The organism is Pseudomonas sp. MF4836 (genome assembly GCF_002018875.1).
In the GTDB taxonomy this organism is placed as follows: Bacteria; Pseudomonadota; Gammaproteobacteria; order Pseudomonadales; family Pseudomonadaceae; genus Aquipseudomonas.
This window is the reverse complement of sequence record NZ_MVOL01000014.1, coordinates 114822-168660: the sequence shown is the minus strand read 5'-3', so window position 1 is coordinate 168660 and position 53839 is coordinate 114822. Positions and strand designations below refer to the sequence as shown.

67 protein-coding genes (2 of these 67 only partly in view) are annotated in these 53839 nt (G+C 59.1%); 32 read left to right on the top strand and 35 right to left on the bottom strand.

What is annotated here, in order from left to right; all coding sequences use genetic code 11:
* On the top strand, positions 1-400 hold the 3' portion of the coding sequence (locus MF4836_RS27925; protein WP_078473110.1) for a DUF1993 domain-containing protein. 119 nt of this gene lie to the left of the window's left edge; the window shows 400 of its 519 coding nt (coding positions 120-519); its start codon lies off the left edge, out of view; it ends in the stop codon at positions 398-400.
* Positions 401-638: 238 nt separating this feature from the next.
* On the opposite strand, the gene MF4836_RS27920 is transcribed toward MF4836_RS27925, so the two are convergent.
* Positions 639-1067, bottom strand: coding sequence for a hypothetical protein (locus MF4836_RS27920; protein ID WP_102047949.1), 429 nt, complete (start codon positions 1065-1067; stop codon positions 639-641).
* Between the two features lie 871 nt (positions 1068-1938).
* Between MF4836_RS27920 and MF4836_RS27915 the strand changes: the two genes are divergently transcribed.
* The 5 genes from MF4836_RS27915 (at position 1939) to MF4836_RS27890 (ending at position 5604) form a co-directional block, all read left to right on the top strand.
* Complete coding sequence (locus tag MF4836_RS27915; RefSeq protein WP_078473054.1) at positions 1939-2325, top strand: DUF5329 domain-containing protein; 387 nt, start codon at positions 1939-1941, stop codon at positions 2323-2325.
* A gap of 456 nt (positions 2326-2781) precedes the next feature.
* Entirely contained in the window at positions 2782-3111 is a 330-nt protein-coding gene (locus MF4836_RS35640; RefSeq protein WP_078473053.1) for a hypothetical protein, read from the top strand.
* A gap of 154 nt (positions 3112-3265) precedes the next feature.
* A complete protein-coding gene (locus tag MF4836_RS27905) occupies positions 3266-3460 on the top strand; it encodes a hypothetical protein (protein ID WP_078473052.1) in 195 nt (64 codons plus the stop codon).
* A 467-nt stretch (positions 3461-3927) separates the two neighbouring features.
* Positions 3928-4395 carry a hypothetical protein gene (locus MF4836_RS27895; RefSeq protein WP_153050275.1) on the top strand — a complete coding sequence of 156 codons (468 nt, stop codon included), beginning with the start codon at positions 3928-3930 and terminating at the stop codon, positions 4393-4395.
* 390 nt (positions 4396-4785) lie between these two features.
* Positions 4786-5604: a hypothetical protein gene (locus MF4836_RS27890; protein WP_178102992.1), complete on the top strand. Its 819-nt coding sequence runs from the start codon at positions 4786-4788 to the stop codon at positions 5602-5604.
* Between the two features lie 169 nt (positions 5605-5773).
* Here MF4836_RS27890 and MF4836_RS27885 read toward each other — a convergent pair whose 3' ends face one another.
* The gene (locus MF4836_RS27885; RefSeq protein WP_078473049.1) at positions 5774-6310 is read right to left on the bottom strand and encodes a GNAT family N-acetyltransferase; all 537 of its coding nucleotides are present in this window, start codon (positions 6308-6310) and stop codon (positions 5774-5776) included.
* A gap of 146 nt (positions 6311-6456) precedes the next feature.
* Here MF4836_RS27885 and MF4836_RS27880 point away from each other — a divergent pair, with 146 nt between their 5' ends.
* The gene (locus tag MF4836_RS27880) at positions 6457-6762 is read left to right on the top strand and encodes a putative quinol monooxygenase (protein WP_078473048.1); all 306 of its coding nucleotides are present in this window, start codon (positions 6457-6459) and stop codon (positions 6760-6762) included.
* Between the two features lie 81 nt (positions 6763-6843).
* Here the strand turns inward: MF4836_RS27880 and MF4836_RS27875 are convergent, their stop codons facing one another.
* Entirely contained in the window at positions 6844-7227 is a 384-nt protein-coding gene (locus MF4836_RS27875) for a hypothetical protein (protein WP_078473047.1), read from the bottom strand.
* 62 nt (positions 7228-7289) lie between these two features.
* Complete coding sequence (locus tag MF4836_RS27870; protein WP_078473046.1) at positions 7290-7856, bottom strand: hypothetical protein; 567 nt, start codon at positions 7854-7856, stop codon at positions 7290-7292.
* 191 nt (positions 7857-8047) lie between these two features.
* Here MF4836_RS27870 and MF4836_RS27865 point away from each other — a divergent pair, with 191 nt between their 5' ends.
* Positions 8048-8569 carry a GNAT family N-acetyltransferase gene (locus tag MF4836_RS27865; protein WP_078473108.1) on the top strand — a complete coding sequence of 174 codons (522 nt, stop codon included), beginning with the start codon at positions 8048-8050 and terminating at the stop codon, positions 8567-8569.
* A 132-nt stretch (positions 8570-8701) separates the two neighbouring features.
* Positions 8702-8893 (top strand): hypothetical protein, encoded by a 192-nt coding sequence (locus tag MF4836_RS27860; RefSeq protein ID WP_078473045.1) that lies wholly within the window; start codon positions 8702-8704, stop codon positions 8891-8893.
* A gap of 242 nt (positions 8894-9135) precedes the next feature.
* Here the strand turns inward: MF4836_RS27860 and MF4836_RS27855 are convergent, their stop codons facing one another.
* The gene (locus tag MF4836_RS27855) at positions 9136-9609 is read right to left on the bottom strand and encodes a hypothetical protein (protein WP_078473044.1); all 474 of its coding nucleotides are present in this window, start codon (positions 9607-9609) and stop codon (positions 9136-9138) included.
* A gap of 59 nt (positions 9610-9668) precedes the next feature.
* On the opposite strand from MF4836_RS27855, the gene MF4836_RS35195 reads away from it, so the two are divergent.
* Together MF4836_RS35195 and MF4836_RS27850 are read left to right on the top strand one after the other, a co-directional pair.
* Complete coding sequence (locus MF4836_RS35195) at positions 9669-9995, top strand: hypothetical protein (protein ID WP_153050274.1); 327 nt, start codon at positions 9669-9671, stop codon at positions 9993-9995.
* 123 nt (positions 9996-10118) lie between these two features.
* The gene (locus tag MF4836_RS27850; protein ID WP_238596217.1) at positions 10119-10511 is read left to right on the top strand and encodes a hypothetical protein; all 393 of its coding nucleotides are present in this window, start codon (positions 10119-10121) and stop codon (positions 10509-10511) included.
* Between the two features lie 116 nt (positions 10512-10627).
* On the opposite strand, the gene phnX is transcribed toward MF4836_RS27850, so the two are convergent.
* The 7 genes from phnX to phnD form a co-directional block, all read right to left on the bottom strand.
* Positions 10628-11455 (bottom strand): phosphonoacetaldehyde hydrolase, encoded by an 828-nt coding sequence (gene phnX / locus MF4836_RS27845; RefSeq protein ID WP_078473043.1) that lies wholly within the window; start codon positions 11453-11455, stop codon positions 10628-10630.
* An 86-nt stretch (positions 11456-11541) separates the two neighbouring features.
* Entirely contained in the window at positions 11542-12414 is an 873-nt protein-coding gene (locus tag MF4836_RS27840; RefSeq protein ID WP_078473042.1) for a LysR substrate-binding domain-containing protein, read from the bottom strand.
* Positions 12415-12469: 55 nt separating this feature from the next.
* The gene (locus tag MF4836_RS27835) at positions 12470-13765 is read right to left on the bottom strand and encodes an MFS transporter (protein ID WP_078473041.1); all 1296 of its coding nucleotides are present in this window, start codon (positions 13763-13765) and stop codon (positions 12470-12472) included.
* Between the two features lie 123 nt (positions 13766-13888).
* Positions 13889-14980, bottom strand: coding sequence for an iron-containing alcohol dehydrogenase PsrA (gene psrA / locus MF4836_RS27830; protein ID WP_078473107.1), 1092 nt, complete (start codon positions 14978-14980; stop codon positions 13889-13891).
* 137 nt (positions 14981-15117) lie between these two features.
* A complete protein-coding gene (gene phnE, locus MF4836_RS27825) occupies positions 15118-15936 on the bottom strand; it encodes a phosphonate ABC transporter, permease protein PhnE (protein WP_078473040.1) in 819 nt (272 codons plus the stop codon).
* A 2-nt stretch (positions 15937-15938) separates the two neighbouring features.
* Positions 15939-16736 (bottom strand): phosphonate ABC transporter ATP-binding protein, encoded by a 798-nt coding sequence (gene phnC, locus MF4836_RS27820; RefSeq protein WP_078473039.1) that lies wholly within the window; start codon positions 16734-16736, stop codon positions 15939-15941.
* Positions 16733-17602, bottom strand: a complete 870-nt coding sequence (phnD, locus tag MF4836_RS27815; RefSeq protein WP_078473038.1) for a phosphonate ABC transporter substrate-binding protein — start codon at positions 17600-17602, stop codon at positions 16733-16735. The genes phnC and phnD overlap by 4 nt, the downstream gene beginning before the upstream one ends.
* Positions 17603-17711: 109 nt before the next feature.
* On the opposite strand from phnD, the gene MF4836_RS27810 reads away from it, so the two are divergent.
* Entirely contained in the window at positions 17712-18569 is an 858-nt protein-coding gene (locus MF4836_RS27810; protein WP_078473037.1) for a LysR substrate-binding domain-containing protein, read from the top strand.
* Between the two features lie 48 nt (positions 18570-18617).
* Here the strand turns inward: MF4836_RS27810 and MF4836_RS27805 are convergent, their stop codons facing one another.
* Positions 18618-19508 carry a LysR family transcriptional regulator gene (locus tag MF4836_RS27805; protein ID WP_078473036.1) on the bottom strand — a complete coding sequence of 297 codons (891 nt, stop codon included), beginning with the start codon at positions 19506-19508 and terminating at the stop codon, positions 18618-18620.
* A gap of 110 nt (positions 19509-19618) precedes the next feature.
* Here MF4836_RS27805 and MF4836_RS27800 point away from each other — a divergent pair, with 110 nt between their 5' ends.
* The 5 genes from MF4836_RS27800 (at position 19619) to MF4836_RS27780 (ending at position 25703) form a co-directional block, all read left to right on the top strand.
* Complete coding sequence (locus MF4836_RS27800) at positions 19619-20626, top strand: zinc-binding alcohol dehydrogenase family protein (protein ID WP_078473035.1); 1008 nt, start codon at positions 19619-19621, stop codon at positions 20624-20626.
* 54 nt (positions 20627-20680) lie between these two features.
* Positions 20681-21865: an L-dopachrome tautomerase-related protein gene (locus tag MF4836_RS27795; RefSeq protein WP_078473034.1), complete on the top strand. Its 1185-nt coding sequence runs from the start codon at positions 20681-20683 to the stop codon at positions 21863-21865.
* A 50-nt stretch (positions 21866-21915) separates the two neighbouring features.
* Positions 21916-22224, top strand: coding sequence for a putative quinol monooxygenase (locus MF4836_RS27790; protein WP_078473106.1), 309 nt, complete (start codon positions 21916-21918; stop codon positions 22222-22224).
* An 87-nt stretch (positions 22225-22311) separates the two neighbouring features.
* Positions 22312-24975: an alpha-ketoglutarate dehydrogenase gene (gene mdeB / locus MF4836_RS27785; protein WP_078473033.1), complete on the top strand. Its 2664-nt coding sequence runs from the start codon at positions 22312-22314 to the stop codon at positions 24973-24975.
* A 185-nt stretch (positions 24976-25160) separates the two neighbouring features.
* Positions 25161-25703, top strand: coding sequence for a sterol desaturase family protein (locus MF4836_RS27780; RefSeq protein WP_078473032.1), 543 nt, complete (start codon positions 25161-25163; stop codon positions 25701-25703).
* Positions 25704-25745: 42 nt separating this feature from the next.
* Here the strand turns inward: MF4836_RS27780 and MF4836_RS27775 are convergent, their stop codons facing one another.
* Positions 25746-26351 (bottom strand): hypothetical protein, encoded by a 606-nt coding sequence (locus MF4836_RS27775; protein ID WP_078473031.1) that lies wholly within the window; start codon positions 26349-26351, stop codon positions 25746-25748.
* A gap of 232 nt (positions 26352-26583) precedes the next feature.
* Here MF4836_RS27775 and MF4836_RS27770 point away from each other — a divergent pair, with 232 nt between their 5' ends.
* A complete protein-coding gene (locus tag MF4836_RS27770; protein ID WP_078473105.1) occupies positions 26584-27048 on the top strand; it encodes a VOC family protein in 465 nt (154 codons plus the stop codon).
* A gap of 47 nt (positions 27049-27095) precedes the next feature.
* Here the strand turns inward: MF4836_RS27770 and MF4836_RS27765 are convergent, their stop codons facing one another.
* The 7 genes from MF4836_RS27765 to MF4836_RS36000 form a co-directional block, all read right to left on the bottom strand.
* On the bottom strand, positions 27096-27521 hold the full coding sequence (locus MF4836_RS27765; protein WP_078473030.1) for a hypothetical protein: 426 nt from the start codon (positions 27519-27521) through the stop codon (positions 27096-27098).
* A gap of 100 nt (positions 27522-27621) precedes the next feature.
* Entirely contained in the window at positions 27622-28170 is a 549-nt protein-coding gene (locus tag MF4836_RS27760; RefSeq protein WP_161955771.1) for a DUF4303 domain-containing protein, read from the bottom strand.
* Positions 28171-28232: 62 nt separating this feature from the next.
* Positions 28233-28715 carry a GNAT family N-acetyltransferase gene (locus tag MF4836_RS27755; RefSeq protein WP_078473028.1) on the bottom strand — a complete coding sequence of 161 codons (483 nt, stop codon included), beginning with the start codon at positions 28713-28715 and terminating at the stop codon, positions 28233-28235.
* Positions 28716-28953: 238 nt separating this feature from the next.
* Complete coding sequence (gene pcp, locus MF4836_RS27750) at positions 28954-29601, bottom strand: pyroglutamyl-peptidase I (RefSeq protein WP_078473104.1); 648 nt, start codon at positions 29599-29601, stop codon at positions 28954-28956.
* Between the two features lie 7 nt (positions 29602-29608).
* Positions 29609-30559: a DUF979 domain-containing protein gene (locus MF4836_RS27745; RefSeq protein WP_078473027.1), complete on the bottom strand. Its 951-nt coding sequence runs from the start codon at positions 30557-30559 to the stop codon at positions 29609-29611.
* Complete coding sequence (locus MF4836_RS27740; RefSeq protein WP_078473026.1) at positions 30556-31281, bottom strand: DUF969 domain-containing protein; 726 nt, start codon at positions 31279-31281, stop codon at positions 30556-30558. Before MF4836_RS27740 ends, MF4836_RS27745 begins: the two co-directional genes overlap by 4 nt.
* A 387-nt stretch (positions 31282-31668) precedes the next feature.
* Positions 31669-31803, bottom strand: a complete 135-nt coding sequence (locus MF4836_RS36000; RefSeq protein ID WP_274522649.1) for a hypothetical protein — start codon at positions 31801-31803, stop codon at positions 31669-31671.
* 715 nt (positions 31804-32518) lie between these two features.
* On the opposite strand from MF4836_RS36000, the gene MF4836_RS27730 reads away from it, so the two are divergent.
* The 3 genes from MF4836_RS27730 (at position 32519) to MF4836_RS27725 (ending at position 33771) form a co-directional block, all read left to right on the top strand.
* Positions 32519-32890, top strand: coding sequence for an MliC family protein (locus MF4836_RS27730; protein ID WP_238596226.1), 372 nt, complete (start codon positions 32519-32521; stop codon positions 32888-32890).
* 274 nt (positions 32891-33164) lie between these two features.
* Positions 33165-33323, top strand: coding sequence for a hypothetical protein (locus MF4836_RS35635; RefSeq protein ID WP_178102991.1), 159 nt, complete (start codon positions 33165-33167; stop codon positions 33321-33323).
* Positions 33324-33450: 127 nt separating this feature from the next.
* A complete protein-coding gene (locus MF4836_RS27725; protein ID WP_078473024.1) occupies positions 33451-33771 on the top strand; it encodes a YbjQ family protein in 321 nt (106 codons plus the stop codon).
* 11 nt (positions 33772-33782) lie between these two features.
* Here the strand turns inward: MF4836_RS27725 and MF4836_RS27720 are convergent, their stop codons facing one another.
* From MF4836_RS27720 to MF4836_RS27685, 8 genes are all read right to left on the bottom strand, one after another.
* The gene (locus MF4836_RS27720) at positions 33783-34175 is read right to left on the bottom strand and encodes a VOC family protein (RefSeq protein WP_078473023.1); all 393 of its coding nucleotides are present in this window, start codon (positions 34173-34175) and stop codon (positions 33783-33785) included.
* 125 nt (positions 34176-34300) lie between these two features.
* Positions 34301-35941, bottom strand: a complete 1641-nt coding sequence (locus tag MF4836_RS27715; RefSeq protein WP_078473102.1) for an ABC-F family ATP-binding cassette domain-containing protein — start codon at positions 35939-35941, stop codon at positions 34301-34303.
* 161 nt (positions 35942-36102) lie between these two features.
* Positions 36103-37140: a DNA topoisomerase IB gene (locus MF4836_RS27710; RefSeq protein ID WP_078473022.1), complete on the bottom strand. Its 1038-nt coding sequence runs from the start codon at positions 37138-37140 to the stop codon at positions 36103-36105.
* Positions 37141-37223: 83 nt separating this feature from the next.
* The gene (gene modC / locus MF4836_RS27705) at positions 37224-38312 is read right to left on the bottom strand and encodes a molybdenum ABC transporter ATP-binding protein (protein ID WP_078473021.1); all 1089 of its coding nucleotides are present in this window, start codon (positions 38310-38312) and stop codon (positions 37224-37226) included.
* Positions 38313-38317: 5 nt separating this feature from the next.
* Positions 38318-38998: a molybdate ABC transporter permease subunit gene (gene modB / locus MF4836_RS27700; RefSeq protein ID WP_078473020.1), complete on the bottom strand. Its 681-nt coding sequence runs from the start codon at positions 38996-38998 to the stop codon at positions 38318-38320.
* On the bottom strand, positions 38999-39766 hold the full coding sequence (gene modA / locus MF4836_RS27695) for a molybdate ABC transporter substrate-binding protein (protein ID WP_078473019.1): 768 nt from the start codon (positions 39764-39766) through the stop codon (positions 38999-39001).
* Positions 39767-39945: 179 nt separating this feature from the next.
* A complete protein-coding gene (locus MF4836_RS27690) occupies positions 39946-41010 on the bottom strand; it encodes an NAD(P)H-dependent flavin oxidoreductase (RefSeq protein ID WP_078473018.1) in 1065 nt (354 codons plus the stop codon).
* 139 nt (positions 41011-41149) lie between these two features.
* A complete protein-coding gene (locus MF4836_RS27685) occupies positions 41150-41740 on the bottom strand; it encodes a hypothetical protein (protein WP_078473017.1) in 591 nt (196 codons plus the stop codon).
* Between the two features lie 175 nt (positions 41741-41915).
* Between MF4836_RS27685 and acuI the strand changes: the two genes are divergently transcribed.
* Complete coding sequence (gene acuI, locus MF4836_RS27680) at positions 41916-42899, top strand: acrylyl-CoA reductase (NADPH) (protein WP_078473016.1); 984 nt, start codon at positions 41916-41918, stop codon at positions 42897-42899.
* 52 nt (positions 42900-42951) lie between these two features.
* Positions 42952-43437, top strand: a complete 486-nt coding sequence (locus MF4836_RS27675; protein WP_078473015.1) for a GyrI-like domain-containing protein — start codon at positions 42952-42954, stop codon at positions 43435-43437.
* Positions 43438-43518: 81 nt separating this feature from the next.
* Here MF4836_RS27675 and alkB read toward each other — a convergent pair whose 3' ends face one another.
* The 3 genes from alkB to MF4836_RS27665 form a co-directional block, all read right to left on the bottom strand.
* Positions 43519-44163 carry a DNA oxidative demethylase AlkB gene (alkB, locus tag MF4836_RS27670; protein ID WP_238596225.1) on the bottom strand — a complete coding sequence of 215 codons (645 nt, stop codon included), beginning with the start codon at positions 44161-44163 and terminating at the stop codon, positions 43519-43521.
* A 103-nt stretch (positions 44164-44266) separates the two neighbouring features.
* The gene (locus MF4836_RS35630) at positions 44267-44437 is read right to left on the bottom strand and encodes a hypothetical protein (RefSeq protein WP_178102990.1); all 171 of its coding nucleotides are present in this window, start codon (positions 44435-44437) and stop codon (positions 44267-44269) included.
* Between the two features lie 38 nt (positions 44438-44475).
* The gene (locus MF4836_RS27665; protein WP_020294662.1) at positions 44476-44778 is read right to left on the bottom strand and encodes a DUF1883 domain-containing protein; all 303 of its coding nucleotides are present in this window, start codon (positions 44776-44778) and stop codon (positions 44476-44478) included.
* Positions 44779-44986: 208 nt separating this feature from the next.
* Between MF4836_RS27665 and MF4836_RS27660 the strand changes: the two genes are divergently transcribed.
* From MF4836_RS27660 to MF4836_RS27645, 4 genes are all read left to right on the top strand, one after another.
* Entirely contained in the window at positions 44987-45337 is a 351-nt protein-coding gene (locus MF4836_RS27660) for a hypothetical protein (RefSeq protein ID WP_078473013.1), read from the top strand.
* Between the two features lie 195 nt (positions 45338-45532).
* Positions 45533-46183: a c-type cytochrome gene (locus MF4836_RS27655; protein ID WP_078473012.1), complete on the top strand. Its 651-nt coding sequence runs from the start codon at positions 45533-45535 to the stop codon at positions 46181-46183.
* Positions 46180-47103 (top strand): c-type cytochrome, encoded by a 924-nt coding sequence (locus tag MF4836_RS27650; RefSeq protein WP_078473011.1) that lies wholly within the window; start codon positions 46180-46182, stop codon positions 47101-47103. Before MF4836_RS27655 ends, MF4836_RS27650 begins: the two co-directional genes overlap by 4 nt.
* Before the next feature lie 69 nt (positions 47104-47172).
* A complete protein-coding gene (locus MF4836_RS27645; RefSeq protein ID WP_020294658.1) occupies positions 47173-47403 on the top strand; it encodes a hypothetical protein in 231 nt (76 codons plus the stop codon).
* Positions 47404-47418: 15 nt separating this feature from the next.
* Here the strand turns inward: MF4836_RS27645 and MF4836_RS27640 are convergent, their stop codons facing one another.
* Positions 47419-47700, bottom strand: coding sequence for a hypothetical protein (locus MF4836_RS27640; protein WP_043228295.1), 282 nt, complete (start codon positions 47698-47700; stop codon positions 47419-47421).
* Positions 47701-47835: 135 nt separating this feature from the next.
* Positions 47836-48024, bottom strand: coding sequence for a hypothetical protein (locus tag MF4836_RS27635; RefSeq protein ID WP_078473010.1), 189 nt, complete (start codon positions 48022-48024; stop codon positions 47836-47838).
* Positions 48025-48304: 280 nt separating this feature from the next.
* Between MF4836_RS27635 and galU the strand changes: the two genes are divergently transcribed.
* Together galU and gorA are read left to right on the top strand one after the other, a co-directional pair.
* Entirely contained in the window at positions 48305-49144 is an 840-nt protein-coding gene (galU, locus tag MF4836_RS27630) for a UTP--glucose-1-phosphate uridylyltransferase GalU (protein WP_078473009.1), read from the top strand.
* A gap of 132 nt (positions 49145-49276) precedes the next feature.
* Complete coding sequence (gorA, locus tag MF4836_RS27625; protein WP_078473008.1) at positions 49277-50635, top strand: glutathione-disulfide reductase; 1359 nt, start codon at positions 49277-49279, stop codon at positions 50633-50635.
* Here the strand turns inward: gorA and MF4836_RS27620 are convergent.
* Complete coding sequence (locus MF4836_RS27620; protein WP_078473007.1) at positions 50632-51648, bottom strand: DNA-binding protein; 1017 nt, start codon at positions 51646-51648, stop codon at positions 50632-50634. The genes gorA and MF4836_RS27620 overlap by 4 nt on opposite strands.
* A 176-nt stretch (positions 51649-51824) precedes the next feature.
* Here MF4836_RS27620 and MF4836_RS27615 point away from each other — a divergent pair, with 176 nt between their 5' ends.
* The 3 genes from MF4836_RS27615 to ahpF form a co-directional block, all read left to right on the top strand.
* Entirely contained in the window at positions 51825-52763 is a 939-nt protein-coding gene (locus tag MF4836_RS27615) for a site-specific integrase (protein ID WP_102047947.1), read from the top strand.
* A gap of 138 nt (positions 52764-52901) precedes the next feature.
* Positions 52902-53465 carry an alkyl hydroperoxide reductase subunit C gene (gene ahpC, locus MF4836_RS27610; protein ID WP_020294651.1) on the top strand — a complete coding sequence of 188 codons (564 nt, stop codon included), beginning with the start codon at positions 52902-52904 and terminating at the stop codon, positions 53463-53465.
* A gap of 120 nt (positions 53466-53585) precedes the next feature.
* A protein-coding gene (gene ahpF / locus MF4836_RS27605) for an alkyl hydroperoxide reductase subunit F (RefSeq protein ID WP_078473005.1) crosses the window boundary here: on the top strand, positions 53586-53839 show its beginning. The gene runs 1312 nt beyond the window's last position; 254 of the gene's 1566 nt are visible here — the first part of the coding sequence; the start codon lies at positions 53586-53588; its stop codon lies beyond the right edge, outside the window.

The following is a 53839-nucleotide window of genomic DNA, read 5'->3' as shown; positions in this document are numbered from 1 at the left end:
TGAATCTCGACTCGCACCGGATATGCACAATCTTGCCCAGCAAGTTCAGTACGCCTGTACGCAGGCGCAGGAGGCGGTCCAGCGACTGACGCAGCAGCCAGTAAAATCGTTCACTCCTCCCGAAACCCTGGCAGCAGCGAAGGTGTTGATCGAGCGTACGCTGGCAGTTCTTGATTCGGCGGACCGCACTCAAATAGAGGAAGGGGCTGAGCGCGAAATCGCTATTGAGTTACCCAATGGCATGGCCTTCGATATGACCGGTAATGAGTACGCTGTGAACTGGGCTACTCCGCAGTTCTACTTTCACCTGATCACGGCATACAACATCTTGCGCCATAACGGCGTACCGCTCGGAAAAGCCGATTATGTACAGCACATGTTCGCCTACCTGCGACCCTAGTGTCTCTGCTTGACGTCCGGTAACGGCGCAGCCTTCAAGCTTGCTGCGCCACGTGCGGTTGTGGGCGGGCAGGTCTTCACCCGAACGCCGCGACCCCGCTGGTACATCGCCAAGGCTCGCGATGAAAGTGCAAGGGATCGGTTGGCAGTCCCCTGTCGGATTGCGGTTTTGGTCACGCTGGCTGAGCGCGGCGCCGATAAAAAAGCCCGCGATAGAGGCGGGCTTTAGGTACTGATTTTTAGAGGCAGTCGGACTTGTCTATCTGAAAGACCGCTATCGGTGAGTTGCTTGAGTCGTTGAAGGTGTAATAAACCAACAGTCCTGACTTCACGAAAGTTCCTAGCCCTTTTTCATCGCAGGATACAGACGCCGCAATGGCTTTTCTTTCCTTCTTAAATGCATCGGCATCAACTTCGTTTTTCGAGACGGTGGTGAGCGTGTATGAGATCCGCATGACCCCATCTTTGTAGGTTACCGAATCGAGGCGATTTGATTCATCGAGCATCTTTGGGGTCCCGGCATTCATGATGAGCGCGGTCCCTCTAAGCTGGCGTTCTTGCTCTTGTTTTTTCTCTTCCGGAGCAGACTGTGCATGCCACACCTGGGCCAGGACAAAGAGTAGAGTCGCTGCCGAAAAAAAAATGATTAATCCGCGGTACTGCTTCAACTGAGAGCTCCATATCAAAAGGCCATCATCTATTTGAGCATGGCACTGCCAGCATCTCAAGTTAGAGAAATGCCGGTTAGGTCTCCGGCGCCAAGCTCCATGGCCGTTTTCAGTTCGCCAGTGCTCGTGACCTGCCCAGGAGTCGAACCTGGAAGACTTACGCGCTTGCTATCGAGCGCCCATCGCCTTGCGCTGCATCTCTCTGGCGATGTCGGCCCCCATAGTGTCGAATCGATTCACAGATCAGACTCCGATGCAGCCTGCCGAGAAGCACAAGCGACAGGCCGTGGTGATGCATTCAAGGTCGGCGCGCAATTGAATTGCCATGCGACCCGATCAGCAACTGCGATTGCGAGTCGGATGCATGCCGAGCCTTGCATGATAGGAAAAGTCGCGCCTCCCTGGGCATTGCGGTTGAGTGGTGGCAAGCGGTAAGGTCGCAGGAGATCTAAGAAAGCGGGCCGACTCTTCCGTGGGGCAGCCGCCGAAAGCGGCTGACAGTTGAAGTGATGGCTAATTGAAACTACGATCGCGCCCCTTTAAAGGGAGTCATTCGATGTTTCCAAGATATTTCCGCTGGATTTCGGTGCTGGGCATCCTTGCCGCAGTTGTATTCTTCATAATCGCCAGCCTGCAGATAGTTACTGGCTCGGCGCCAGCAACAGACCTGATACGGCCCAGCATTGCCGCTATCGCATTTGGCTGGGCTTTCACTCAGTCAACCAAGGTCTGATCTAAATCACTGACTTCATCGGCGGGGTCACGCTTAAGCTCGTATAGCGTTTATTGTGCAAGTCCTGCGCTAATACCAATTTCGTTTATGGGTAGCTCAAAGTGCTACAGTCCCGCCAAATCAAGATGAGGGAGCGGTATGGAAATTATGAAGCGTGGGCTGATTCAATGGCTGACAGCAGTGGGTCTTGGCGCAGTTCTAACGGTTAGTAATCTCCAGGCTCAGACGACGCCGCAGGCCACGCAGGAAATAAACGGCTTGCTGAGTTTTGTTGAGCGCAGCGATTGTTTGTTCGTACGCAATGGGACCGAATACCCAGCACCGCAAGCACGGCAGCACCTCGAGAAAAAGCTGAGTTATCTCGAAAACAAAAATATGGTGAGCAGTGCCGAGGACTTCATCAATCTCGCCGCCAGCAAAAGCAGCATCAGTGGAAAGGCTTATGAGGTGCGATGCCCTTCAGGGACGCAACCTGCAAGTACTTGGCTACAGACCGAACTGGAGCGATTACGCCAACCTCGGTAGTTCGTGTCCAAATAGCTCAGCCTCCTTAGCAGGGGCGGCCATATTTGCTGTCGTTCCATATAGCGAGTTTCAGAATTTTCTGATTTTCGCCGGCGTCACGCCTCGTTATGGTTCCTGCGCTCTCCCGGCCCATAACTTGCCTACTGCCTATGGTTCAACGTTGCAGGGCCGGGCGAGCTTCTCAAATGAGCTGAGCAGGAATACTGACTGCGATGCTTTCCGGTGTTGACGATAAGTGCAGTTGGCGGGTTCAGGTAACCTCTTGGCCTTACTTGTCATCTCGCTCAATTGCTGGTCGTCACCTCCAATTCGCCCCTCTATAAATGTGATCTGCCTCGCGCTTGCCGTCGAGAACGGCAGGGCACAGCCTTTAAATGCCTACGCGAAGTGACGCACAATAATGCCCGTCTCTAAGGCAGACGCTCGATGGCGTCGTCACAACTAAGGATGGTGACCATGAATTACAAACATCTGCTGCCTGTAATCCTGTTGGCCGGTTGTGTTTCGCAACCCAACCACAATGGGGTCAATTGGGGGGAGGGAGCTTGCCCTAAACCGGCGCCGGAAAGCATCTCAGCCACCCATCATTTGGTGATTGAGGACGGTAAAACGCTGAAGTGCCAAATCCGCCCTTATGTCTGGAACATGGCTTGCCAAGGGATTGTCGATGGCGAGAGTGACGGCGTTGTTTGCCAGGATGGCGCAGGGAACCAAATGATTTTCCTGTTTGATAACAATGGAGTGCTGACTACTCATCGCAGCCTGAAGGCAGGCCGGGGCATTTAGATAGGGAATGCTGGCGCTCGTGCCTCAGCAAGACAAGCCTCTATGTCCAAGCAAACTCAACCCTGTGTGACGGGCATAGAGGATCCTCGTCGGCTGGCGTGAGTTGTTGAGGTGGGTGATATGCTTCGCTGCTTTTCAAACAAGGAGCGTAATGATGGCCAGTGAAAAACCTGAGGTCTTTCAGGAGTGGTTCACCGCCAAGCGTCGGCGTCGAGTTGGCGGCGTTTTACTTGTCGCGTGGATCGTCGGACTGGTTGTGCATCCAAGTACTAACTGGATCTACTTAATGATTCCCGGAATCATATTTTTCTTCAGTGCCTGGCCGGCTGAAGTTCACGATAAGCGTTGAGACGTTCTAGGACCGCGCAGCAAGAGCGATCTGCGGCGGTCTTCAGAACCTCGACTGCCATTTTTTGATAGGAGTGTTTTCGCAATGGAACTGAAGTCATCGAACAAAAATATCCGAATCGTAGGCTGTGCCGGGATCGTCGCAGGCGCGGCCATGGTCGCAACCAGCCAGGAGAGTTTCGTACATACTTTCGGGATGGGCATTCTTGCTGGAGGCTTGGTTTTTCTCGTGCTTCCGTTTTTCAGGACGACTTGGCGAAAGTAATCAAAACTCCAGTCAATCCAAAGCAAATAGCTTAATTGCGGACCCTAAACACACAAGTGTCTGCATCTTGCCGCGAGTGTTGGCAGTAACCGCTGCCGGCGCTGGCTCAGTCTGTTGGTAATCTGCCTTAAGGTCGATTCACCCAGCGCTTAGGCATTAACCGCACAAACCGGAAAGAAGGCATGAAAAGGATAGGAATGATCATGTTGGCTGTCGCAGCGCTTGCAGGCTGTGGCTCTCAACCGATCGATTACGCCGCTAAGGCGCAGCCGGGCATGACCCGGGAGCGTGCTGTATCGGTGGTTGAACAGGTGTTCTATGAGGACTTCAGCAAGAAGCGCCCTCAATATGTTGAGGTCACCGATGAATTCATTCTGCTTTCTGATGGGACTATTTCCAAAAGCTCGGGCTTTGCCACGGCCGCTCCTATTGGTAACGGCGCAATTGCCGCGGGCAACAGCACCACGGTCACCAAAGCGATGGGCCAGCGTATCTATTTCCGCTCGCTGGGCACTACCACCATTCACAAAACTCGCGGCCGCGAAGGGCGCTACACCGTCGTGATCCGCAACGTTGACGGCAGCGGTCTGCGTAATGTGCACATGCGAACCCAGGCGACCGCCGAACAGTTTATTGATGCGGTGCAGTTTTTGAAGACCATCAGCCGGTAGCGAGCAACCATTGGCACCAAGACCCGCTTCGGCGGGTTTTTTTGATCCCGATGTTCACGAGGTCTGCGCTATGAGGCATGAAAGAAAGGGGAGATAACCCCTTGCAGTGAACGCCACAAAAACTAGATACAAAGCGCAAGATCAAAGTGAGCCTCTCCAGAGGTTACTGGAGAAAACACAATCTAAGAGCCCGTAGCGAGGACCAATATGAGCTTATCGGCGAGGGTGGAACGCTCGGCTCTGGGTGATCGCGTTCTGTATTGATGACGATTTGGGTAGATGATGGCAAAATGACGCCTCTTTTTTGGCGAGTCATTTCTCGCCCCAACCACTGACTCATGCGTACAGCGCGCTTCGCGACGGGCGTCAGAAACAGATAGCAAGGACACTATGAATCCCCTGTTCAAACTAGCGGCGGCTGTTGTTGCCGGTTCACTCCTCGCCGGCTGCGGCGGCGATAACTTCACAGGCGCTTACCGATTCAAGTCCCCCAACAGCGAGAGGACGATGGTCCTCAATGTCCACGGCGATGAAGCAGAGATTTTCGGGCAGGAGGGGGCAGAGGGCCGTATCAAACCCTTGGTCAAAATGAAGGTCTCGGTCAAAGGTGAGAAGCTTCTTCTCGATGATGTGAACGGTACTGAGCGCCTGGCGCTGAAGCGTAACGTCGACGAGCGAAGCCTCGACTGCCTCAACTGCAAGGTGCTGGGCATCAAGGACGAGACGCTTTGGAAGTTTGATCCCAAAGGGCCTTATGACGTAGAGCAAATGCTCAAGGATCAGGCGCGCAAGGATGAGGAGGCACTGAATGCGAAAATGCAAAAGATGCAGGAGCAAATCCTGGAAGACGCCAAGCGGGGGCAGGCCGCTGCGAAGCTTGGCCCGTATGAAGGCGAGTGGGTCTACCAGCGCGTCAGCAAACAAGACCCGCTCAGCATTATGACCATTTTGCGCAAAAGCCAGATCAAACAGTGGTCGTTCAACTTTGAGAGCATGGATCGTCTGTCGCAGATGAATCCTGGATTTGAGGTCACCGACACTGGGCTGAAGATTGGAACTGAGCCAAAGGCTCATCTTTATACCCTCAGCGCTGACAAGAAATCACTGAGCTGCGTGGACTGCCCGCAACCACAGCGCTGGGCCAAGGCCGATCCTAATAAAGACCTTAGTGATCGACATTACGCTCGCCAGATGGCCGGCAGACCCTAACCAATAAGGACGCGCAGCGAGGCTTGGCGAGGCCGGCGGGCTTTCTGAGTTGCGCTGCGTTGTGGCTATCCCGGTAAGGCCTTTCGCGGGAAAAGCGGGCACCGGCGCCAGAGCACGTTCATTGTCTTTTGGCGGCCCTTGGCTGCGGCGAGCACACCTGTTTGGATCGTCAGTCGGTATTCAAAATGGCATACATTTCAAAGTTGCCAGGGCGTCCGCGAACCATGCGAAACGATCTCAGTTTTCCTTCGTATTGGAATCCACACTTCACAAGAACCTTGGCTGAACCACGGTTGGTTTCAAGAACTGTGCCTTGCACCCGTATAAAGCCGTACTCCGTAAATGCCCATTGCGTTACAGACGAACAGACAGCGCTCGCAATGCCTTTTCCCCAATACGCAGGCGCTAGATCATAAGCAATCTCCGCGCTTCGGTTTGCTTCAGAAATGCTGTGGAAGCCGATGGTCCCGATCAGATCACCACTGGCTTGATTGATGATTGCCAGCCGTCTTATCGAGGAGGGTTGTGTCGAGTCTATCTCGTCAAACATGGGAAAAAGATCTTCCTCGGCACGCAAATTCCAACTGGTGTGTTGGGTAACCTCGCTGTTTGAAAGGTAGGCGTACCAGGCTTTTACATCCGTTCGCTCCAGTTGTCGGAGAGAGATATTCAGGAAGTCCACTGTGGGCGCTGTTGGAATCCTCATACTGGGTAACTGATCCTTAGTTTGAGTGGAAACGTATTCTACGTGGTTTTTTAGCCACGACCTGAGTTCGGGAGTTGCAACGGGGCTGCATCTGCGTAGCGTGGTGGCGTACTGTGTCTTTCCTCTCCAACGTTGCGGTATTACTTATGTCTGATGAAGTTCGGCTGGTGGTGATCATTAATACCCAGTCAGGTCGAGGTTCCGAGCAACTGGCGGCTTTTGAACTGCTTGCGCCCTTGGTCCGAGCTGAGCCGGGGTGTATTCAATACGACATGCACCCTGTGGCCGGCAACAGCGACAGTTTTGTGTTGATCGAGAAATGGGCATCAAAAGAAGCGCTGGCGGCTCACAATCTTGCGCCACATATGTTGGAGGCAGCCAAGCGTAACCCAACGTTTCGCGCGGGGCCGGCTACGGTGTTGCTGTTGCAGCCGGCAGTCTCTGTTTCATAAAACCATAGGTTGTCTTGGCCGCTTCTGGCTCATGCGCTGGGTGTTCTGCATAGGGCTGACAGGCAGGCGGAATTCCCAGGGTCAGCTCTTCGGCGAAAAGATCACCTTGACCGGAGCATCGTGTTTGTAAGTCACGGCAGCCGGCCCATAGCCGGGATTGAAATCCGGATGCCAGGCTCTGAGTTCGGTATCTGAAACCCATTCGAGTTGCAGCTGGCTCTCAGGCACGCTGGTGTCGAACTGCGCCAGCGCGTTCACCGCTGATTGGCAGTCTGCCGATAGGCCGGATTCAAGAATGGAGACCTGTATCTTCTCGCTCCAGGTGATTGCACCGCTTTGGGGGCATTGGCGGACCTCGACATGGTATTGCCGACTTGGCGAAGGCAGGTCGGAAACGAGTTTGTTGGGGCCGCAGGCCGCCAATAAAACTGATAGGAAAAGCAGGCCTAGGGTATTTTTCTTCATCGCAGCATTCCAATTGCCAAGGGTTTTCTGGGTGGCCTATCCGTAAGAGCTCCAGCCATCGGCTATTCCTGGCGTTGCTCCTGCTGGCACTGCTCGGATCCAGGGCCTGAAATGGACAGGCCGATGCTGACGGGGTCGACATCGCGCCTACCCACCGTCAGTACGGCCTCAGACGCGCCTTCCAGACTCGCTCCGCGAGATGCCAGCCACTGGGATACTAAAACCTGCTGGCGCTCGTCATCGACGGTTTGGTCGATGGCGACCGAAGGCGGGCCATATCGCTGGGCGAGTAACCGAGTCAGTTCTTCGAAGCGGGCGCGGATTGCCGAGTCCTGCGTATCTCCCGGGATCTCGACCGCCGTGTAGATTTCGCAGAGGCCAACCTCTTTACCGAACTTGAGGGACAACTCCTCAAACCCGGCAATGGGCCTTGGTGGGCGTTCGACCAGCAGAACGTTGCGTCGAGTGTCGCTGCCCAAGACCTGGGTGACGGCCCGGGCTTGCTCGATGGTCATTCCCATCTGCAGGCCGAAAGGCCCGGTGTAGATTGCCGCCGCTTCCTGTTTGCAGCCGGTCGTGGCCAGGGTGAGCAGCGACAGCAGAAGCGGGGCCAACGTGTATTTATTCATGGGAATTCCTCTTTCCAATGGCAGGTTAGCCGTTGCTTGACCGGGTCAACCAGGCATTTGCTTTGGACGTTGTACACGGCAATGCCAACCTGTGCTCGACACACTCCTTTGTTCCCTCGCTCAGGCAGGGCTTGAAATGAGGGGCGGGTTGCGAGTATTGCTTGGCGCCAATCAAAGGCAGGGAGCAGGCAGTGATCACAATTCGAGAAGCGACTACCGAAGATATTCAAGCACTGAGTGATATTGGCATAGAGACTTACCGAGAGCATTTTTCGGACATCTGGACTGCCACAGGTATGCAAGACTTCCTGAACCAGGACTTCTCAATCGACGCACTTCAGAAGTCACTGCAGTTGCCCGCCGCCCATAGCTGGCTCTTGGCATCCGACGCAGAGGGCCGTGTTGTAGGCTTTGCAAAGATCAACTGGTCTAAACCGATGCCTGTATCAGCAGAGGTGGGCGCGGAATTGCAGAAAATCTACTTCCTGAAATCACAGGCAGGCAATGGCTACGGGAAGCAACTTCTGCAGGTCATTTGCCAGATGGCAAAAGAGCGTGATGAAGGCTTTATAGCGTTGGATGTTCTGAGGACCAATGCCAATGCGCAGCGCTTCTATGAACGCTTCGGGTTCGAGGCAGTGGGCGAAATACCCTTCAGTACCGACAAGGCTGAAATCGGAATGGTGGTGATGCGCCGCGACCTTTCCCGGTAGCGAATTTCACGCTCTACGGGCGCCGCACTCCAAATAGTCTGTCCGGGTATCCAGCATGGATGAAAGCCCAGTAGCTGAAAAAGTGGGAGCCGTAGTAGCGTTATGCCTCCACTCAAATCGAAGGGACATGCCATGAGAAATCACATCAAGGAACCACTGGACCGCGTCAAAGCTCGATCTACATTTGCCTTGCAGCAGGCCAGCAAGCACAGCGACGAGATGCTCATCATCGTCAAGGCGCTGCATGACGCGATATCAGGTCTGAGCGAGTCCATCATGGTGCTCGAAAGCCACCTTGGGGATGTTGAAAAACAGCTTCGCTGATGGAGCGTTTCGCCCTTGGCCTACACATGTCCTGACTGGAACTGCAGCCGTTCCGGTATGAATTGAAGGCCTGCAAGGTCTACAGGAACGGCGTTCACCGTCGAGCATTTCCTGGCCTTGGTTGGGCAGTCGTCATGAAAGCCGCCACGGGAGTACGCCGCTGGCGGTTTTTTATGGGATTCAAGTCGAGGAATGAACAGAGCAGCAGGATGAAACGCCATTCAAGGGACTACGGGCAGGGCTCAACCATGGGTGATGAGCTGCTGCTGATAGCCACCATTATCGACCGGTGCAGGGTATCGGCTTTCATCGATCAATGAGCGCAACTGCTGTGAGTGACTGGATTGCCTGAAGGCCACCTGACATTCGGCTGCGTCGAAAAAGCGTCGCAGATAAGGCAGGGCCAAATGGAGCACGGCTGGCTCGATTTTCAATGAGGCGCTCACGATGTCCAGCTGATCGGTCAGGTCACGATATAGATCAATAACCAGGAAACTTTGCTTATCAGCGCACGGGTAAATATGCACGTCGCCGGCGCCAGCAGGCGTGTCGTCGAAGTAGGTATCGTAAAGTTCGGTAATGTTCAGCGCGATTCCCACGGCATTCAATGCGGCCGACAGATCGGCGTTGGGGATGTGCTTGTCTTCGATCCATGTGACCAGGTCGGGCATTGAGACGCAGATGTCGAACTCATTGGCACAGATGATAGGTGTCATGGAAGGCAGATCCTGGCAGTGAAAGCCGGTAATCGTAACACCTTGAGAGAAGAGCTCTTTTGCCAATCCCGTCGATGCGGTTATTTGCTGGGGGCTTGTGCAGCGTGCTCTGGGTAACGTCAGTCTCAGAAGGCAATGACTACAGCCTGCGGCATCTGACGGTGTCCACTCAATGGCAGGATGTAAAGGAACCTTGGGTACAACGCACCTTTGCCTTTGTCTGTGCACCGGGTAATCGCAATAACAATGACATGCTTGCAATGGGCAAGATGGAATACATGCAAATGATTCAGACCGCCCAGGCAATGTTTGAAAAGATGGGGCCGAGCCAGAAAAGGAACCAGATGATAGATGACCTGGACACCCTGTTGGGCAATGAAAAATAAGTGGGAATTGGCGCATTGATCAGTAGCAGGAATCGCCAGTGTTCTTCCTTACATTCACCGGTCTTGGCGGGTCAAAAACCCGTCTTCAACATTTTTGTCTTGCCTATGATAAAGGAAGTAGTGATGTGCAAATGGATTAAGGCATTCTCACTGATATTCATCTTGCCTAGTGTTTTGCTTATCAACGGGTGCCACTTGATTGCCCAGTCTCGCTGGGAAGGACGAGACGTCCAGGAAGCCCTGGATTTATTTGGCAAACCCGATTCAATGCAGAAACAGAACGGCGCTGGCGGCGAAACGCTGGTTCTTCTGACTTGGTATAAATCTTCCAGCTGGACAACCACCGAAGCGGCCGGAACTTCAATGAATCACACGGGCAATGGGATGGTTTACACCGAGTATTACCCAACCGTGGGCACAGCTCTGATTGCAAACTTGAGGCGACCGTCAATAAAGCCAAAAAAATCGTACTGTTCAGAATCGAGGACGGACGAATCCTGCATGGCAAATGTATAAACGTTCCTTTTGTACCTGGGTACATTCCGCCTGGGTTATAGGCCAGGTATGCAGAACATGCCCGCCTGAATTAGCCGTGGTGGCGGGCCGGCGCAAGCCGGCCAAGCCGTATTGCGTCAGCAGCCCTGTGGAGTTTCTCCACGAGCCAGGCGGGCATTGATGTCATCGATGACTGTCGGCAGTTCGACGATGGTGTCGATCAGGTAGTGCGGGCGGGCGCCTTCGAACATGTGGGCGATACGGCCACGTTCTGCAGCCAGTTGCTCGTGTGGCATCGCCTTGTACTGGTCGTAGGTCAAGCCCAGCGCGTTGCCGGAACAGGTCAGGGCGACGGTCCACATGCCGGCACTGCGGCCTTCGAGAATGCCGGGCCAGGTGTCATCGACCTTGACGCAGGCGGCAACGTCACTGACTCCCAAGGCAATCACATTGGCCAAGGCCTGAGCTGGGTGCGGGCGTCCATTGGGCACTTCATCGGTCGCTACTACATGGTCGGCGACATAGCCGTTTTGTCGCGCCAACTCCACCACTTTGGCCATGACGACTGCCGGGTAACCGGAACACGAACCTATTTTCAGGCCCCTGTCACGCAGCGCGCCGATGGCGTCCAGGGCTCCCGGAATCAGCGCCGAGTGCAAGGCGATCTTTTCGATCTGAAGCGGCATGAAGCGTTCATACAGTGCGGTGACGTCGGCATCGGTCGGCAGGCGACCGAAGACCGCACGATAGCGTTCGGCGATCTGCGGTTGGTTGCACAAGGTGCGGATGTGGTCCCACTTGCCCATGCCCATGGGGCCGCGGGCTTCTTCAAGCGAGACGGCAACGCCGAATTCACCGAAGGCTTCCACGAAGATTTGAGTGGGGGCGAAGGAGCCGAAATCAACGACGGTACCTGCCCAGTCCAGGACCACGGCTTGCAGTTGGGTAGGGTGTTGGTAGTGCATGGTGAGTCTCCATTTTTGCGGTAGGGTCCGGCCGTCCCTCTCATCTGCGAGAAGTAGGCCTTTGAATGGTGCAGCGCGTTAGTGGGTCAGGTTGTCGGCGTTGGACTTGAGTCGAACAGCTCGGCGATCATCGGCCGATTTCGGCGAATACCGAGGCAGCACAGGTGATAGTCGATGGAGAACGGGTGGTTAACAAAGGTGATCGGTTTGGTTCCCGGAGTTTCTGCGTACTCCACGGCGGACACGAAACCGATGCCGATGCCCTTGGCGATGGCGTGGACAATGGCTTCGCGACTGTTGAGCTGCATGACGCAGTTCAGGTCTACGTCCAGCCGCTTGCAGCTTTCCTCGACTAATTGACGGGTGCGTGAGCTTTTTTCGCGGAGTACCCACTTCTCGCCGCTGATTTGCTCGACCCGAACCTCGTCCTGGCTTGCCCAGGGGTGGTCGTCGCGAACCACCGCAATAATCGGGTAGCGTCGGTAAAGCTGGGTATCAAAGCGCTGGTCGAATTCGGAGAGTGCAAGAATTGCCACATCGATATCGAAGTTGAACAAGCGGTCCAGTGTCTCTTTTTCAGGAGAAAACGACGTTTCCAGTTCAATGTCCGGGTGTTGCTGCATCAGCTCATACGTCAGGTTCATCGCAATCGGTGGGGAGACCGCACCCAGGCGCAACATGCCGGTCTTGCGTTGCTTGAAGCTTTGCAAAAGTTGCACGGCTTCATCTTCCTGGCCAAACAGGCCCTGGGTGATTCCATAGAGCTTGTGTCCCGCCGAACTCATCTCGATAAAGCGTCCACGACGATGGAAGAGCTCCACCGAGAATGTTTTCTCCAGCGCGTTTACCTGTTCACTGACCGTTGGCTGGCCGACGCTCAGGTATTGGGCGGCGAGTGTGAAGCTGCCGGTCTTCGCCACTGCATGAAAGGAGCGTAACCACTTGTGGTACTGGTACATGAAAAGATCCTGTTCGTGAGTGGTCAGCCGTGAGTCGCGTCTTTATGTCGAATAGTCAGCGTCGGATGAAAAGCGCGACCGCTGCACTGCACACACATGCCGACGTAACCACGATGAAGATCAACGATGTATTGCCGGTACTGTCGAGCATACTGCCGATCAACGGCTCTGCCAGGCCGGCAAACAGATAGGACGAGAAGTTCATGACTCCGGTTGCCGTGCCGGCCCGTTTTGCTCCGACCAGGTCGGGGCACAGGGCCCAGAAACTCGATGCGGGGCCGTAGACAAAGAAGCCGCAGAGAAACAATGCCACAAGCCCTATTGCGCTATGGGGGGGCAGGCTCCACATCCACAGGCTGGTTGCGGCGCCAAGGAACATGTAAAGCATGATTGCCAGGTAGCGCTTGGAGCCAAACAGCTTGTCCGAAACCCAGCCGTTACTGAGGGCACCAATCGCCATGCCCACCGGCAGGGCAACGGTAATCCACTTCGGATCGATCATGCTGTCGCCGCTTTTCCAGTTGGCCCCCAGAAAATGCACCGGCACCCAGACGATCAGGCCGTAGCGCGCAGCGTTCTGAAACCCCAGGGAGATGGCGGCGACGATCAAGCGGAAATTCTTGAGCACGGCTTTATAGCGTTGCGCGGAGGATTCGGCTTCGCCGTCTGCCACCTCGTGGTTTTTATCCTCGGCATTGGCGACGCCGGTATCGGCCAGCGCCTCGAAGCCCAGGTCCTGGGGGCGCTCACGAGCCACCAGGTAGAAAATGATGCCGCCGGCCAACATCAATAAAACCGGCAGCCGAAAGATCCAGCGCCATTCCAGTTGCAGCACCTCAAGCACAATGATTGAAGTCACGTAGGACAGGACTGAGGCGCACCCGGCGGCAAATACATAGAAGCCATACACCTTGCCGCGCTCGCCGGCACTCCACCAATTGGAGATCAACCGACTCCCCGGTGCCCAGCCCAGGGCCTGGAAGTAGCCGTTGATCCCCCAGGGCAAAATAAGACCGACGAAGCCCGAGGCAAAGCTGGTCACCCAGTTAGCTGCACAGGACAGGACGGCGCCGAGGGTCATGATGCGGCGGCCGCCGAATTTGTCGGCGAGGTTACCGTTAATGGCTTGGCCGATAGCGTAGGCCCAGAGCATGGCCGCAGACGCCCAGCCCAGTGTTTCCTTGCTCAAGCCGAACTCGGCCTGGATCCCCGGAATGGCGAAGCCGAATGTTTGCCGTCCGGTGTAGAAAAACAAATAGCAGAACATGGCCGCCAGCAGCATGCGCCATTGGGCGACTCGGAACGGTGAAGTGCGGACGGCGAGACCAGGCATGGTGTAGGCACGATTCATGATCTTTTCCTTATTATTGTTCGTTCCCGCCGAGTGAGTTCGGAGGGTGCACTCTTTTCAGGGGCTGCAGGAAATCGTCGCGGCTCGTCATGCCGCTGACAGTGTTTGGGGGGTGGTTGGGCTCTAGGCGGCTTGTGTGCCGATGAAGTTTTTGCCTCTGGCGCCCTGCATGGCGAAATTGACCATGTCTTCGGCCTCCGATGCCGTGACCCCATAGTCGGAAAACTCGGTTTTTACATCCAGGCTGTGCAGGAATTCACGTAACTGACCCTGAGCCTTTTGCAGGTCGTTACCGAATATGCGCTGCAGGGTCCGGTCGCGTGCGGCGTCGTGGCCCCAGGCCAGGCCCAGCACCAGCGGCAGGGTGAAGGAGCAGGCTATTCCGTGTGCCAGGCCGTAGCGCAAAGTCATTTCGTAGGAGATCGAATGGGCCAGGGCGGTTTTGGTATTGGAGAACGCCAATCCGGCCTTTAGCGCGGCCAATGCCATGCGCGAGCGCAGTTCATGGTTGGATAAGTCACGGCGCAGTTGCGGCAGGCATTCCAGAATGTCCTCGATGGCAGAGACGGCCAAGGTGTCCGAAACCGGGTTGGCATTGATGTTCCAGATCGACTCAAGGGCATGGGACAGCGCATCCAGCCCCGTTGAAACCGTGACCCCCGCCGGAACCGTAAGCATCAGTTGTGGGTCGATAATGGCCACTTTGGGCCAGGTGCATTCCAGGTGCAGGGAGTATTTCTTGTGGCTGGCCGAATCCCAGATCGTGGCCCAGGGAGTGACTTCGCTGCCGGTGCCCGCCGTGGTCGGGGCCGCGATCAGTACCTTGCTACGCACCGGGACGAACGTCTTTCCCGTGGACAGCAGCGCGAGCAATTCATCAAAGCGCCCCGACTCGGTGCCCACGATCAACGCTTTGGCCGTATCGATCGCGCTGCCACCCCCGACGGCGATGACCGTCTGGCAGTCGCCGGCCTGTTGCCAGAAACGATCGTAAGTGTCGCGCAGGTGGGCCACGTCCGGGTTGGGTTGGACATCGTCGATGACGTACACCAGGCGCTCGCCCAGCAAGTCATGAATCCGATCGAGCAACCCCAGGCCGCGAGCTTCAGGAAAGGTAACGAGGGCGACTTTCTGGTTTTCGGTGATAGCGACCAGTTCAATAAGGCTGTTCCAGCCAAAACGGGTGTCTACAGGGTTGTGGAATCGGGTGGTCATGGTGAGTCCCTGGTTTTTGTTGTTGGAAGTGGCCCCATACTCGGGGCCCTTCAACAACAGCTCAAATCGATAATTCGCAGGCTTTAATCGGCTGGCCCGATACCTGAGCCAGCAAGGCGTTTGTGCATGCGCTGGCTTCAGCGATGAGCTCCTCGCTGAATCGCATTGCGCAATCTTCCGGAGACGGCATCGGCCGCGATCACCATCAGGGTGATGACGATGATGCAGGTGGCGGTTTCCTGATACTTGAAGAGCTTGAGACTGCTCACCAGCTCAAACCCGAGCCCGCCGGCACCGACCATGCCGAGCACGGTGGCCGAGCGCAGATTGACTTCGAAGCGGTACAGGATCACGGCAATCCAGGCGGTGATGACTTGTGGCAACACGCCAAAAACGATGACCTGCAACGGTCGGGCACCGGTCGCCTGCAATGCCTCTATCGGGCCCTGATCAATCTCCTCGATGCTTTCGGCAAAGAACTTGCCCAGCATGCCCAGGCCGTGCAGCGCCAATGCCAGTACGCCAGGGAAGGGGCCCAGGCCAACGGCCGAGACGAATATCAACGCCAGGATCAGTTCGTTGATGCTGCGGGTCACGTTGAGGAACTGCCGGGTCGCAAGGAACACCAGGCGATTTCGGCTCAGGTTGCGTGCGGCGAGAAATGCCAGCGGGATGGCCAGTAACACGCCGAGCAGTGTGCCCCAGATCGCGATTTGCAGCGTTTCAACGGCGGGCGCCAGCAATCTTGGGAGGATGCTCAGGTCTGGTGGAACCGTGCGCGCCAGGAAATCGCCGATTTGCGGCAGACCGGCAGCCAGTTCACCCACGCTCAACTGCGCGCCCGCGGCGCTCCAGTGAAGTGTCAACACCACGGCCAGTACAACCGCGCACGTCGATAGCCAACCGCGGGTTCCGCGAGGCAGGTCCACGGTCCACAGATAGTTTTGCTGTTTCATGTTCAAACCCTCAGCTCTGTGGCTCGGATCAGCGGCTTGGCCGCTGTCGCCTCTGCATCCTCTGCCGACACTGGCTGGCCAGGGTAGATGCGCTGCAGATCAGCTTCGGTCATCTGGGCCGCGTTGCCGTCATACACCAGCTTGCCGTGGGCCAGGCCGACAATCCGATCCCCAAACTCGCGGGCGTAATCAACCTGGTGCAGGTTGCACACCACTGTGATCCCCAATTCACGGGTGGCATCGCGCAGGTATTGCAGCACCAGGCGCGCCGTGTTCGGGTCGAGACTGGCCACCGGCTCGTCCGCCAGGATCACCTTCGGTCGTTGCGCCAGGGCCCGGGCAATGCCTACCCGCTGCATCTGCCCTCCGGACAGTGCATCGGTGCGCTCCCGGGCTTTATGCGCCAGCTCCACACGCTCCAGGCATTGCATGGCCAACGCCACATCTTCGCGACTGAACAGCTGCAAGATCGAGGTCAAGGTAGACACTGCGCCCAGGCGGCCGGTGAGCACATTTTTCAATACGCTGAGGCGTGGCACGACGTTGTGGTGCTGGAAGATCATTGCCGCCTGACGTCGCAGGGCGCTGGTATCGCGACAGGTCAGTGCATCCATGCCCGCCACGGTAAGCGTCCCGGAATCAGCCTGGACCAGTCGATTGATACAGCGCAGCAACGTCGACTTGCCCGCGCCGGATTGGCCCAGCACCACCACAAACTCACCGGCGGCGACGTCCAGGTCGACACCGCGCAAGACCGTGTTGGAGCCGTAATGCTTGGTCAGTTGGCGGATGCTGATCATTTCAGTCTCCGCAAATCGAGGTCGAGGACCTTGGCGGTTTCGCGCACCACGTCGTAAGCCGCATCAGTGGTGGGCTGGAAGCCATCCAGTTGGCCTTGGTCACCCCAAGGCACGTCCTTGATCGAAGCCAGGGCCGCAGCGACTTTCTCTTTGAGCGCCGGGTCGAGATTTTTGCGCCAGACCATTGGCGACTCCGGAATCGGCCGCGAACTCCAAACCACCTGGAGGTCATCGTCTTTGACCAGGCCTCTGGCCACTGCGTTGGCAAGAATGCGGTCGGCCACTGCGGCAGCGTCGACCTTGCGGTTCGCGACTGCGAGGATGCTGGCGTCATGGGAGCCGGAGAAGATTACCCGTGAAAACAGTTTTTCCGGATCGAAGCCGGCCTGCTCCAGCCCGGCCTTGGGGAATAGGTGACCGGATGCAGAGCTTGGATCGACAAAGGCGAAGGTATGGCCCTTGAGGTCGGACAATTCACCAATCCCACTGTCCTTGTGCGCCAGAATCAGGCTGTGGTAGGCGCTCTGGCCGGTTTTTTTGGTGACCGCCACCGCGAAGGCCTCGACATCGGCCACCGACGTAGCCAGCACATAGGAGAACGGACCGAGATAGGCCACGTCCAGTTTGCCGGCCCGCAATGCTTCGATGATGCCGTTGTAGTCGGTCGCGACAAAGGGCTCGACGGGCATGCCCAGCTTTTTCTCCAGGCTGCTGAGTACCTGCTTGCTGGACTCGATCATTGCCTGGGAGTCCTCTGATGGGATCAGGCCAATTCTCAGCTTGTCGTTCGCCGAGGCTTGGCAGGCAGCGCTTATCGAGAGGCAGGCAATAGCGGCGATACGCAAGAATCTGGAGAAATTGTTCATGGCATTCCAGGAGGTTGGTTGAAGTGGCCTCAGGCTAGAAATGTCACGTGACAGTCATACGATCAATTCAATATGGATTTCAGCACTCAACTATTGATGGGATCTATGGATGTCCACCGCAAAGATGCGCGCCTTTCTCGCCGTGGCCCGCCACGCAAGTTTCAGCGCCGGCGCACGGGCGCTGGGGCTCAGCCAGCCGACGTTGACCACCCAGGTGCAGAGCCTGGAGCGCCAGTACAATCTGGAACTGTTCAATCGCCGGGGACGGCGCATCGAGTTGTCGGATGTCGGCCGGCAGTTGCTGCCGATCGCTCAAGCAATGGCGGCGCTGGACCTGGATGCGCACAACCTGCTGCGTGACTCCGGTCAGCTGGACAGTGGCCAGTTGAAACTTGGCGCGGTCGGCCCCTTTCACGTGATCGAAATGGTGGATAACTACCTTCAGCGCCATCCGCGCATCGACGTGTCGATCCGGGTCGGCAACTCGGCCCAAGTGCTGGCTGATCTTGAAAACTATGTGACGGATATTGCGGTGCTTGCCGGTCGAAACGATGATCCAGGGCTCTGCTCGGTGCGTTACGCGCGCCACCCGATCATTCTGTTTGCCCACCATGAGCATCCTTTTGCCGGGCGTGGTTCAGTGCGCCTGGAGGAGCTGGAAGGTCAACGGCTGCTGCAACGCGAGCCCGGGTCGACCACACGTCTGGTCCTGGAACAGGCGTTGCTCGCGGCAGCAATCGTTCCGCGCATCGCCATGGAAATCGGCAGTCGCGAAGCCTTGCGCGAGGCCGTGGTGCGGGGGCTGGGGCTGGGTGTTGTCTCCGAGGCCGAGTTCATTGCCGATCCTCGTATTCGCACGATCCGCATTGCGGGCGATCCGCTTTACACCGAAACCTATCTCTATTGCCTGGCGGAGCGACGTACCAGTCGGCTGATCAGCTCATTTTTCGATGTGGTTCTGGCTTAGCCGGTAACTGCCCGGGACCTGAGGATGTTACTGCCCCACGGCATGAGCTCAGATGCGCTCCAGCATGGAGAATTGACTGCTGAGCCAACTGTAGAGCTGAGTCACCGCTGGCGAGATCTGTTTACGGTGCGGGCACACCAGGCTTAACGGCGAAGCGTCGCCGGGGTACTCAGGCAGTAGCACCACCAGGCGTCCAGCCGCTACATCGCTGCTGACATCCAGCCAGGATTTGTTGGCGATACCTTCTCCGCCCAGGGCCCAGCGTCGGACCACATCGGCGTCGTCACTGAACAGTGGGCCGCTCACCTGGATCGACTGGTTACCCAGGCGCCACTTGTCGTAGACCCGGCCGTTTTGCAGGTAGAGCAAGCACGGATGGCGGCTCAGGTCATCCGGGGTGCTCGGGTATCCATGGCGCTCGACATAGTCTGTGGACGCAACCAGCACCCTCCGATTCCAGGGCGCCAGGGGCAGGGCAACATAGTTGGCATCCTCATTCGATCCGTACCGTATCGCCACATCGACCGGTTCGCGAAACAGATCCGCCACCTGGTCGGAGAGGACAAAACGCAAACTGAGTTCCGGATGCTGGCGGCGGAATGCCGAGAGCCATGGCAGCAGAATATTGCGCCCCAGATCGGACGGTGCCGCCACTTGCAGTACTCCACGAAGACGGGCATTTGCTCCGTGCAGGCTTTCCTCTCCTTGCTTCAAGGTCTCAAGCACAGAGAGGGCCGTGGGCAGGTACTGCTCACCCTCGGCAGTCAGTCTGAGGCTGCGGGTGGTGCGGGCGAACAAACGCACATCCAGCTCGCGCTCCAGGCGCTTGATCGCCGCTGCAACCTGGCCAGGTAACAGATCTGCTTCCAGTGCTGCGGCGGTGAAGCTGCCCAATGCGGCGCTGCGCACGAACAGGCCAAGATCATCAATACGGATCATTTTCACTCCTGCAGTGAAAGTGTTGGTGCATTCTGCAGGTTTTTCTTTGCCCATGGGAAGCCGAAGATGATCGCAATTGAGCGCATCAGCCCTTCATACAGCGAGTGTCCATGAAAGCGATTTCCTTTACCCAACACGCCTTGCCCATCGAAGATCCTCAGGCACTGCAGGATATTGACGTTCCTGTGCCGACTCCTGGCCCCAGGGATCTGCTGGTGGAAGTGCAGGCGGTTTCAGTCAACCCGGTCGACACCAAAGTGCGTGCTGGGACTTTCACCAGAGAACCGAAAATCCTGGGCTGGGACGCCGCAGGTATCGTCCGTGAAGTGGGCGCTGAAGTGACACTGTTTCATCCCGGCGATGAAGTGTTCTACGCGGGCTCCATTGTCCGCGCCGGCAGCTATAGCCAATTGCACCTGGTGGATGAGCGAATTGTCGGGCATAAGCCGCGATCGTTAGGTGCAGCCTCCGCTGCAGCGTTGCCGCTGACGTCGATAACCGCCTGGGAACTGCTGTTTGACCGCCTGGGGGTCGCCGAGGAGTCAGGGCAGGGCGAGTGTCTGCTGATCATCGGTGCGGCCGGTGGCGTTGGTTCGATGCTGGTGCAACTGGCCCGCCAGTTGACCCGGCTGACCGTTATCGGTACCGCTTCGCGGGCGGAGACCGCAGATTGGGTTCGGCACATGGGGGCCCACCATGTGATCGACCACAGCCAGCCACTGCTTCCCCAGTTGGAAGCACTGGGAGTGGCAGAGGTCAGCTATGTGGCCAGCCTGACCCATACCGAGCTACACCTTTTGCAGTTGATCGAGGTGCTGCGTCCGCAGGGGCGCCTGGCTGTGATCGACGACCCGCAGAGCCTGGATGTGATGCCCCTCAAGCGAAAGTCCCTGTCGTTGCACTGGGAACTCATGTTTACCCGCTCGCTGTTCGAAACCCCGGACATGATCAAGCAGCACCACTTGCTCAATCGCGTCTCCAACCTGATCGATCAGGGCGTTTTACGAACCACCCTGGGGGAGCACTTCGGCCTCATCAATGCCGCCAATATGCGCCGCGCCCATGGGCTGGTCGAGAGCGGAAAAGCCAAAGGCAAGATCGTTCTCGAAGGTTTCTGATCATCATCCCCACACCTGCAGGTGGGCCGCTGACAGGCCCATCGGGAGCACACCATGCGCATTAAAAACCTACCCGCAGTACTCGCGATAGTCTCGGCAGCGGTGTTCGCCGTGCCGATGGCCCATGCAATAACCGCCGTCGGATTGGCTGAAGATGCACCCGCCGACAAAGCCTTCGGCAAGCTTGAGCAGGTCCATGCTTTTTACGATGCCATGCCCACGGGGGTGACCGTCAGTGAGACCGGACGGATTTTCGTCAACTTCCCACGCTGGGGCGACACGGTGCCGTTTACGGTGGGTGAAATTCGCGATGGAAAGGTGGTGGCCTACCCCAATGCGCAGATCAACCAGGAGAACCCTCGGGATCCGGGCGATGGTTTGATCAGCGTGCAAAGTGTCGTGGCCGATGGTCAGGGCCGTGTCTGGTTGCTCGACACCGCGGCTCCCGGGTTCTCGGATCCGAAGCCGCGCGGGGCGAAACTGGTGGCGGTTGATCTTGCCAGCAACCGTATCGTCAAGCGGCTGGTGTTTCCGGATAACGTCATGTTGCCCAGCACCTATGTCAACGACATGCGCTTTGACTTTCGCACGGGAACGCAAGGCACGGTCTATATCACCGACTCCTCCCTGCGTGGCCCCGGCGCGATCATTGTCATGGATATCGCCAGCGGACGTGCCATCCGGCGCTTGAGCGGCGCCCCGGCCACCTCGGTTGCCCCAGAATTTGTGCCGGTCGTCGAAGGCTTGCCGGTCATGGTCGATGGACCGAATGGTGAGCGCAAGCCGCTGGCGGTAGCCTCGGACGGTATCGCCTTGTCAGCAGACGGGAACACCCTCTACTTCACGCCACTGTCCAGTCGGCATCTGTTTGCTGTCTCCACGGCGTTGCTGCGCGATGCCAACGTCAGCGAACAGCAGCTTGCCGCCGCGGTGCAGGACCTGGGGGAAAAAGGCGCCTCCGATGGTTTGGAAGCCGACGCCGACGGCGCCATTTACGCGGGGGACTACGAGCACAACGCCATCCGCAAGCGCCTGCCTGACGGGCGTTGGCAAACACTGGTGCACGATCCCCGGTTGCTCTGGCCCGACACCCTGGCAATTGGTCCGGATGGTTATCTGTACTTCACCGCGAACCAATTGCACCGCCAGGCAGCGTTCCGTTCCGGCCAGGATCAGCGGGAAAAACCCTACAGCCTGATGCGGCTCAAAATCGACGCCGCGCCAGCGCCAACCCACTGATTGCACCCCATGCCACCGTTTACATAATGCGAACCCTGGAGAGTTTGATGATGAATGCGTCCCATCAGGCAGTGGTCTCGATTGCAGTGCTCAAGGCCAAGACCGGCCAACGGCAGGCGTTGAAAGAGGCGTTGTTGGCACTGATAGAACCGACCCGGGCGGAACCTGGAAACCTTGATTACGTGCTGTTCGAGCTGCGCGATGAGCACGGAACGTTCTATATGCGCGAAGCCTTCAAGGATCAAGCCGCGCTCGATGCTCATTTCGCCATGCCGTACTTTCAACGCTTTGCCACCACGGCCGGCGCGCTTTTGGATGAGCCGTTGCAACTGATATTTCTTGAGCAAGTTTCGGCCTAGCCCAGTTGCCAATTTCAGTCGTCCACTCAACCTCTCAGGCACGCTAGCGTGCCGGGTGGTTGCTCCTGTCTGTCGGGGTGCCCTGCAATGAAAGACTTCACGCAACGTCCAACCCATGGATCACCTGTCGACGACGATGTGGACGTCAGTGAAACCAACGAGTGGCTTGAAGCCCTGAAGGGCGTCGCCCGGGTAGGGGGCCGGCCGCGCGTCCGGTACTTGCTGCAGCGGTTGGCCGAGCAGGCCAATCGCCTGGGTGTCCCGGGCGCCGCGAATGCGTATTCGCTCTACCAGAACAGCATTACGCTCGAACAGCAGCCGGTTTACCCCGGCAACCTGGTGATGGAGGAACGAATCACCTCGATCATCCGCTGGAATGCGCTGGCCATGGTCGCCCGGGCGAACAAGGCCTATGGCGAGCTAGGCGGTCACATCGCCAGTTACGCATCGGCCGCCGAGATATTCGAGGTAGGGTTCAATCACTTTTTTCGCGCTGACAGTGAAGAGGGGCGGGGCGATCTGGTTTACTTCCAGGCCCACTCTGCTCCCGGCGTCTATGCGCGGGCCTTTCTCGAAGGGCGCTTGCAGGAAGCGCAACTCGAGCGCTACCGGCAAGAAGTGCAGGGCGCAGGGCTGTGCTCCTATCCGCATCCGTGGCTGATGCCCGATTTTTGGCAATTTCCTACCGGTTCCATGGGGATAGGGCCGATCAATGCCATTTACCAGGCGCGGTTTCTGCGTTACCTGCAGCACCGTGGGTTGGCTTCGACTGCGGGGCGTCATGTCTGGGGAGTCTTTGGTGATGGTGAGATGGATGAGCCGGAGTCCATGGCTGCGTTGTCATTGGCCGCGCGGGAAAACCTGGACAATGTCACGTTTGTGATCAATTGCAATTTGCAACGCCTGGACGGCCCCGTGCGAGGCAATGGGCAGATCGTCCAGGAGCTGGAGTCGTTGTTCAGCGGTGCCGGGTGGAATGTGATCAAGGTGCTTTGGGGGTCGGATTGGGACCCACTGTTTGCCCGTGACGAGGGGCAGGCGCTGTTACGTCATTTCGCCGGAATGGTGGACGGCCAGTACCAGAATCTTGGGGCCAATGACGGCGCCTATAACCAAAGTCACTTCTTCGATCAGGACCCGCAATTGCAGGCACTGGTGGCCGACATGAGCCCGGATCAGATCGACGCGTTGCGCCGGGGCGGACATGATTTTCGCAAGTTGCATGCTGCATTCGACGCCGCCAGGCGACACCAGGGGCGACCGACGGTGGTGCTGGCCAAAACCAAGAAAGGCTATGGCATGGGCCGGATCGGCGAGTCGCGCAATACGTCCCATCAACAGAAAAAACTGGATGTCGAGGCGCTCAAGGCGTTTCGCGATCGTTTTGCCTTGCCGCTCGATGACCAGGCCGTGGAGGAAATGCGTTTTTACCGGCCAGCCGAAGACAGCCCCGAGTTGCGTTACCTGCATCGGCAGCGCCAAGCCTTGGGCGGTTATCTGCCCAAGCGCAGCAGCCAGGTTGCCTCGGTCAAAGTCCCGCCGCTCGACAGCTATGGGCGCTTTGCCCTGACCGCCGATGAGCGGGAGATATCCACGACAATGGCGGTTGTGCGCCTGTTCACCCAACTGATCAAGGACAAGCAGTTGGGGCCGCGCATCGTGCCCATTGTGGCGGATGAGGCGCGGACGTTTGGCATGGCCAACCTGTTCCGGCAGATCGGCATCTACTCGGCAGTGGGGCAGTTGTATGAGCCGGAAGACGCCGGTGCATTGCTCTACTACAAGGAAGCCGTCGATGGGCAGTTGCTGGAAGAGGGCATCACCGAGGCGGGCGCCATCTCTTCCTGGATCGCCGCTGCTACTTCGTACAGCGTCAATGGTGAGCCGATGCTGCCGTTCTATATCTACTATTCGATGTTCGGTTTTCAGCGCATTGGCGACCTGATATGGGCCGCCGCTGACCAGCGGGCCAGGGGATTCCTGATCGGTGCGACTGCGGGGCGTACCACCCTGGCGGGCGAAGGGTTGCAGCATCAGGATGGCTCCAGCCAACTGATGGCGGCCACGGTCCCCAACTGTCGCGCCTACGATCCAGCATTCGCCAGCGAGGCCGCAGTGATTATCGATCAAGGCAGCCGGCGAATGCTGGAACAGCAGCAGGATGAGTTCTATTACCTGACAGTGACCAACGAAAACTACGTCCAGGCTTCACTGCAACCCAGCGAACATGAAGACGTCATTCGCGGCATGCGCCTCTACGCTCGTTACGGTGACCAGGTGCCTTCGGTACGCCTGCTCGGTTCGGGGGCCATTCTGCGCGAGGTGATCGCTGCGGCACGGATGCTGGACGAAGAGTGGCAGTTCAGTGCGGAAGTCTGGAGCGTGACGAGTTTTTCCGAACTGGCCCGTGAAGCCCGCGAAACGCAGCGTCAACAGATATTCGGTGGTGACGTGCAGCAACCCAGTCACTTGCAGCGCTGCCTGCCGGGCAGCACCCCGATCGTGGCGGCCAGCGATTACGTACGGGCCTATGTGCAGTTGCTGGCCCCCTATTTACAGGCGCCCTACATCACCCTCGGGACCGACGGTTTCGGGCGTAGTGACACACGTGCGGCTTTGCGCAGTTTTTTTGAAGTGGATCGGTACCACATCGTACTGGCGGCGCTGGCCTCGGTTGATGCCGACGCCCATGCCCGTGCACGTACGAAATATGGCATCGATGCGAAGGCTCAAGCCCCCTGGAATTGCTGAGGCGCGAGCATCCAGCTGCTGCGCAAAGGCCCGGTTGTCGGTCCTACCGGCACCGGAAGTTGCAACGTGGCAGCCGATGAGGTTCAGGCCATAGGTTTGCCCATGGCTCATCTGTTAGTGTGTGCACGCTTTTCTCGAACCGCTCATAACCTGATGTCCGTCGGCTCTCACAAGGAATTTCGCGCATGGCTGCGTCCAATAAATGGCTGATGTCTTCGCTGGCTTATTACCTCGATTTTTTCACCGCGCCGTTGTTTGTCCTGCTGGCGCTGTACCTCGGGCCCTTTCATGTTGGCCAGGCGCTGGTCGGCCTGCTGGCCTGGTCGCTGGTCGAGTATTGGGTGCACCGCTCCCTGTTTCACTCGCTGTACCGCCGTGAACACTGGACGCACCATGTCGACGTCCTGGCTTACATCGGGGTGTCCAGCTGGAAAACCAGTTCGGTGTACGCGCTGCTCTTGCTGCTCGCGTGGTGGACGGACCTGACGTCAGTGTTTGCCGGGGTGGTGGTGGGTTACTTCTGCTACATCTCGTTGCATTACGTGATGCACCGTCCGGAGCATTGGGCCTACCGCTTTATTTCCGGGTTAGTGGCCAACCACGACCTGCATCACCGCAAGGGCATCGAGAAAAACTTCGGCGTGTCCTCGCCGCTCTGGGACCACGTGTTCCGCACCTATATACAGCTCGATGCGCTGCCATCCGACGGGGAGCGCACGCAGTCTTGAACGTCATCCCCGTTGTGCCGGCCAATCAGGAATGATGGGCCGTCAGCAGTTGAACACCGGCGCGTAGCGTTCTTCGCGCTTCTTGAAGTGGATGGGCGCCATGGGGACTTTCTCGCCGTTGATGAAAAGGTCGGGGAAGGTGAGGGTGAAGTCATCCATGTCGCCTTTGCCCAGGGGCGTTCCTTTCCACCCGCTGTGGAATTGTTCTCGCGGATCAAAGCCGGTTTTCAGCTGTTCGATACTGACTTGATAGCGCTGCCCGGTCGCCAGCGTCACCGTGACTTGCGGCGATGCAGCGCTGATCCACAGTGCTGGCGGGGTCTGTCTGTAGGCCGCCCTGCGTTGCTCCGGGGTGTTGAGGTTGCGCAGGTAGGGAGGCGTGTACAGGCGACCAAACAGGCGCAGTTCAGTGTCCGTCGAACGTTGGTTGCCTGGCCAGCTTGAGGTTCCTGGCGGCGCCACATAAACCAATAGGTGCACCCAATTGAGCTCTTCCGATAGCGGGGCAAAGCTCATCGCTGCCTTGGGTCCGGGGCAGGTGCGTGACAGCAGCGCGTTTTCGCCCAGGGGCGATTCCGGATGTAAATAAGGCCCCGTGCTGCATCCGGCAAGCAGTGCAAGCAGCGGATACAGGATGTACTTCTTCATAAGGGCAACTCCATTTGCTGTAGGGCGACGTTGCTTTGGAACGTGCGGGATTATTGCACGTGTCGGCGACAGCGTTATCTCTATAAGTATGGCTCCAGGTGGGCTGGCCTCAAGCATTTTCGAGGGTTGAGGAACGCCTGCCGGGCCGCAATCAGTGATAGGTTTGAGCACTTTGGTCAGTGGCGCCGGGCTGAAGACCGATGAATCCCATTTCAGGAAAAGGGTGAGGCCGTTGAAATTAAAATTCAGCCACGTGGATGTTCTGGTCAAGGATCTTGAGGAAGCCTGCCGGTATTACGCTCGAGTCTTTAGCGCAAGGATTTCAAAGACGCTCGACTGGCAGCGTGGCGACCTGCACGTGCGTTTTGCGATTGTGATGTTTGGAACGGAGCGCCTTATGCTCGTGCAGCCGTTTACCGGCAATCTCAAGGTGCTGATGGACGCTAACGGCGAAGGCATGATCTACCGCCATTGTTATTCCACGCCGGACATTGAGGCAGCCTACGACGAGTTGGTCGAGGAGGGTGTCCAGCCGGAAGATGAAAACGGCAATCCGCTGTCTCGCGATAATCTGCAATCACCCAGTGGCACACGCATCATCTGGTTGCCGAAACGCTTTGGGCATTTTTCCATTGAGCTGCTTGAGGAAAAGGAACTGGAGGCTTTTATCAAGGACGCGTTTGCCGAGGAGGCATGAGGCCCAACCGCCTCCTCATGCCCGTCCAGGGGGCTCCAGGTGCCGTGTTATGCCATCGTGATCAGCATTATGGTCAGGTTCACCACGATGCCCAGGATCACCCAGCCCGCAGCGATCAGGACCTCGTAGGGCTTGCGTGACGGTGCGACACTGGCGAGCAGTGCTCCAACCAGCACGCCAGGGAAGCTGAACAGGTAGAACAGCCATGCCATGGACTCGGTGGCCCAGCTGTCGAAAAGGTACAAGTACAGCGCCATCGTCAGCGCGACGCCACCGAGCACAGCCCGTGACGCCTTGAACAGCATGGCCATGGCCAGCACTGCCGCCTGCGGTAACCAATAACCTGCGAAGTTACTCCAGAAGTACGGACCTTGTGCGCTGATGCAGAGTGCAACGGCCAGGCCCAGCGCAACGCCGATGATGGTAATCGAGGGGCGAGAGGGTACTGGATTGGTGTTTTCTGCTGATCTCATTCCTTTGACCCAAGTGACTACCAAGTGACTAGGTAAGCCCTTACCTGTGTAAAACACGGGCGACTGCCTGAGGCTACAGCGTGCTGCCAGCCTCGAGGGTTTATTGCCTGGCCCAGGTGGCTTGCCAGGCCTTGTATTCCTCGACGGTGGCGGGCGAGTTCAGGCGGCTGAGATTGGCCAGTTCGACGGCGGGATCCGGGTCGTCATCCGACACGGCGAACACCAGCAGAAAGTCCTCGCCGAACCCGGAGAAAACCCCTTGGTTGCGCAAGTTCTCCAGGGCCTGGACGCAGGTCTGGTACAGCTGGTCGCGGAAGGCACCAAAGCCGGGGTCGTCCTCGATATCCAGGGCGCGTTCCCGCAGTCGGGTGCAGATCTGGCCGATTTCCTGGTCGGCGCCCTGGCCTTCGAAACGCCACTCTGCCGGTGAGAATTTGTAGTAGGCCTGGTCATCGGGGTTTTCGGCCTGATGACGCTGCTGGTGACTCCGGGTATTGCTGGCGATACAGGCGGTCATGGCCCCGCAATCGCTGTAGAGGGCGAAGCTGCACAGTGTTTCTTCAGGGTGGGCTTTGGCGATCTGGAGCAGCGCCAGCCTCGAGGCGGACTCAAGGTCAGCCTGCAATTGGGCAAAATCAAACTCACTCATGGGCGCGGATCTCCTTATGGGCGGCCAATAAAAAACGCCGCCCATGGTAATTCAAAGGTTGGTCAATGCTCGAACGAATGGCGCAATGTTTTGCTCATGGGGACGCAGTCCAAGGAGATACCGAGTGGCGACTCATAGGTCGCGATCTGCTCTCCCGCGTAGCCACAGTGTCGATAAAACGGCGCGGCGTTAAGCGTCGACTCCAGGCTTACCTGGTGCAGGTGCCTCTCCCGGGCAAGTTGCTCCAGGTGCGCCAGCATCTGCCGGCCTACACCCAGGCCCATGAACGTTGGCCTGATAAAAATGGCATCCACTTTGCCGCTCTGCAGATCGATCATCCCGGTGCCGACGATCTGCTGCTCAATACTTGCCAACTGGTAGTGGCGCTCGACCATGGCGGCATAGGCGGGGGACGGGCTGTCGCTGGTCCAGATACGGATCTGCTCGGGGCTATACACCCTTGAGCAGCCGGCTCTTATGGCCTCAACCCGGATGTCCCAGCAGGCCTGGGCATCCGCTTCCCTGGCGGGTCTGAATGTGAGCATGGCGTTTCTCCTTGACAGCCAGCAGGACCCGGAAACCAAAAGGCCCCGTCCATCGCTGGCGGGGCCTTTTGGTCATACGTCAACACCGCTGCGTATGCCCTCACGACCCGCCGAAGGCGGTCATGTACGGGCGCATCATGGCGGTGTGGCAAATGTTGTTCATCGGCGGATCCTGGCGATGTGCTGCCGAGAAGTCAATGTCGGCGCGAGGCGGTGACCCTCATCGCGCTGTGCGGAATCAGCAGACTTGGCCGCCGCTTTCTGCAATATCGGCCTGGGTGTTCCAGGCACTCAACGCGGCGATTCGCAGGCCTTCGACCAGTGTTTCCAGAGCCAGTGAAGGTTGCCCGGGTGCACTGCGCGCAACCTGTTCGGGCAGGTAGGGCACGTGGATAAACCCGCTGCGGACCCCTGAACCGACCAGGGCGTGCTGCAGGCTGTAGAACACCCTGTTGCAGACGAAGGTGCCGGCGGTCTGCGACACCGCCGCAGGAATCCCGGCCTCGCGCAGCGCCTTGACCATGGCCTTGATCGGCAGCGTGCTGAAGTACGCCGCCGGGCCACCAGCCTCTACCGGGGTGTCTATCGGCTGATAGGCCAGGTTATCCGGGATACGCGCATCGTTGAGGTTGATCGCCACGCGCTCGATGGACAGTTCGCTGCGACCCGAGGCCAGCCCGGTGGCGATGACCATCTGCGGGCTGTGCTCGGCGAGCAGTTCACTCAGGCGCGTACCCGAGGTGACAAATGCACAGGGCAACTGGCGGGCGATGATTCGTACGCCATCACACAGGTCGGTGCCGTCCAGGCGGCGCACGGCCTCCCAGGATGGGTTGATGGTGTCTTGGTCGAAGGGTTCGAAACCCGTCAGCAGCACAGTACGCATCATTGCCTCACATCAGCAGGTAAAGAAGAACGATATTGACCAGCAGCATCATCAGCGCGGTCGGCAGTTGGGCCTTGATAACGGCGTTCTTGTCGGGCAGTTCGAGCAGGGCAGCCGGCACGATATTGAAGTTGGCCGCCATCGGCGTCATCAGCGTGCCGCAGTAGCCGGAGAACATGCCGATCGCCGCCATCACTGCGGGGTTGGCGCCGTACACGCCCACCAGTACCGGCACGCCGACACCGCCGGTCATGACCGGAAACGCAGCAAAACCGTTGCCCATGATCACCGTGAACAGCGCCATGCCCAGCACGTAGACCATCACCGCAACCAGACGGAAGTCCAGGTTGATATAGGTGGTGGCCACGTGAGCCACGGCATTGCCGACACCCGCGTCATTGAACAGCAGCCCGAGCATCGCCAGCATCTGCGGCAGGACCATGGTCCAGCCCAGCGCTTCGGTGAGACGCCGCGATTCGCGCAAGGCTTGCAACGGCGTGTCCCGGGTCAGCCAGCAGGCCAGCGCCAAGGCGATCAGGCAGCCCAGGCCCAGGGAGACAAAGGTGGTGTTTTTCGGGTCAAGCAGCGGTACGCCGCCTATCTCATAGTGTTTGAGCAGTACCGAGCCGATTACCGTGGTCAGCGGGATCGCCAGCGCGGGAATGAACAGCTTGTGCCCCAGGCGTCCGGCACTGGCTCGCGCCGCCTTGACATGCAACTCGGCGTGAGCGCCGCGGCCCACGCCACCCAGGCCGGCGATCAGCGCCATCAGCACCACGCCGGCGCCTACCACGACCGTGGGCAGGCGCTCGCCAATCAGGAAGACCATGGCGAACAACAGCCAGAACAGGCCGCTGGACCAACGCTTGGGATGGCTGCGGTCAACCAGGATCATGCCCGCGGTAATCAGCAGCAGCACCCCGGCCAACCAGTACAGGTACTCAATGGAGATGATCATGCTGCGGTCTCCACTGGGGAGGCATGGCGGTCGGTGGCCGACAGTTTGCGGCTCAGCATGCGGTCGAATCGGTGCAGGCGTATCGCGTGAATGATGAAGGCGCAAATCGCGGTGGGAATGCCCCAGAAGGCGATATGCAGCGGCTCGACATCAATCCCCGAACCCAGCAGGAAGGTGTGCATCAGCGCGATCGCGCCGAAGGCAACAAAGATGTCCTCGCCAAAAAACAGCCCCACGTTATCGGTGGCAGCGCACATGGCCAGGACCTTGTGACGCAGCACTTGCGGCAGCGGGCCATAGCGTTTTTCCGCGGCGCCTTCCGCCATGGGGGCCAGTAACGGGCGCACCATTTGCGGGTGACCGCCAAGGCTGGTCAGGCCCATGGCGGCCGTGCTTTCACGAACAAACAGGTAAATGATCAGCAGGCGCCCGACGGTGGCCCGTTCGAAGCGTGCAATCCAGTTCTGCACGTGCAGGCGCAAGCCATGGCGTTCAAGCAGGCCGATGACGGCCAGGGGCAATAACAGGATCAGTTGCAGGGCACGGGTTTCCATGAAGCCGTCGCCCATGGCGGCGAGGATTTTCTCCAGGGAAAAGTCAGCGGCAATGCCCGTGGCAATCGCGGCGGCGGTCACCACCAGCAGCGGATTGAAGCGCAGGACAAAGCCGACCACGATGACGAGCACGCCTATCAGCGGCCATAAGTTCACAACAGTTTGCATGGAGTGGAGGTCCTTAGCAGCGTGCCGCGGCGCCAGAAAAGCCGGAAGTGAAGAAGACCAGCAGTCTGGTTCGCTTCCTGAGCTTGGCGGGCAGCCCGACTCGGTTTTTTATTATTTGACCTGGAAGGTCGAGCGTCAGTGGCCCGCATCATTGCGGCTCGGGGGGGAGGCGTCCAACAAATAAACTTGTTGCTGCACAACAAGAAAGTTTATGAGCGTGTGACGCCCGCAGAGGCGAGCTAAGGCGGGGAATGGCACGCAAGAAGAGGGCTAAACAAGCGCGGTTTCAGGTTTATTTGAAGCTCGCGTTCAGCGCTGAAACAACCCTAACAGCCTGTTGGCACTGTCAGCGTTGAACGCGCACCGAGTATTCGGCGTCGGAGGCTGTCACTCGACGCGGCATACCCAGCGATGGTTGTGACGATAGGGTGCGCGGATAAAGTTCACATCGCAAACCAACACCAGGCCCTGGTGTTGAAGCGCTTCGGCGAGTTGGACAAGTGTCTCTGCTTCGATGGTCATGGCTATTACCTCGTCAGATTGACTGTGCTTACTCTTCTTGACCTGGCCCCGTCTCACGAAATTCAAATTTTTTGCCCGCAAAGCGCCTGACACGTCTTTTTGCGACACCTCCCCGGGTGGGCATTTTGGACGCAGAAGGAAAGATTCGGCATATATCGGGCTGCTGGTGCGCGCACTTTTTTGGGGCGTTTTATACGGTGGGCCCCTGCATTTGCTGCCTTGGACAGAAGGCTGTTATTGCCATTGGTTTTATCGAACTTCAGCCACCGTTTCAGCCCCTTAAAAGTGCGCCAAAACAGGGCGATAATTAATCCCTGTAAACCGTACACCTTTAAAAACATGTGGTTATTTAAGGACTTAGGTGATTTTAATTCCGACGAAAGGCGTCAAATATCTTGTTACATCTGCTGCCGATAAGATAAGATTGCGTCGCGTTCACCTACCACGGTTTATGCATTTTTAATCCCAAGTTTCCATCAGCTACTTGGGATTTTTTTTGCCTGAAATTTAGTCGCAGCCACTGTTTCACCTTCACAATTGCGCACATTATTGGTTGTCCGAGTGAACAGGTTTTATCGGCCCGCACTGCAAACTTCCCCTTCCGGCGCATGCCCTTCGGCATGAACTTAACCCTGCCTCGAACGTCCGATAGGGACGATCAATTTTCCAGGGTTCAGCCCATGCTTTCTCAACGTTTCAGGTTCGCTGTTTGCTGGTGTTTCTGGCCTCGCCATTGTTGAGCCACGCAGCAACGGACGACCTCGATCAGGCCGACGACTCTCAAGAGCAGGGCGCTCAAAGTACGGTTGCTCGCTACCAGTGCGAAGGCGGAATGCGCATCGAGGCGGCTTATCTGAATCTGCCCAATGGCGACTCGTTCGCCACGCTTCAGTACAAAGGGCATCTGATTCCCATGCACATCAGCCAGTCCGGCTCCGGCGCGTTGTATGTGGCCGATGACGAGCAGAACAGTTATCGCTGGCACACCAAGGGCGACCGCGGCATGTTGTCGTTTATGGCTGCCGACCACACTGCCGAGGAAGAATCCATCTTGAAGGACTGCAAGGAGCTGCCTGGTCTGGAATGAGGCGGGTCGAGGCTTACGTCAGTCCGGACCTCGGTCTTTTGAACAGGCAAAAAAAAGCCCGCGGGAGAGCGGGCGAACGTAGTTTCTTGAATGAGCAGGCGGACTATAACCAGCGATGGCACCGGGCACAGTGAAAGAAAATTCATCTTTGCCTGATCCACGGCAAGGATGTGAGTCATTTCCTGGTCAAGGTGGCCTGCGGGGCCGGGGTATCCGCCGACAGATGTTCTACCCTGAACAAGGCTGGATCTGACCCTTTGCAGGAGAGCTGGGCATGACTAACGAGCATAAAAACCACCCTCAACAGCCGCAGGACCAGGACCTGGATCGGGACCTTGTCGAGCACGATGAGCCGCCGCCACAGACCTGGAAGCACCCGGACGACGGCAAGAGTCTTTCGGAGCGCGATGAAGAGCGGCCCCTGAAGCCTTGAGACGTGCCCCGCCTAAGAGCGGGGCTTTTTTATTGCCCACCTTGCAGCGATGCCTCCGGGTGTCGATAGCTTTTTACGTGCGCTGCCGTATTCACGCTGGCGCGCAGGTTGGACTAGGGAGAACAGCATGATCTTGACCACCACCCACAGCATTGAAGGCCGGACGATTGCCGCCTACCTGGATATCGTCAGCGCCGAGTCGGTCCAGGGCATCAACGTCGTGCGCGATTTATCTGCCGGCCTGCGCGACTTCTTCGGCGGTCGTTCACAGACCCTGGAGCGCGCCCTGAAAGAGGCACGGGCCCAGGCCACCGAGGAAATCCGCCAGCGCGCCGAGGTGCTTCAGGCGGACGCGGTGGTTGGCCTTGATTACGAAATCAGCATGTCGTCAGGTCGTGGTCGGATGGTGGTGGTGTTTGTCACCGGCACCGCGGTCAAGCTCAGATAGACGCCGCAGGTTCAGGGGTGGATCGGGGTACACAATTCCACCAGGGTCCCGTCCGGGCAGCGCAGGTAAGACACCGTCTGCCCCCAGGGCTTGGCGCTGGGAGCCGAGAGTTCGCTGGCACCCTGGGCCAGGGCCTTGGCATGAGCAGCAGGGACATCGTCGGTGACCAGGCCCAGTTCGATACCCAGGGGCTGCGGCGAGGAGTGTGCGGCGACGTGACCGGTGGTGAAATTCATGGCCGCCAGTTCATGGGCGGCGAAGGCCAGGGTAGTGGCGCCGCTCTCCAGCTCGCCATAGGTGCCGGACTCATGCAGGAACCGGCGGCTGAAGCCGAAAGCCTGTTCAAAGAATGTCAACGAGGCAGCAACGTCTGGGACGTAGACGATGGTGTAACCGAATTTCATGGTTTAACGGTCCTTGTTGGTGATGGGCGGCGGAACATTATCATGTGGCCCGCCGTCCCACGGTATTTTGCTGTAAGGCCGTATGACTGAAACCTGGGCTGCAACCGTACGGCCGGGCAACGGATTCATGGCGTGACCTGGGTAAAGACCCAGCCCTGGATGGTCCATTGCAGTTGATGGCTGGGCGCCAGGGCCGCCAGAAAATTCTCGTCGTGGGACGCCACCAGCATCGCCCCGGGAAAGCCCCGCAGCGCCGCTTCGAAGGCCTGTATCGATTCCAGATCCAGGTGGTTGGTGGGCTCGTCCAGCAGTAGGAGCCTGGCGGGAGTTGCGCTCCACAAGGCGACCGCCAGCGCCGCTTTCAAGCGTTCGCCGCCACTCAATTGGCCGCAAGGCTGGGTCACCCGCCGGGCATCGAGTTGCAGCTGTGCCAGGCGACTGCGCAGTTCGCCTTCGTTCAATGGCGTATCGAGCAAACCCAGGTGCTGGATAATCGACCGCTCGGGGTCGAGCAGGGCCAGTTGCTGGTCGAGATAGGCTCCCTGGACCCCGACCCGGCACTCACCACTCAAGGGCTGAAGGTTGCCGGCGAGCATATTCAGCAGGGTCGATTTGCCGCAGCCATTGGGCCCGCGAAGGGCAATCCGCAACGGCCCGCTGGCGCTGCAGGTAACGTAACTCGAAGGTGCATTGGCGGGCAGCCAGGGCAGTTGTGCGGCAGTCAGGCAGAACAGTTGCTGGCCGCCAGGCACTGCGGTTCCGGGCAGTGTGACCACAGTCGGGGTGTCTGGCAGCACCCGGGCGTAGGCCTGGCTGACCTGCTGGTCGAGCTCGTTTTTTTGCGCCTGATGGGCATGGCGCACGTGGCCCATGATGTCCTGCGCCGCACCTTTCATCTTGGCCCGCTCGAAGCGGGAAACATTAGCGGTATCGGCATTTTTGCGGGCGCCGGCGGCGTGGCGCAGGATGGTGTCGTGTTCGCGCTGCAGGCGTTTGCGCTGCCGGCTGCGTTCGGTTCGTGCCTGCTCGAGGGCGGCCTGGGCTGCGTCACTCTCGGTCAGCCGCTGTTGCTGGAACACGGCATAGTTGCCGCCATAGACCCGGGCACCCTGGGGCGTCAGCTCGACGATGCGCTGCATGTGGGCCAGCAGGTGGCGGTCGTGGCTGATCACAATCAGGCCGCCACGCCACTGTTGCAGTTGTGCCAGCAGCCAGCGCCGGCCCTGGGCATCGAGGTGGTTGGTCGGCTCGTCCAGCACCAGCAGATCGGCCCCGCTCAGCAGGGCGCCGATCAGGGCAACGCGGGCCAACTGGCCACCGCTGAGGTGGGCCGCCGCCGTGCCTGGCCCGATATCAACGAGGTCGGCAGCGTCCAGCTGGCGCCGCAGGCGTTCGGCCAGATCCCAGCGTTCATCCAGTTGCTCCAGGTCCTCAAGCGAGGCGTTGCCAGCGCCCAATCGCTCGAGGGCGTCCAGAGCCTGAGCCAGACCTGCGACCTGGGCTACGCTGTGGCAGGGCGCGGTGTCCTGTTGCTGGGCGAGGTATTTCACCCGGGCGCTGCGATGGATGCTGCCGCTGGCAGGGGCGAGTTCGCCGGCGATCAAGCGTGCAAGCACGGATTTGCCCACGCCGTTGCGCCCGACCAGGCCGATAGGCAGTTGGTCGAAACTGAGGTCGAGGGCTTCGAACAGGGTTTGGCCATTGGCCAATTGAAAACTCAGCTGGTGCAAAGAGACCAGCGCAGGCAGCCGTGTGACGTGAGTCATCAGCACCTCCAGAAAATGTCGAAAAAAGCCAACAAGCGCCAGAGCGGCTTGTTGCGAATACATTTTGGAAGGCTTAGTTGTTCACGTCGGCAATCGTCCTGGAACGGGGGAAGGCGCACAGCCTAACGCGCAGCCCGGGCCTTTGACAACCCGGGTTTGCTTCAACTGGCGGCGACTTGATCCACCAGGCTTTCCAGAAACATCGCCAGGCCCACCTCTTCTGCCTTGAGCCCCTTGCGAGTCCTGGGCTTGGGCAGCTTGGCCAGTTCGCCGAGCAGGAAGCTGTCGAGCACGGCGGGGTGGATGTAGCACTTGCGGCACACGGCCGGGGTGTTGCCCAGTTGACGGGAGACGTCCTTGACCATCTCGACGATGTGTTTTTTGGCCTCGGTTTCCGACTCCCATTGCAGTTCGCGCAGTACCGCCAAGGCCAGGGTGCTGCCGGCCCAGGTGCGGTAATCCTTGGCGGTGAAATCGGCGCCGGTCAGGGTTTGCAGGTAAGCGTTGACGTCCGAGGAGCTGACACTGTGGCGCTCACCGTTTTCGTCCAGGTACTGGAACAGGTTTTGCCCCGGCAGCTCCAGGCAGCGCTTGATGATGCGGGCCAGGCGTTGATCCTTGATGGTGATCTGATGCTCGATGCCGCTCTTGCCGCGAAACTGGAACAGGATCGCACTGCCTTTGACTTCAACGTGCCGGCTACGCAGGGTGGTCAGGCCGTAGGAACGGTTGTCGCGGGCATATTGGCTGTTGCCGACGCGAATCAGCGTGGCGTCGAGCAAGGTGATGACGGTGGCCATGACCTTGTCCCGGCTGAACCCGGGCGCCGCCAGCAGCGCCTCCAGTTGCCGGCGCAGTTTTGGCAGGGCGCCACCGAACTCCAGCATGCGCGAGTATTTGTCGGCATCGCGCACTTCGCGCCAGCGCGCGTGGTAGCGGTACTGCTTGCGGCCCCGGGCATCACGGCCGGTGGCTTGCAGGTGGCCGCGCGGATCGGCACAGATCCACACATCGCTGTACGCCGGCGGCACAGCCAGGGCGTTGATGCGCTTGATCTCGTCCGGGTCCTTGATACGTTGGCCATCGGCGTCGAAGTAGCAGAATTTGCCGCGCAGTTTTTTGCGCCGGATACCGGGCTGGCTGTCATCGACGTAATGCAGGTCGGGTGGCAGGTCGACGGGCAGTGTGGTGTCTGGCATGGCAGTAATCCTTGGCAAAACGAGCGGGCCTGTATCGGATTGACCACGGCGCCCGGCAGTCGTGCCAAGGATTTTCGAGTGCCTCAGGCGAGGACCGCGACCGCCTTGATTTGTGCCCACAGCTGCTGGCCGGGGTGCAGTGCCAGGAGGTCGCGGGAGAAGCGGGTGATCCGTGCCAGCAGTGGTGTACCGGCGGCATCGAGGCGCACCAGCACGTGAGCGCTGTTGTCGGCGGCAGTTTCCTGGCTGACCGTGACCGGCAGGCGATTGAGGATGCTGCTGTGTTCGCCGGCTTGCAGGCTGAGGCTGACGTCCCGCGCCTGCACCTTGAAGCGCAGGCTCTTGCCGATGGCCAGGGGCGCATGGGCCACGCGTATCGTCAGTTGGCTGCCGGGCAGTTGCAGGGTCACCAATTGGTAGTTGGCGTCGTAGTGGCTGACCCGGCCCTCGATCACCACGCCGGCGTCGTCGCCCAGGGCCAGGGGCAAATCGAGCCGGGCCAGGGTGTCGCCGATGGGGCCGCTGGCCATTGCCTTGCCCTCGCTGAGCAGCACGATATGGTCGGCCAGCCGCGCAACTTCGTCCTGGGAGTGGCTGACGTACAGCACCGGAATATCCAACTCGTCATGCAGGCGTTCGAGGTAGGGCAGAATCTCGCTTTTGCGCTTGGCATCCAGCGCCGCGAGGGGCTCGTCCATCAGCAACAGCCTGGGGCTGGTCAGCAGGGCGCGGGCAATGCCGATGCGCTGGCGTTCGCCGCCCGACAGGTTATGTGGATGGCGTTCGAGCAGGTGGCCGATGCCCAGCAGGTCGGTGGCGTGGGCCATGTCGACTTTGCGTTGGGCGCGGGGGATGCGCCGCAGGCCGAATTCGAGGTTGGCTTGCACCGACAGGTGGGGAAACAGGCTGGCTTCCTGGAACACATAACCCAGGGAGCGCTTATGGGGTGGGACGAAGATCTTCCTGCGGCTGTCCTGCCACACCTCGTCGTTGATCTGTACCAGACCTTGCCCGGCTTTTTCCAACCCGGCGATGCAGCGCAGGCACGTGGTCTTGCCCGAGCCGGAGTGCCCGTACAGGGCCGTGACACCGCGCCCCGGAAGCTGCAGGTCGAGGTCCAGGGCAAAGTCTTGATAATCCAGGGTGAGGCTGACGCGAATCTCGGAACTCATGGGGTTCAACTCCAGCCGGCTTTGGTCTTGCGGCTGGAGTAGAGCGCCAGCAACACCAGGAACGAGAACACCAGCATGGCCCCTGCCAGCCAATGGGCCTGGGCGTATTCTATGGCTTCGACGTGATCGTAGATCTGCACCGAGACCACCCGGGTCTTGTCCGGGATATTGCCGCCGATCATCAACACCACGCCGAACTCACCGACGGTATGGGCGAAACCCAGGATCGACGCGGTGATGAACCCGGGGCGAGCCAGGCGCAGGACCACGCTGAAGAAGGTGTCCCACGGGTTGGCGCGCAACGTCGCCGCCACTTCCAGTGGGCGGGTGCCGATAGCCGAGAATGCGTTTTGCAGCGGTTGGACCACAAACGGCATGGAGTAAATCACCGAACCTATCACCAGGCCGCTGAAACTGAAGGTCAGGGTGCCCAGCCCGAGGGACTGGGTAAGCTGGCCGAGATAGCCGTGGGGCCCAAGGGCCAGGAGCAGGTAAAAGCCGATCACCGTCGGTGGCAGCACCAGGGGCAGGGCCACCACCGCGCCGATCGGCCCGCGCCACCAGGAGCGGGTGCGCGACAGCCAGAGGGCGATCGGAGTGCCGATGACCAGCAGGATCAGGGTCGTCAACGATGCCAGCTTCAGGGTCAGCCAGATCGCGGAAAAGTCGGCACTCGCCAGCGGCATTTAGAGCTGGTAACCGTAGGATTTGATGACGGCGGCGGCTTTCGGGCCTTTGAGGTAGTCAACCAGTGCCTTGGCGGCCGGGTTGTCCTTGCCTTTGTTGAGGATCACCGCGTCCTGTTTGATCGGGTCGTGCATCTCGGCCGGAACGATCCACGCCGAACCGCTGCTGACTTTGCCGTCCTTGTAGATCTGCGACAAGGCGACAAACCCCAGCTCGGCATTGCCGGTGGACACGAACTGATAGGCCTGGGTGATGTTCTGGCCTTCAACGATCTTGCTCTTGACCTGGTCGGTCAGGCCGAGCTTGGCCAGGACCTGCGTCGCAGCCAGGCCATAAGGTGCGGCTTTCGGGTTGGCAATGGACAGGTGCTGATATTGGTTGTCCTTGAGCACTTTGCCTTGGCTGTCGACATAACCTTCCTTGGCCGACCACAGGGCCAGGGTGCCGATGGCGTAGGTGAAGCGCGAACCTTTGACGGTGTCGCCTTCGGTTTCCAGTTTTTGCGGCGTGGTGTCGTCAGCCGACAGGAACACTTCGAACGGCGCGCCGTTTTTGATTTGGGTATAGAACTGCCCGGTGGCACCGTAGGCCGCGACCAGTTTGTGTCCGGTGTCCTTTTCGAAGTCAGCGGCAATGGCCTGGATCGGCGCGGTGAAGTTGGCGGCGACGGCGACTTGCACTTCATCGGCCTGGGCCGAACCAAAGGCAAATACGGCGAGGAGGGTGGCGAGGCAAGTCGGGGCAAATCCTGAGGCACGAATGGTCATGAAACGGCTCCGTTGAGGGCAAGTGCGCTGGGCAGTTTGTTGTTGGAAGTGGACTGCACCGAAGCAAGGGGGGTAATCGCTGTATAGCGGAATATATAGCGAATCGCCGACGAACGGAACTCTGCTGCTGGATGGGGTGAACGGCGCGCCACCACGGGTGCAATCGTGGTGGCGAACCCTCAGCGCCGGGCCAGCTTGGCCAGGGCTTGCTCAGCCAGGCGCCGGGTCAGTTCATGGGTGGATAACTCGAGCCCCAGGCGCAGTGCCTGGCCTGACCAGAGGTTGGCGAAGTCGGCGTCGTCCTTGGCGCGCAATGGCATCAAGGCGCCACCGGCCAGGGGGAAGGCCGGGGCCAGAGGGTTGATCGGACCGATTTCACGCATGATCCGGTTGACGATGCCACGTGCCGGGCGGCCGGTGAACAGGTTGGTCAGTGCGGTCTGGCTCTCTTTGGCACTGCGCAAGGCCTGGTGATGGGCTGCGCTGATCTTGGCCTCCGGGGTAAACAGGTAGGCCGTGCCCAATTGCACCGCCGAGGCGCCCAAGGCAAACGCGGCCACAATGCCCCTGGCATCGCCGATGCCACCGGCCGCGATCACCGGCAGGGTCACCGCGTCGACGATCTGCGGCACCAGGGCCATGGTCCCGACCTGGCTGTTGAGATCCTCGCCGAGGAAAATCGCCCGGTGGCCGCCGGCTTCGTAGCCCATGGCGATGATCGCGTCGCAGCCATGCTGTTCGAGCCAGACGGCCTCATCGACAGTACTGGCCGACGACAGGATTTTCGCCCCGGTGGCCTTGACCCTCTCCAGCAGTGAGGGCTCCGGCAAACCGAAGTGGAAGCTGACGATTTCCGGGCGCAGTTCTTCCACCAGTTCGCAACTCACGTGGTCGAAGGGCGCGCGGCTGCTGACCGGGGTTGGCGCGTCGAAGTCGGCACCCAGTTCGCGGTAATAGGGTTGCAGCAGGTTTTTCCACTGGGCATCGCGCTCGGGATCGGGTGCAGGCGTCTGGTGGCAGAAGAAGTTCAGGTTCAGAGGGGCCTGGGTGGCCTGGCGAATGTTTTGCACTTCCTGGCGAATCTGTTCCGGGCTGAGCATGGCGCAGGGCAGGGAGCCCAGCGCGCCGGCCTGGGCCGCCGCGATAACCATGGCGGAGCCGGTGGCTCCGGCCATCGGAGCTTGAATGATCGGCAGTTCGATCCCCAGCAAGTCAATAATTCGGGTGTCAGGCCATTGGCTCATGTGCAACTCCTCTGCGCAGTAAAAGTAATGACGACAGCGCCAGGGTTTGTAGCAGGAGTCACCTGGAAAAGGCCAGCCGACTTTATCGCCTGAGAGGTCAAAAGGCTGCCCGGGTCCCGATAGAGCCCAACTGCAGCGGTTACTCCGGCAGCCAGGGCGCTGCCAGCTTCAACGCGCCATGCCCGCCGCGGCGTACGCAGGCCAGCACCGGCATCCAGTCCAGTTCGGTGGGGCGTACCTGGTTGGTGCTGACCAGCCGAACCTCACCGGACGAGCCGCCCGCCGGCCCGGCGTCCGGGATGTACACCGAGAGCCATGTGCCCTGGGTTTCCAGGACCAGGCAAAACAGCCAGCCCTCGTCTTCGCAGATCAGGCCGACTCGAGCGCCTTCGACGTTTTCCAGGCCGGCCAGGTGCGCCGTGGCGTCTTTGAGCAAGCCGTAGCCGGGGATCTTGCCGAGGACGTTTTCTTCCAGGGCATTGAGCAACTTCGAAGCCGGGCCGGTTTTGGCCAGCAGTCCGGCGATAAAGCAGATCAGCACCAGCATCAGCAGTGCTACCAGGGTGAACAGGGTCACACCGGCGATGCTGTACTGGGCGAACATCGGCAACAGTTGATGGATCGGGCCGCGCAGCAGGTGGACGGCTTTTTCCAGCAGGATCACCACCAGCACCAGCGGCAGGATAAACAGCAGGCCTCCGGCAATTGTGGTCTTGATGAAGTTGAACATTGCTATCCCTCGCAGGTGACTGGGTGGTTGCCGAGGTCAAAGCATAGTCGTGGTGGGTGCCTGGCGAACGGTCTTTGCTGCGGCCGGGCGGGAGGTCGGTGCCTTGTGATTCAAGGTCGAAGTTCATTACCCTGCCACGGGCAATGAGAGCCACGGGGCCATTCGGGAGACAGTCATGTTCAACGGCATTTTGATCGAGAAAGACGAGCAGGGTTATCGCGCCAATCTGCAGCGGATCAGCGACGAGCAGTTGCCGCCGGGAGATGTGACGGTGCGCGTGGCCTACAGCACGCTGAATTTCAAGGATGGCCTGGCCATTACCGGCAGCAGCCCGGTGGTGCGCAGCTTCCCCATGGTTCCGGGGATAGACCTGGCCGGCACGGTCGAAGCCAGCGCTCATCCCGACTACCAGGTGGGTGACGAGGTGCTGCTCAACGGTTGGGGTGTCGGTGAGGGGCATTGGGGCGGCCTGGCTCAGAGGGCCCGGCTTGACGGAAACTGGCTGATTCCGTTGCCCAAGGCCTTCAGCGCGGCCCAGTCCATGGCCATCGGCACCGCAGGTTACACGGCGATGCTCGCGATCCTGGCGCTGGAACGTCATGGCGTCACGCCGGAGCAGGGCGAAGTGCTGGTCACCGGGGCCAATGGCGGGGTTGGCAGTTTTTCCATCGCACTGCTGGCACGTCTGGGGTATCGGGTGGTGGCCTCAACCGGGCGGACCGCAGAACACGCCTACCTGCAGCAATTGGGGGCCAGTGACATCATCGATCGTGCCAGCCTCTCCCAACCCGGCAAACCCCTGGCCAAGGAGCGTTGGGCCGCGGTTATCGACTCGGTGGGCAGCCACACCCTGGCCAATGCCTGTGCTGCAACTCGGGCCAATGGCACGGTCGCTGCCTGTGGCCTGGCCCAGGGCATGGACTTCCCGGCATCGGTTGCGCCGTTTATCCTGCGCGGCGTGACCCTGGCGGGGATCAACAGCGTGACTCAGCCCAAAGCCTTGCGGATGCTGGCCTGGGACCGTCTGGGTCAGGACCTTGACCCGGCGCTGCTGCCGCTGATCAGCCAGGAAATCGGCTTGAGCGAAGCCATCGAGGCCGCGCCGCGCTTGTTGGCGGGCCAGTTGCGCGGCCGGGTGGTGGTGGACGTCAACCGCTGACCTGCTGGCCAATAATCAATTTCAATCAATACCTGAACAAGGAATAAGGCCCATGGATGTAAAAATGCGCGAGGTGTTGCCGTTCAGTGTTGCGGGTTTGCAGGTGCGAACCCTCAACGCCACTGAACAACAGCCGGAGACGGCGCAGATCGGCCCAATGTGGGCGCGTTTTTTTATCGAAGGGCTGTTCGAAAAGATCGAGCCTCGCGAGCCTGATTCCTTTGTCTATGGCGTGTACTCCGGTTATGAGTCCGATGCCACGGGAGCCTTTGATGTCACCGCCGGGGTTGAAGTGACCGGTGCGGCAGAGGGCTATCAGTCGGTGCAGGTCGAGGGTGGCCAATACCTGGTGTTCAGCGCGAAGGGGCCGCTGCCCGACAGCGTGATCCAGACCTGGGGCCTGGTCTGGGCCTACTTCGAAGACCGTCCACAGTTGCGCCGCAAGTTCGCTACGGATTTCGAGGTCTACACCGGCCCGGACTCGGTTGCGGTCTATATCGGCGTTCATTCGACGGATGCAGTGGCTGCCAGTCACTGATAACAGGTCACGCCCCTGGCAATGCGTGAAAGCGCGGTTGCCAGGCGGTTGCGCGGTAGGCTGTCGCAGCTAGCCGACTCTTCAGCCCGCGTGGCGAAACGTCAGGTTGATCCGCTGCTCGCCTAATTGCTCGTGGCTGCCAGCCTTGAGCGGCAGCACACCATGAAAGCGCAGCCGGTCGACGCCACCCCACACCACCACATCACCGTGCAGCAACGGCACCCGCAGTTGTCGGTCGCTACGCTGCTCGCCGCCAAACAGGAACATCGCCGGCAAACCCAGGGAGACCGAGACGATGGGCGCGCTGTAATCGCGTTCGTTCTTGTCCTGGTGCAAAGACATCCTGGCCCCGGGGACATAACGGTTGATCAGGCAGGAATCGGGGCTGAAGCCATCGAAACCCGCCGCCTGGGCCGCGGCCCGGGCCAGTTGCTCGAATACTCCGGGCATTGCCGGCCAGGGTTGGCCGGTCTGCGGGTCGAGGCGGGCGTAGCGATAACCACTGTAGTCGGTGGTCCAGCCCAGGTTGCCGCAACTGCTCAAGGCCACCGACATGGTGAAGCCGCCAGGGGTAACCATGCTGCGAAACGGCGCAACGACAAGCACCGACCTGAGGGCCGGCAGCAGGCGCTCGACCCAAGGCAAGGCGAAGCCCCTCAGCACCCGGGACTGCTGGCCGATCTGTTCGGTGCGTGCGGGTTGTGCCAGATCAGTCTCGGTAAACAGGCCGAGACTGGGGGAGGGGTCGCTGCTGTGACTACTCAAGGGACACTCCGAGGAGATGCCGTCTCGGCGCCGTTTGAATGGGGCGTCGGACAGGGCGCGGGCGTTACAGGGCTTTACTCACGCTGACATCGCTGATCACGTCTTCGGATTGGCCATGCAACGCCAGCAAGGCCGCCTGTGCCTCTTCCTGGGTGCCGGTCTCGAGTTGGGCGAATTCGAAGCGACGCTCGCCGTTGAGCTTGTATTTGATGACGTACTTGGTCGTTTGAGCCACGGGCGTACCTGTCTTGGGTTGGCGAGGTGAGAGCGGAATCAGCGCAGTTTAGAGCTGGAGCGGCGGACGATCTTGATCGAATGCTTCAGGCTCGGTTTGCGGGTAACGCTGATGGCGCGGGTGGTCACGGTGTCGATGGTGATGTTCCAGAAACCGGTACTCGGCGCGGTGATCTTGGCCGGGAACTTGTCGAAGGCCCCACCGTGGTAGCTGTGGCGACCGCCATTCTTGAAGCTGCGGAAGTTGGCGTCGCTCATCAGGCGAATGTTGCAGGTCTGGGAGCATTCGATGACGACAATATCGTCCTCGTTGAGGTGCTCGCGCTGGTGGATAAATTTCATGGGCGCCTCCAGAAGGGCTTTTTCTACAAAATCAAAACGATAGCTGAAAGATGGCGCAGTTTATCAGGCCGCACGGGGTAGTAGCGGGCCGCTCCCGCCGGGTTTGACAATTTAAAACAGTTATTTACCGATTTATGAGCGATAAAACCTCCCGCGCCGGAGAAAAACACCATTTACACTGTCGGACGGTTTTTATTGGAGGATTTGTATGAAGTGGGGTGTGTTGATTCTGGCTCTGGCGATCAGCGGTTGTGCGACCGTCTCGGATATTAACCAGGCGCCGCCCACCCTGAACGTGATTTCGGGGAAAAAGCCGCCGGAGTACGCCAAGTGCGTCACCGAGAAGTTGGCCGGCAGCCGGGGAGCCTTGCAGGTCGAGCCGCACAAGGACGGCATGCGCATCATTGTTCCGCAGAAAGTGTCTTCAGGCCCGACTGCAGTGTTTGATATTGAAGAGCGCTCGGGAGGCAGCAGCATCAAGCTGCACGAGAGCATGTCCAACGTTCCGATGCGCCCGGGCGATATCCGCAAGGCCGCCGAGGAATGCATTTCCGGCTGACCGCCGCTCGATTTTTTTCAACAGCCTGCCGCGCTTCGGGTCTCGAAGCGCCGCGGGCTTTTTTGTGGATGAATATTCTGGCGTGCGGTGGCTCGACTCCGATTTTGTAGTTGTAGCAGTGATAGCTATTTGCCAACTGTTTTTAGGCTTATATTAAGTAGGCCTAAGCATATAACTAAAATAATGGAGTTCGACATGATCCCACTGGATCGAATACTGCTGAGTAGTCTGATGCTGTTGTCCGTTCAATCTGCCCACGCCGTGGAGGGGCAGAAAGTCTTCACCCAGGGTGGCGCGCAGCCTGCCGCAATGGCCTGTGTCTCGTGCCACGGAGCCGATGGCATGGGCCTGGCGGCAGCCGGTTTTCCCCGTCTGGCAGGGCTGCCGGCCGGCTATCTGAGCAAGCAGCTGGAAGATTTTCGCAGTGGTTCGCGCACCAGCCCGGTGATGCAGCCACTGGCCAAGGCCCTGGCCGAGGACGAAATTCGCGCCGTCACTCAAACCCTCGCCGCCATGCCTGCCCCGGCGACCCCCGCTATTTCCCGCAGTGCAACGCCCAATGGCCTGGGCGAACGCCTGGCCCTGCGTGGGGCCTGGGATCGACAGGTACCGGAGTGTGTGACGTGCCACGGCCCGGGTGGCGTGGGGGTGGGGCAGACCTTTCCGCCTTTGGCCGGGCAATCCGCAGCCTACCTGACCGCCCAACTGAACGCCTGGCGCGATGGCACACGGCGCAATGACCCGGACGACCTGATGGGGCACATCGCCAAGTCCTTGAGCGCAGAGGAAGTGACAGCAGTGGCTGATTATTTTTCCAACGTGAACAGCCAGGAGAGCCGGCCATGAATATTCGTTTTTCGTTCCCGTTGGCCTTCGGTTTGCTGGCAACTTCTGTACAGGCGGCATCCATTGCCATGGAGGACCAGAGCCAGTTGCAGACGCCGGCCGCTGTCAGCCACGGGCAATACTTCCAGCCCCCGGCTGAAAGCGAACTGCCGAACAACGCCTACGGCAAGATGGTCCGTGACGGCTATGCGCTGTTTGTCGACACCAAGCGTATGGCGCCCAATTTTGTCGGCAACGGTCTCAATTGCAGCAACTGTCACCTTGGCCAGGGCCGGGTGGCCAACTCGGCGCCGCTTTGGGGGGCTTACCCGATGTACCCGGCGTATCGGCAAAAGAACGACAAGGTCAACACCTTTGCCGAACGCTTGCAGGGCTGCTTCCAGTTCAGCATGAACGGTGGGACGCCGCCCGCAGCGGACAGCAAGGAAATCACCGCGTTGTCGGTGTACGCCTACTGGCTGGCGAGCAAGGCGCCGCTCGGCGTTGAGCTACCGGGGCGCGGCTACCCTGAAGTGTCCAAGTCGGCCCAGGGCTACGACATCGCGCGTGGCGAGCAGGTGTTCAAGGCTCAATGTGCGGTTTGCCACGGCGATAACGGCCAGGGGCAGAAGGTCGGGCAGGATTATGTAATGCCACCGTTGTGGGGCAAGGACTCCTACAACTGGGGCGCGGGGATGCACCGGATCAACACGGCGGCGTCTTTTATCAAGCACAACATGCCTCTGGGCAAGCCCGGAACCCTGAGCGATCAGCAGGCCTGGGATGTGGCGGCGTTCGTCAACAAGCATGAGCGGCCGCAGGATCCGCGGCTGGTGGAAGGCTCGATCGAGAAAACCCGGGTCAAGTTTCACGCCAATGATGGGGTGAATTTGTACGGTCAGACGCTGGATGGCGTTTTGATTGGCCAAGGCATCCGATAAACTGTCGACCATCGTCACTGATGCCGTCAAAGCCTATGCTTTGGCGGCATTGTCTTTTTGGGAGCAGGCATGAAGCGTGAGCAAGTAAGGGAGCGGCATGCAGAGGGTAATATCTCTGCGACCCATGTGATTCAAAATCCGGCGAATTCGGGAGAGTGGATCGTTTTTTTCAAGAAGAGCGCCGGGCGCAGCTATTTCCTGGTGGATGACAACGATGAGGTCGAGTCATTCTCGCGGCTGGACGAACTGGTCGAGACGATCCGTGGCCTGGGTATCAAGTTCGCCGAGATTCATATGTAGGCCGGCAGGTGCCGGTTATTTGCACACCACCACCACGCTGCGGCTCTTGAAGTTGCCGACATCGACGCCCAGGGTCTTTTCACTCTCTTTCAGAGAGGGCGTGCCTTCAGTGCCGACGATTCGGTAGCCCGTGCCCGCACAAGAGGCGTCAGCCTTCTCGTAGCAGCTGGCCCAGGAGCTGGCTTCGCCGGAGCAATCGATGCTCAGGCCTTGTTCGCCGTTTGCCAGGTAAGTGTTGGAGGCCGTCGCGCATCCACTCAGAGCCAATACAGCGGTCAGTGCCAAAAGTCTGTTCATGTAGGTTGTCGTCATTCAAGAGTAGGGGCGGCGCGGTTGCCGAGGCCAAGGTGCAATGCCATAGCCAACGGCCATTACGGTACAGACAATCAAAAAGCCCTGCTAGTTGCAGGGCTCGATGCGGTTATTGCGGGCTCAGGGCTTGGCGTTGCGCCGCCGGGCCGGGGGCGGAGGCTGATCCTGCAGGACTGAAGCCACTTCAATCGCCAATGCTTCGGAGGCGAACGGCCCGGCGATGTTTTCGCCGTTGCTGCTGGTCACCCACCATTGGCCGTCTTGCGCTTTACTGATCAGGTAACCGTTTATGCTTTTTGCTGCCGACATCTAGAGGTCTCGTGAGCGGGATCAAGGGCGTAATCATAGCGGCAAACGCCCCTCAAGGGCGTGGCATTTAACGCTCGGGGCAACAGGGGAATGTTCTGAAACTTCCTCCGGCCAGGGCGGCGGCGATTTACCTGGGGAGCGATCTGCAGGATGCTGTGGAACTATCTGCTTGAATATTTCTCTATGATGGCAGCGGTTAGCCAGCGCGGGGCATTGTAAGGTGCTCGCCGCCTGATTAGACTGCGCCGAACTCGTAAGCACAGCCCTTTTAAGGACTCATATGATCAAGAAATGCTTGTTCCCAGCAGCCGGTTACGGCACTCGCTTCCTGCCAGCGACTAAGGCCATGCCTAAAGAAATGCTGCCAGTGGTGAACAAGCCACTGATCCAGTACGGCGTTGAAGAAGCGCTGGATGCCGGATTGAACCAAATCTCCATCGTGACCGGTCGCGGCAAGCGCGCCCTCGAAGACCACTTCGACATCAGTTACGAGCTGGAAAACCAAATCAAGGGCACCGACAAAGAGAAATACCTGGTCGGTATCCGCAAGTTGCTCGACGAGTGCTCGTTCTCCTACACCCGTCAGACCGAAATGAAAGGCCTGGGCCACGCCATCCTCACCGGCCGTCCACTGATTGGCGACGAACCTTTCGCCGTGGTCCTGGCGGATGACCTGTGTGTGAACCTTGACGGCGACGGCGTGCTGACCCAGATGGTCAAGCTGTACAAGCAGTTCCGCTGCTCGATCGTGGCCATCCAGGAAGTCGACCCGCAGGAAACCCACAAGTACGGCGTAATCGCCGGCGAAATGATCCGCGACGACATCTACCGCGTACACAGCATGGTCGAGAAGCCAAAGCCGGAAGACGCACCGTCGAACCTGGCGATCATCGGTCGTTACATTCTGACCCCGGACATCTTCGACCTGATCGAGCAAACCGAACCAGGCAAGGGCGGCGAAATCCAGATCACCGACGCCCTGATGAAGCAGGCGCAAAACGGCTGCGTGATGGCCTACAAGTTCAAAGGCAAGCGTTTTGACTGCGGTGGCGCCGAAGGCTACATCGACGCAACCAACTTCTGCTTCGAGAACTTCTACAAGACTGGCAAGGCTTACTGATAGCCCTGGCGGGACCCTGTACTGAAAAGCCACCTTCGGGTGGCTTTTTCGTTTTCTACCCCGATGTTAAATGCACTGCGCTGACCGTATCGATAACTGCGGTTATGCTGTCAGCCTGCCTGGGAGAGTGAAATGGCCTACGATTTTGATCTTTATGTAATTGGCGCCGGTTCCGGCGGTGTGCGCTCGGCGCGGTTTGCCGCAGGTTTTGGGGCGAAAGTCGCCGTGGCCGAGAGTCGCTATCTGGGTGGCACCTGCGTCAACGTCGGCTGTGTGCCGAAGAAGCTTCTGGTGTACGGCGCACACTTCGCCGAAGACTTCGAGCAGGCCCAAGGGTTTGGCTGGACCCTGGGTGATGCGAGCTTTGACTGGCCAACCCTGATCGCCAACAAGGACCGGGAAATCCATCGCCTCAACGGGATTTACCGCAATCTGCTGGTCAACAGCGGTGTCACCTTGCACGAGGGCCACGCCAAACTGATCGATCCCCATCAGGTGGAGGTCAATGGCCAGCGCTACACCGCCAAGCACATCCTGATCGCCACGGGCGGCTGGCCGCAGATCCCGGATATTCCGGGGCGCGAACACGCCATCAGTTCCAACGAGGCGTTCTTCCTCAAGGAGCTGCCAAAGCGTGTCCTGGTCGTCGGGGGTGGTTACATCGCCGTCGAGTTTGCCGGGATTTTCCACGGCCTTGGTGCGGACACCACGTTGCTGTATCGCGGCGAGCTGTTCCTGCGGGGCTTCGATGGTGCGGTGCGCAAGCATTTGCAGGAAGAATTGACCAAGCGCGGGATGAACCTGCAGTTCAATTCGGATATCAAGCGGATCGACAAACAGGCCGATGGCAGTCTGAGCGTCACCCTCAAGGATGGTCGAGAGCTGGTGGCCGACTGCGTGTTCTATGCCACGGGGCGGCGGCCGATGCTCGACAACCTGGGCCTGGAAAATACCGGGGTCAAGTTGGATGAGCGTGGCTTTGTCGAGGTTGATGAGCAGTATCAGAGCGCCGAGCCCTCGATCCTGGCCATTGGCGATGTCATCGGCCGCGTGCAGCTGACGCCCGTAGCCTTGGCCGAAGGTATGGCTGTGGCGCGACGCCTGTTCAAGCCTGAGCAATATCGTCCGGTGGATTACCGGATGATCCCTACCGCCGTGTTCAGCCTGCCCAACATCGGTACGGTCGGCCTGACCGAAGAGCAGGCGCGGGAGGAGGGGCACGAGGTGCAGATTTTTGAAAGCCGTTTCCGGCCGATGAAACTGACCCTGACCGAATGCCAGGAGCGCACCCTGATGAAGCTGGTGGTGGATGCCAAGACCGATAAGGTCCTGGGCTGCCATATGGTCGGGCCCGACGCGGGTGAGATCGTTCAGGGGCTGGCCATTGCCTTGAAGGCTGGCGCAACCAAACGCGACTTCGACGAAACCATCGGCGTGCACCCGACTGCCGCCGAAGAGTTCGTCACCATGCGTACCCCAGTCGGCGCCTAAGCGTTCGGCGGTGGTTCCTGTGCATCTGGCTGTGCCTTGTGTGGCGTGGCCAGACGCAGGGCTTCAAGGCCGGCCTCGGCCTTGGTCGCGCGCAATTCCAACTCCTTGTTGCTGCGGGCCTGCTCTTCAGCTTGCTGCTTGAGTGCGTGGCTCTCCAGAAGGGCTACGCGCAGGCGTTCCTGAAGCAGCGTCCGGTCGCTGTCCATGCGGCCTGATTGCTCCAGCAGTTGCTCAATCCGCGCATCACTCTTCTTCGCCTGCTCCTGAGTCTGCTTCAGCTCTTTTTGAGTGGCGCGGTTCTCATTGAACAGTCGCTCATTGTCTCGATGCAGTTGGGTGATCTCATCCTGGCGAACCAGTGCACTTTGCTGTGCCTGGCGCAGCTCCATCTGGACCTGTTGCAGCTGCCCTTCGTGACGTCGCTGCTCCTGTTCGCGCTGATCCTTCACCGCGCTGCGGTAGTGCTCCAGCGCGTCACGGGCATGCAGGTGCTTGTCTTCCAGGGAGCTGATTTGCTGGTCCTTGTCATTCAGGCGCAGTTCGAAATCACTCAAGGCCTGGTTCAGGCCAGCATTGCGGGTCTGTTCGCTCTGTAGCGTGGAGCGAGTGCTGAGCAGGGTGGCGCTCTCATTCGCCAGTGCTACGCCTTGAACGTCCAGTTGCTGCTGCAGTTGAGCCCGTGTGTTTTCAGCTTCTGCGAGACGCTCTTCGAGGGCCAGCCTGTGCGCCGCAAATTGTGCCTGGGCCTGCTCGATGGGCTCCTGAGCTTGCTCTCGCAGACGCTCTGCGAGGCGCGTAACCAGCTGTGCCAGTTCGTCCTCAAGCTCCTGGGGCGGGGTGCCCGTGCGTGCAACCCCGTCATCCAGCTCCTTCAAATAACGATGAATAGTGGTTTTTGAGCCGGTATTGCCCATTTCGATGCGTACTGCGTCGATGCTCGGGTGCTCGCCGCGCGCGAGGATCGCCAGGCGTGCCGTTTGCACCACCGCTTTATTTATGCCGCCGCGAGCCATGTGCTCTCCTACGATTTCGTGTTGTGGTATGTACCATGTAATTACATACAATATAGCGCATTATTTTAATAAAATCTTTTACGTTAATGACATGGGATATAGTGGTATTACCCCGTGTCAGTAGCGATTTACGCTTTTTTTCTCGAGTTTCCGTACGTTTAGAGCGAAGCATCCCCATGAGTGAGCTGGATCGTTACCTGCAAGCCGCGACGCGTGACAACACGCGGCGCAGCTATCGAGCCGCCATTGAACATTTTGAGGTGAGTTGGGGTGGTTTCCTGCCCGCCACCAGCGACAGTGTGGCGCGCTATCTGGCGGCCTATGCCGGTGAGTTATCGATCAACACGCTGAAGCTGCGGCTCTCGGCCCTGGCGCAGTGGCATAACAGCCAGGGTTTTGCCGATCCGACCAAGGCGCCTGTGGTGCGGCAGGTGTTCAAGGGGATTCGCGCTTTGCATCCAGTCCAGGAAAAACAGGCCGAGCCTTTGCAGTTGCAGCATCTGGAGCAGGTGGTCAACTGCCTCGCCCTGGAAGCTCGGCAGGCGATTGTCGATGAGGACACGCCGGCCCTGTTGCGTGCCCGACGGGATACGGCGCTGATTCTTCTTGGCTTCTGGCGCGGCTTTCGCAGCGACGAGTTGTGTCGTTTGCACGTCGAGCACGTGCAGGCCATTGCCGGTTCCGGCATCCGTGTGTACGTGCCGCGCAGCAAGAGTGATCGAGAGAACCTCGGCAGGACCTACCAGACACCGTCGCTGCAGCGGCTATGTCCGGTGCAGGCCTATATCGAGTGGATCGCCAGCGCGGCGTTGGTGCGTGGTCCGGTTTTTCGCAGCATCGATCGCTGGGGCAATCTGAGCGAGCAGGGGCTGCATGCCAACAGCGTGATCCCTTTGTTGCGCCAGGCGCTGGAGCGGGCCGGGATTGCGGCCGAAGGCTACACCAGCCATTCACTGCGCCGCGGGTTTGCGACCTGGGCTCACCGCAGTGGCTGGGATCTGAAGTCCTTGATGAGTTATGTCGGCTGGAAAGACGTGAAGTCAGCCATGCGCTACGTCGAGGCCAGCCCTTTCCTGGGCATGGCCCGTCTCGAAGAAAAACCGGTCGAACAGTAGATTCGGGTTTCTTCTATTAATACAGTCCGCTGATAGTCAAAACCAATCGGTAGCATCAGGTTTGCCAATGAGCGCATCGGCGGCGGGTTGGCTAAGATTCTCCCCATCAAGTTTTCAACCACTGACGGAGAGTCAACGATGCCTATCATCAACAGCCAAGTTAAACCGTTCAAAGCAACCGCATTCAAAAACGGCGCATTCGTCGAAGTGTCGGACGCCGATCTGAAAGGCAAATGGTCTGTCGTATTCTTCTACCCAGCTGACTTCACCTTCGTTTGCCCAACCGAGCTGGAAGACCTGGCCGACAACTACGCCGAATTCCAGAAACTGGGCGTCGAAATCTACAGCGTCTCGACCGACACCCATTTTGCCCACGCTGCCTGGCACAACACTTCGCCAGCCATCGGCAAAATCCAGTACACCATGATCGGTGACCCAACCCTGACCATCTCCCGCAACTTCGACGTACTGATCGAAGAAGCAGGTCTGGCTGACCGTGGCACCTTCGTGATCAACCCTGAAGGCCAGATCAAAATCGTCGAAATCAACGATGGCGGTGTAGGCCGTGACGCATCCGAGCTGCTGCGCAAGATCAAGGCCGCTCAATACGTTGCCGCCCACCCAGGCGAAGTCTGCCCAGCCAAGTGGAAAGAAGGCGAGGCCACCCTCGCTCCATCCCTGGACCTGGTCGGCAAGATCTAAGTCCGTGAAGCACCTCAGGGCGGGTTTTACCGCACCTTAAGTAAGCTGCACCGCCCTCAAAACGCCCGGGCGACCTTCGCTCGGGCGTTTTTTTTACCGAATTAAAAGGAAATCGCCCGTATGTTGGACGCCAATCTTAAATCTCAGTTGAAGTCATACCTGGAACGGGTCACCCAGCCGATCGAGATCGTAGCCTCCCTCGACGACGGTGCGAAATCCCAGGAAATGCTTGAACTGCTCAAAGAAGTTGCCAGTCTTTCGAGCCTGATCACTTTGCTCGATAACGGTACCGATGCGCGCAAGCCTTCGTTCTCGTTGAACCGCCCGGGAAGCGATATCAGCCTGCGTTTTGCCGGTATCCCAATGGGCCACGA

Coding starts and splice junctions, on each gene's coding strand:
- MF4836_RS27915 (WP_078473054.1), top strand. CDS start 1,939: ATGGAAATTATGAAGCGTGGGCTGATTCAATGGCTGACAGCAGTGGGT.
- MF4836_RS35640 (WP_078473053.1), top strand. CDS start 2,782: ATGAATTACAAACATCTGCTGCCTGTAATCCTGTTGGCCGGTTGTGTT.
- MF4836_RS27905 (WP_078473052.1), top strand. CDS start 3,266: ATGGCCAGTGAAAAACCTGAGGTCTTTCAGGAGTGGTTCACCGCCAAG.
- MF4836_RS27895 (WP_153050275.1), top strand. CDS start 3,928: ATGTTGGCTGTCGCAGCGCTTGCAGGCTGTGGCTCTCAACCGATCGAT.
- MF4836_RS27890 (WP_178102992.1), top strand. CDS start 4,786: ATGAATCCCCTGTTCAAACTAGCGGCGGCTGTTGTTGCCGGTTCACTC.
- MF4836_RS27885 (WP_078473049.1), bottom strand. CDS start 6,310: ATGAGGATTCCAACAGCGCCCACAGTGGACTTCCTGAATATCTCTCTC.
- MF4836_RS27880 (WP_078473048.1), top strand. CDS start 6,457: ATGTCTGATGAAGTTCGGCTGGTGGTGATCATTAATACCCAGTCAGGT.
- MF4836_RS27875 (WP_078473047.1), bottom strand. CDS start 7,227: ATGAAGAAAAATACCCTAGGCCTGCTTTTCCTATCAGTTTTATTGGCG.
- MF4836_RS27870 (WP_078473046.1), bottom strand. CDS start 7,856: ATGAATAAATACACGTTGGCCCCGCTTCTGCTGTCGCTGCTCACCCTG.
- MF4836_RS27860 (WP_078473045.1), top strand. CDS start 8,702: ATGAGAAATCACATCAAGGAACCACTGGACCGCGTCAAAGCTCGATCT.
- MF4836_RS27855 (WP_078473044.1), bottom strand. CDS start 9,609: ATGACACCTATCATCTGTGCCAATGAGTTCGACATCTGCGTCTCAATG.
- MF4836_RS27850 (WP_238596217.1), top strand. CDS start 10,119: ATGTGCAAATGGATTAAGGCATTCTCACTGATATTCATCTTGCCTAGT.
- phnX (WP_078473043.1), bottom strand. CDS start 11,455: ATGCACTACCAACACCCTACCCAACTGCAAGCCGTGGTCCTGGACTGG.
- MF4836_RS27840 (WP_078473042.1), bottom strand. CDS start 12,414: ATGTACCAGTACCACAAGTGGTTACGCTCCTTTCATGCAGTGGCGAAG.
- MF4836_RS27835 (WP_078473041.1), bottom strand. CDS start 13,765: ATGAATCGTGCCTACACCATGCCTGGTCTCGCCGTCCGCACTTCACCG.
- psrA (WP_078473107.1), bottom strand. CDS start 14,980: ATGACCACCCGATTCCACAACCCTGTAGACACCCGTTTTGGCTGGAAC.
- phnE (WP_078473040.1), bottom strand. CDS start 15,936: ATGAAACAGCAAAACTATCTGTGGACCGTGGACCTGCCTCGCGGAACC.
- phnC (WP_078473039.1), bottom strand. CDS start 16,736: ATGATCAGCATCCGCCAACTGACCAAGCATTACGGCTCCAACACGGTC.
- phnD (WP_078473038.1), bottom strand. CDS start 17,602: ATGAACAATTTCTCCAGATTCTTGCGTATCGCCGCTATTGCCTGCCTC.
- MF4836_RS27810 (WP_078473037.1), top strand. CDS start 17,712: ATGTCCACCGCAAAGATGCGCGCCTTTCTCGCCGTGGCCCGCCACGCA.
- MF4836_RS27805 (WP_078473036.1), bottom strand. CDS start 19,508: ATGATCCGTATTGATGATCTTGGCCTGTTCGTGCGCAGCGCCGCATTG.
- MF4836_RS27800 (WP_078473035.1), top strand. CDS start 19,619: ATGAAAGCGATTTCCTTTACCCAACACGCCTTGCCCATCGAAGATCCT.
- MF4836_RS27795 (WP_078473034.1), top strand. CDS start 20,681: ATGCGCATTAAAAACCTACCCGCAGTACTCGCGATAGTCTCGGCAGCG.
- MF4836_RS27790 (WP_078473106.1), top strand. CDS start 21,916: ATGAATGCGTCCCATCAGGCAGTGGTCTCGATTGCAGTGCTCAAGGCC.
- mdeB (WP_078473033.1), top strand. CDS start 22,312: ATGAAAGACTTCACGCAACGTCCAACCCATGGATCACCTGTCGACGAC.
- MF4836_RS27780 (WP_078473032.1), top strand. CDS start 25,161: ATGGCTGCGTCCAATAAATGGCTGATGTCTTCGCTGGCTTATTACCTC.
- MF4836_RS27775 (WP_078473031.1), bottom strand. CDS start 26,351: ATGAAGAAGTACATCCTGTATCCGCTGCTTGCACTGCTTGCCGGATGC.
- MF4836_RS27765 (WP_078473030.1), bottom strand. CDS start 27,521: ATGAGATCAGCAGAAAACACCAATCCAGTACCCTCTCGCCCCTCGATT.
- MF4836_RS27760 (WP_161955771.1), bottom strand. CDS start 28,170: ATGAGTGAGTTTGATTTTGCCCAATTGCAGGCTGACCTTGAGTCCGCC.
- MF4836_RS27755 (WP_078473028.1), bottom strand. CDS start 28,715: ATGCTCACATTCAGACCCGCCAGGGAAGCGGATGCCCAGGCCTGCTGG.
- pcp (WP_078473104.1), bottom strand. CDS start 29,601: ATGCGTACTGTGCTGCTGACGGGTTTCGAACCCTTCGACCAAGACACC.
- MF4836_RS27745 (WP_078473027.1), bottom strand. CDS start 30,559: ATGATCATCTCCATTGAGTACCTGTACTGGTTGGCCGGGGTGCTGCTG.
- MF4836_RS27740 (WP_078473026.1), bottom strand. CDS start 31,281: ATGCAAACTGTTGTGAACTTATGGCCGCTGATAGGCGTGCTCGTCATC.
- MF4836_RS36000 (WP_274522649.1), bottom strand. CDS start 31,803: ATGACCATCGAAGCAGAGACACTTGTCCAACTCGCCGAAGCGCTTCAA.
- MF4836_RS35635 (WP_178102991.1), top strand. CDS start 33,165: ATGACTAACGAGCATAAAAACCACCCTCAACAGCCGCAGGACCAGGAC.
- MF4836_RS27725 (WP_078473024.1), top strand. CDS start 33,451: ATGATCTTGACCACCACCCACAGCATTGAAGGCCGGACGATTGCCGCC.
- MF4836_RS27720 (WP_078473023.1), bottom strand. CDS start 34,175: ATGAAATTCGGTTACACCATCGTCTACGTCCCAGACGTTGCTGCCTCG.
- MF4836_RS27715 (WP_078473102.1), bottom strand. CDS start 35,941: ATGACTCACGTCACACGGCTGCCTGCGCTGGTCTCTTTGCACCAGCTG.
- MF4836_RS27710 (WP_078473022.1), bottom strand. CDS start 37,140: ATGCCAGACACCACACTGCCCGTCGACCTGCCACCCGACCTGCATTAC.
- modC (WP_078473021.1), bottom strand. CDS start 38,312: ATGAGTTCCGAGATTCGCGTCAGCCTCACCCTGGATTATCAAGACTTT.
- modB (WP_078473020.1), bottom strand. CDS start 38,998: ATGCCGCTGGCGAGTGCCGACTTTTCCGCGATCTGGCTGACCCTGAAG.
- modA (WP_078473019.1), bottom strand. CDS start 39,766: ATGACCATTCGTGCCTCAGGATTTGCCCCGACTTGCCTCGCCACCCTC.
- MF4836_RS27690 (WP_078473018.1), bottom strand. CDS start 41,010: ATGAGCCAATGGCCTGACACCCGAATTATTGACTTGCTGGGGATCGAA.
- MF4836_RS27685 (WP_078473017.1), bottom strand. CDS start 41,740: ATGTTCAACTTCATCAAGACCACAATTGCCGGAGGCCTGCTGTTTATC.
- acuI (WP_078473016.1), top strand. CDS start 41,916: ATGTTCAACGGCATTTTGATCGAGAAAGACGAGCAGGGTTATCGCGCC.
- MF4836_RS27675 (WP_078473015.1), top strand. CDS start 42,952: ATGGATGTAAAAATGCGCGAGGTGTTGCCGTTCAGTGTTGCGGGTTTG.
- MF4836_RS27665 (WP_020294662.1), bottom strand. CDS start 44,778: ATGAAATTTATCCACCAGCGCGAGCACCTCAACGAGGACGATATTGTC.
- MF4836_RS27660 (WP_078473013.1), top strand. CDS start 44,987: ATGAAGTGGGGTGTGTTGATTCTGGCTCTGGCGATCAGCGGTTGTGCG.
- MF4836_RS27655 (WP_078473012.1), top strand. CDS start 45,533: ATGATCCCACTGGATCGAATACTGCTGAGTAGTCTGATGCTGTTGTCC.
- MF4836_RS27650 (WP_078473011.1), top strand. CDS start 46,180: ATGAATATTCGTTTTTCGTTCCCGTTGGCCTTCGGTTTGCTGGCAACT.
- MF4836_RS27645 (WP_020294658.1), top strand. CDS start 47,173: ATGAAGCGTGAGCAAGTAAGGGAGCGGCATGCAGAGGGTAATATCTCT.
- MF4836_RS27640 (WP_043228295.1), bottom strand. CDS start 47,700: ATGAACAGACTTTTGGCACTGACCGCTGTATTGGCTCTGAGTGGATGC.
- MF4836_RS27635 (WP_078473010.1), bottom strand. CDS start 48,024: ATGTCGGCAGCAAAAAGCATAAACGGTTACCTGATCAGTAAAGCGCAA.
- galU (WP_078473009.1), top strand. CDS start 48,305: ATGATCAAGAAATGCTTGTTCCCAGCAGCCGGTTACGGCACTCGCTTC.
- gorA (WP_078473008.1), top strand. CDS start 49,277: ATGGCCTACGATTTTGATCTTTATGTAATTGGCGCCGGTTCCGGCGGT.
- MF4836_RS27620 (WP_078473007.1), bottom strand. CDS start 51,648: ATGGCTCGCGGCGGCATAAATAAAGCGGTGGTGCAAACGGCACGCCTG.
- MF4836_RS27615 (WP_102047947.1), top strand. CDS start 51,825: ATGAGTGAGCTGGATCGTTACCTGCAAGCCGCGACGCGTGACAACACG.
- ahpC (WP_020294651.1), top strand. CDS start 52,902: ATGCCTATCATCAACAGCCAAGTTAAACCGTTCAAAGCAACCGCATTC.